The organism is Streptomyces sp. CC224B (assembly GCF_030010595.1).
In the GTDB taxonomy this organism is placed as follows: domain Bacteria; phylum Actinomycetota; class Actinomycetes; order Streptomycetales; family Streptomycetaceae; genus Streptomyces; species Streptomyces longispororuber.
Genome location: NZ_JASCXL010000068.1, coordinates 1 through 53,676, shown reverse-complemented (window position 1 = coordinate 53,676; position 53,676 = coordinate 1). Strand labels below are relative to the sequence as shown.

Genomic DNA, 53,676 nt, shown 5'->3' with positions numbered 1-53,676 from the left:
GGCCCCCCCCGGGCCCCCGGCGCGCCCCCGCCCCCCCCCCCCCCCCCCCCCCGCCCCCCCCGGGGGGGGGGGGCGGGGGGGGGGGGGGGGGGGCCCCCCCCCCACCCCTCCCTGTCGGAGGGCCCCGCTCGACGGGCCGTCAGGGGGCGGCGGGCCGGCCGGGCCGGGGCCCGGTGGTGTCAGTGGGCCGTCGCCTGCTTCGGCACCCGCGACTCGGCGATCTCGTCGCCCGGCTCCATCGGCGCCGTCACCTCGTCGGCCTCGCTGCCCTTGCCGACGTGGTTGAACAGGAGGTTCAGGACGACCGCGGCGACGCAGCCGGTGGAGATGCCGGAGTCCAGGATGATCTTCGCGGTCTCCGGGAAGGCGTGGTAGAACTCCGGCGCCGATATGGGTATCAGGCCGACGGCGAGGGACACCGCGACGATGAGGACGTTGTTGTCCTTCTCCAGGCCCGCCTTGACGAGGGTCTGGATGCCGCTGGCGGCCACCGAGCCGAAGAGCACGACGCCCGCGCCGCCGAGGACCGGCCGGGGGACGACCGCGATGAGCGAGGCGGCCATCGGGCACAGGCCCATCAGGACCAGGAAGCCGCCGCCGGTGGCCACGACGTAGCGGCTGCGGATCCTCGTCATCGCGACCAGGCCGATGTTCTGCGCGAAGGCGCTGCACATGAAGCCGTTGAACAGCGGGCTGACGGCGGAGCCGAGCGTGTCGGCGCGCAGCCCCGCGGCGATGGTCTTCTCGTCGGCGGGGCGGTCGACGATCTCGCCGAGGGCCAGCATGTCGGCCGTGGACTCCGTCATGGAGACGATCATGACGACGCAGAGCGAGACGATGGCCGCGACCTGGAACTGCGGCGCGCCGAAGTGGAACGGCGTGGGGAAGCCGACCACGTCGGCCTGGGTGACCGGGTCGAAGTCCGTGACGCCGAACGGGATCGCCACCAGCGTGCCGACGACCAGGCCGAGCAGGACCGCGATCTGCTTGACGAAGCCGCGCGTGAAGCGGCGCAGGAGCAGCACGATGAGCAGGGTGATCCCGGCGAGGGCCAGGTACTTGCGCGCGCCGTAGTCGTCCGCCGCGGGGTTCGGGCCCTGCGCCCAGCCGAAGGCCACCGGCATCAGCGAGATGCCGATGAGGGTGATGACCGTGCCGGTCACCACGGGCGGGAAGAACCGGACGGCCTTGGAGAAGAACGGGGCCGCGACGAAGCCGAGCACCCCCGCGACGATCACCGCGCCGAAGATGACCGGCAGCGCGTCGTCCTTGTCGCCGGTGGAGTCGACGACCGCGAGCATGGGCGCGACCCCGGCGAAGGTGACGCCGTTGACGAAGGGCAGGCGGGCGCCGATGTTCCAGATGCCGAGGGTCTGGAGGAAGGTCGCGAGGCCCGCCGTGAACAGGCAGGCGCCGGTGAGGAAGGTCAGTTCGGTGGCGGACAGGCCCACCGCCGCGCCCACGATCAGGGGCGGCGCGACGACGCCCGCGTACATGGCGGCGACGTGCTGGAGGCCGGTGGTGGCCATCTTCAGCGCGGGGAGCTTCTCGTCGACCGGGTGGACGGCCGGGGTGGCGGGTGGGTGCCCGGCTTCCGTCCCGGGCGGCGCCCCGGTGCCGTCGGCCGGGTGGCCGAGGCCTGTCCCGGGCGGTGCCCCGGTCCCGTCGGGGGTCGTGCCTTGCTTGGTGAACCTGGGCTTGTTCGCCACGGCGGCTCCTCCGGTTGTTTTCCGGCCCCGGCCCTGAGCCGGCGCTTTTCGCTTCTGGGAGGTGGTGCGGGACGTGCTCGATATGCGGTTGTCGTGCGCCCAGGCAGTGCGGACCGCCCCGGGAGCGTGAAGTGTCGGGCCACGCTCCGGGGCGGCACCCGAGCAGCCCGCTCGACTGCTCGGGTCCGGTCAGGGGCCGTCCCCCCTGACCGGAGTTCTCGGGTGGGTCAGCTCCCGGCGGCGACGCGCGCCAGTCGCTGTGCCTCGGCCCGCGCGGTGCGGGCGATCTCGTCCTCGTCGACGCGCAGCAGGCGGCCGTGCTCGACGACCGGCTCGCCGTTGACGAGGGAGAGCGTCACCGGCGCGGCGGCGCCGAAGACGAGGGCGGTGACCGGGTCGGCGATGGTGGAGTGTCCGATGCCGTCGGTCTTCCACAGGACCAGGTCGGCGAGCTTGCCGGCCTCCAGCGAGCCGATCTGGCCCGCGCGGCCGAGGACCTGCGCGCCTCCGTAGGTGCCGAGCCGCAGGGCCTGCCGGGCGGTCAGGGCGGCTTCCTTGTGGGCGCCCAGGCGGTTGATGAGCAGGGCGTTGCGCAACTCGGTGTGGAGTTCGCCGGACTCGTTGGAGGCGGTGCCGTCCACGCCCAGGCCGACGGGCACGCCGGCGCGCAGCATGTCGGGGACGCGGGCGATGCCCGCCGCGAGCCGGGCGTTGGAGGACGGGCAGTGGGCGACGCCGGTGCCGGTACGGGCGAAGGCGGCGATGTCGTCGTCGTTCATGTGGACGCAGTGCGCCATCCACACGTCCTCGCCGAGCCAGCCCGTGGAGGCGAAGTAGTCGGTCGGGCCCATGCCGAACAGCTCGTGGCAGAACTTCTCCTCCTCGACCGTCTCGCTGCCGTGCGTGTGCAGTCGCACACCCAGGCGGCGGGCGAGTGCGGCGCCCTGCTTCATGAGCTCGGTGGAGACGGAGAAGGGTGAGCAGGGCGCGACGGCGACCTGCGTCATGGCGTCGAAGGACGCGTCGTGGTGCTCCTTGACGGTCTCCTCCGTCGCCGCGAGCGCGCCCTCCAGGGACTCCACGGCGAAGTCCGGCGGGAGGCCGCCGTCCTTCTCGCCGCGGTCCATGGAGCCGCGGGCGAGGGTGAAGCGCACGCCCATGTCGCGGGCCGCGCCGATGATGGCGCCGGACAGGTCGCCGGAGCCCCGCGGGTAGACGTAGTGGTGGTCCATCGCGGTGGTGACGCCGCCGCGGGCCATCATCGCGAGGGAGCCCCGCGCGGCGGCGCGCACCATGTCCTCGTCGATGCGGGCCCAGGTCGGGTAGAGCGCCACCAGCCAGTCGAAGAGGTTGTGGTCGGTGGCCAGGCCCCGCGTGATCCACTGGTAGAAGTGGTGGTGGGTGTTGACGAGGCCGGGGGTCACGAGGTGGCCGGTGCCGTCCACACGGCGTACGACGTTCTCCAGGCCCTCGGGGGCCCGGCCGGCGCCGAGGGACTCGATGCGGTGGCCGGCGACGACGATGTGGCCGGAGGCGTACTCGGTGTCCTGCGCGTCGACGGTCGCGATCGCGACGTTCTCGATGACGGTCCGCTGGGGGGCTGCCGAAGGTGCCATGGTGCGTCCTTCCGGTGTGGGTGGCGGTCGTTCGGGCACGGCAGGACCCTAGGAGGATTTGAGTGCCGCGACGTCGCCGGGCGTACTGTGCGCGCCGTCGCGGGTGCCGAGATGGTGGAAGAACAGGTTCAGCGTGACGGCGACGAGCGCGCCGGCGCTGATGCCGGAGCCGAGCACGGTCTGCGCCCAGGCCGGGAAGTCGGCGTAGAAGGTGGGCGCGGCGAGCGGGATGATGCCCGCGCCGAGGGACACGGCGACCAGGACGATGTTGGAGCTGTCGTCGAGGCCCGCCTCGGACAGGGTGCGGATGCCGCTGACCGCGATGGAGCCGAAGAGCACGATGCCCGCGCCGCCGAGCACCGGCATCGGTACGAGGCTGACGACCGCGCCGAGCACCGGGAAGGCGCCGAGGACGAGGAGCGCGCCGCCCGCGACGGCGACGACGTACCGGCTGCGCACCCGGGTCAGCGACACCACGCCGACGTTCTGGGCGAAGGCCGAGGTGGGGAAGGTGCCGAAGACGGGTCCGACGAGGGTGGCGAGGCCGTCGGTGCGCAGGCCGCGGGTGATGGTGGCGCCGTCGGTCCGGCGCTCGCAGATCTCGCCGAGCGCGAGCATGCCCGCGCTGGACTCGGTCATCAGGACGAGCATCACCAGGCACAGCGAGAGGATCGCGGCGGGCTGGAACTCGGGCGCCCCGGACGCGAAGGGCGTCGGCAGGGCGGCCACCGGCGCGGACTCCAGCGCGGAGAAGTCGGCGAGGCCGAAGGGGACGGCGGCGAGCGTGCCGACCAACAGGCCCATGAGGAGGGCCACTTGCCTGAAGAAGCCGCGCGCGAACCGCTGGAAGCAGAGGATCACGACGAGGGTGAAGGCGGCGAGCGCGAGGTAGCGCATGTCGCCGAAATCCGCGGCCTCCTTGTCGCCGCCCTGGGCCCAGCCGACCGGCACGGGCATCAGCGTCACGCCGATGAGCGTGATGACGACGCCGGTGACCAGTGGCGGGAAGAAGCGAAGCAGCCGCCCGAAGAACGGCCCGACGGCGAGGCAGAAGAGCCCGGCGACCATCACCGCCCCGTAAATGGCGGGGAGTTGGTGACCCGGGGCGCTGTTCTCGGCGATGGCGAGGATCGGTGCGATGCCCGCGGACGAGGCGGCGTTGACGAAGGGCAGGCGGTTGCCGACGACGCCCTTGACGCCGAGCGTCTGGAGCAGGGTGGCGAGTCCGGCGATCAGCAGGCTCGCGGCGATGAGCCGCGTCTGCGCGCCGGTGTCGAGGCCGACGGCCTGGCCGATGATGAGCGGAGGGGTGACGACACCCGCGTACATGGCGGCGATGTGCTGGAGCGCGGCGGGGACGAGCCGCGAGACGTGGAGCTTTTCGTCCACCGGGTGGCTTGGTTCCGGCGGGGTGGAACACGGGCCGTCGCTCGGCCCTGCGGCAGGCTGTGCCATTGCTGTCGTTCCCTCCGGTGTGGCGCGCCCCGCTCCCTGCGGCGGGCGGGGCGCGCGTCCCGCGTCAGAGGTTGGTCATGTCGACCGGGATCCTGGCCTCGACCCCGTCGCGCAGGATGGTCGCCTCGATCAGGCCGTACGGGCGGTCCGCGGCGTAGTAGACCGCGCCGTCCTTGGCCTCGTTGTCGAGGCCGCAGAAGGAGAGGTCCAGGCGGAAGTGGTGCTTGTTGGGCGCGGAGAAGCGGATCTCGTCTATCTCGCTGCGGTGGTTGATGACCCGCGAGCCCATCTGGTACAGCGTCTGCTGGAGCGAGAGGGAGTACGTCTCCACGAAGGCGTGCAGGATGTGCTTCTTCGCCTGCTCGTAGGACTTCTCCCAGTTCGGCATGCGCTGCTCGTCGCCGGTCCAGTTGTGCCGCCACCACGTCGACAGGGACGTGGCGAGGATGCGGTCGTAGTCCTCCTGGAGCGTCGTGTACTTGTCCTTGATGTAGCCCCAGAACTCGGAGTTGGTGCTGTTCATGACGGTCAGGTCCTTCAGACCGCTGAGCACCTCGAACTTCGCCCCGCCTTCGCCTTCGGCGGAGTAGGTGATCTGGGCCAGGCGCGTCTCCTGGCCCTTGCGCACGAAGGAGTGCTTGACGTCGTCGGCGCCGATGAACCGCGAGTTGGCGTCGGAGGCGGAGATCCGCTCCCAGGCGTACTCCTCGATGCGGATGCGCGCCCGGTGGATCGAGGGCTGGCTCTCCACGAAGTGCCGGGCCAGGTGGATGCCGTACTGCTCGGCGGACTCGATGCCGTGTTCCTTGGCGAAGGCGAAGCAGGTGTTCTTGGTGGTGTCCGTGGGGAGGCAGTTGGCGTTCGAACCGTTGTAGTGGACGTCGTCCAGGTCGCCGGAGAGGGCGACGGAGACGTTCAGGTCCTTGATGTGGTGGGTGTCGCCGTCCCGCGTGATCTTGACGACCCGGTTCTCCGCCTTGCCGTACTGGTTCTGTCCCAGAATGGTGGGCATCTTCGCTAGCTCCCTCGATATACGGAGTAGCCGAACGGGTTGAGCAGCAGCGGTACGTGGTAGTGCTCGCCCGGCACGACGGCGAAGGTGATCGCCACCTCGGGGAAGAACACTCCGGCCGCACCGCTGTCCCGATTCGCGGGGGCGTCCTGCTGCGCCTCGGCTTGCTTGGCTTGCTTGCTCAGGAAGTACGGCTCGACGGCGAAGTCGAGCCGTACGTGGGTGGTGCCCTCCGGCAGCGCCGGCAGGTCCTTGCAGCGCCCGTCCGCGTCGGTGGCGGAGCCGCCGAGGACCGCCCACGGCGCGTCTTGGCCCGCGCGGGCCGCGAGCGTGACGGCGACGGCCTCGGCAGGGCGGCCGGCGCTGGTGTCCAGGATGTGCGTGGACACGGAGGCGGTGGTCTCGGTGCTCATGTGCGGGGTCCCTCTTCCTTTTCCTCTTCCTCGACGAGACGGGCGAGCCGGATGCGGTTGATCTTCCCCAGTTCGGCGCGGACGATCTCCCGTTCGCGCTCGGGGGAGTTGCCGAGCCGCTCCTGGACCGCGTCCCGCATCTGCTCCCCGGTCCTGCCGGTGGCGCAGATCAGGAAGACGTGGCCGAACTTCTCCTGGTAGGCCAGGTTGAGTTCGAGCATCTGCGCCTTGAGTTCCTCGGAGGCACCGGCCATGCCGCGCTGCTCGCGGGCCGAGGCCGGGTCGCCCGGCTTCGGACGGCCGATCGGCGGGTGCCCCGCCATCGCCTCGGCCAGGTCGGCCGCGGTCAGCTCGGCCATGGCGGCGTCGCTGGCGGCGTACAGGGCCTCGGTGCTGGCGAAGGGGCGCCGGGCGAGGAGCTTTCCGCCCCAGGCGGCCGAGGCGCAGGCCTCGTGGAGTGCGGTGCGCGCCGCGGCCTCGTCGAGGGTGTTGAACCGGGCGAGGCCCGGCGTCTTGGTGCTCGAAGTCACGGGGGCCTCCGGGGCCTTTGTGCTGGACGGGCTGGCGCATAGCTAACGCCGTCCGAAACCGGCCGTCAACACTTTGTTGAAAAGTTCAGGTAACAAAGGCCGCCGCCCGGTGAACGGACGGCGGCCTGGGGATGGGGGCTGCGGGCCATGGACAGCCCGTCCGGCGTTTGAGGACGAGCGCGCAGCGCGATGAACGGGGGTCCAGGGGGCGGAGCCCCCTGGTTACGGGAAAGGGGCGGGACCGGGGCGCCCCCGCGAGGGACCAGCCCGAGCGGTCCGCTCGGGGCCCTACGTCGTGCGGTTCAGGTAGTTGTACACCGTGAAGCGGCTGACGCCGAGCGCGGCCGCCACCGTCTCCACACCGTGCCGCACGGCGAACGCGCCACGCGCCTCCAGCGCCCGCACGACCTCCTGCTTCGCCTTGCGGTCCAGCTCGGCCAGCGGCTTGCCCTCCTTGCGCTCCAGCGCGAGCAGGATGCGGTCCAGGGAGTCGGCGAGCTGCGGCAGGCGCACGGCGAGCACGTCCTCGCCCTCCCAGGCGAGCACGACGTCGTCGGGACCGGCGTCGCCGGGCGGCAGCATCTCCCCGCCCATGGCGTCGACCAGCGGCTTGACCGCCGTGACGAAGGGGTCGTCCCCGAGGCCGGTCACTTATCCGCCTCCCCCGCGCCGCCCACCACGTTGAGCTGGAGCGACACCCGGGTCGCGCCCGCCCGCAGCGAGGTGCGCAGCATCCGGTCGACGGCGGCGAGCACCGTCTCGACGTCGCCCTCGGCGGTGTTGCCGAACGGTCCGACGTCCACCGCGTCCAGGTCGGCGGCCTGGAGGACGTCCCGCGCGGCCAGGGCGTGCGGCGGCGCCTCGTCCAGGTCGAAGGGCTCGGTCGTGAACTCCACTCTCAATCGCACGGGCTCAACCTACTGCGGCGCCGGGTTTTTGGGACGACCCCCTTGACAGCTTCCGCAGGACGGAGGCAGTCTTCCATCAAGCAGAAACGAATTTCCGCAATGCGAAATTGGCGAAATTCTATGGGGACGCTCCCCAGGAACGCACGCAGTCACTCACCCGGAAGGAGCGCGGAAGCCCCATGGGATACTCCGACCAGCGCTTCACTGTGAACCTGTCGATCCTCTTCACCGAGCTCCCGCTCCTGGAGCGCCCCGCGGCCGCCGCGGCGGCCGGCTTCCGGGCGGTCGAGCTGTGGTGGCCCTGGGTCGACGCCCCCGTCCCCGAGCGGTCCGAGCTCGACGCCCTCAAGCAGGCGATCGAGGACGCGGGCGTGCGGCTCACGGGGCTGAACTTCTACGCCGGGCAGCTCCCGGGCCCCGACCGCGGCGCCCTGTCCGTCCCCGGCGAGGAGAGCGAGAAGTTCCGCGCGAACGTCGACGTCGCCGCGGACTTCGCCCGGTCGCTCGGCTGCACGGCGCTCAACGCGCTGTACGGCAACCGGGTCGACGGCGTGGACCCGGCCGTGCAGGACGAACTCGCCCTGGAGAACCTGGTACTCGCGGCGCGCGCGGCCGACCGCGTGGGGGCGGTCGTCCTCGTCGAGGCGCTCAACGCCCCCGAGTCGCCGAAGTGCCCCCTGGTAAGCGCGGAGAGGGCCGTCGAGGTCGTGGACAAGGTCAACGCCGCCACCGGCCTCGGCAACGCGCGGTTCCTGATGGACCTGTACCACCTCTCCATGAACGGGGAGGACCTGCCGCGGGTGATCGCCGCGTACGCCGGCAAGACGGGGCACGTGCAGATCGCGGACAACCCGGGGCGCGGCGCCCCCGGCACCGGCTCCCTCCCCCTGGAGCACCTGCTCGACCAGGTGCGCAAGGCCGGTTACGAGGGCTGGGTCGGCCTGGAGTACAAGCCCGGCGACCGCCCGAGCCACGAGTCCTTCGACTGGCTCCCGGCCGGGGCCCGCGCCGCCCGCTGAGCACCGGGCGCCGGGGGCCTGGCTCTGGGCGCCGGGCGCCAACTCAACGACGTACGCACGCAGTCAGAGAGGCAACCCTCATGAGCACCAACCTCCCCAAGGTCGCGTGGATCGGTCTCGGCATCATGGGCTCGCCCATGTCCGAGAACCTGATCAAGGCCGGGTACTCCGTCACCGGCTACACCCTGGAGCAGGACAAGCTGGACCGGCTGGCCGCCGCGGGCGGCACGGCGGCCGGGTCCCTCGCGGAGGCGGTCCGCGACGCCGACGTGATCGTCACGATGGTGCCCGCGTCCCCGCAGGTCGAGGCCATCGCCTACGGCCCCGACGGCATCCTGGAGAACGCCCGGTCCGGCGCGCTGCTCGTCGACATGTCGTCGATCACGCCGCAGACCTCCGTCGACCTGGCGAAGGCCGCGAAGGAGAAGGGGATCCGGGTGCTCGACGCCCCGGTCTCCGGCGGCGAGGCGGGGGCCGTCGAGGCGGTCCTGTCCATCATGGTCGGCGGCGAGCAGGCCGACTTCGACGCGGCGAGGCCGCTGTTCGAGGCCCTCGGCAAGACCATCGTGCTGTGCGGCCCGCACGGCTCGGGCCAGACCGTGAAGGCCGCCAACCAGCTCATCGTGGCGGTGAACATCCAGGCCTGCGCCGAGGCCGTGGTCTTCCTGGAGAAGTCCGGCGTGGACCTGAAGGCCGCGCTCGACGTCCTGAACGGCGGGCTCGCCGGGTCCACCGTCCTGACGCGCAAGAAGGACAACTTCCTGAACCGCGACTTCAAGCCGGGCTTCCGCATCGACCTGCACCACAAGGACATGGGCATCGTCACGGACGCCGCCCGCACCGTCGGTGCCGCGCTCCCGGTCGGCGCCCTGGTGGCCCAGCTCGTCGCCGGCCTGCGCGCGCAGGGCGACGGCGGACTCGACCACTCCGCGCTGCTGCGCGCCGTCGAGCGCCTCTCCGGCAGCCCGGTCGCGTAACCCGCGCGGCCCCTCAAGACTTCCGGGCCGTGGCGGCGCTGACACCTGTCCTGTCGCGCCCAAGTGCCGCCGCGGCCCGGAACCCCGCCCCACCCCGAACTTCAACAAACTGTTGACGTGATGGACGGGGCGTCCCTACGCTCACGTCACTCAGCTCAGCAGCTCTCCGCAGTGCGCCACGGCTGTCCGCGGCGCACTCCGGCTCCGCAGCAGCTCTTCGCAGCAGTTCGTCGCAGCTCTTCAGCAGCTCCCGCAGTCCCGCACGGAAGGCCGACCCACCACCATGCCGCAGCGCGTGCTCACCACCGAGTCCGGCGCCCCCGTCGCCGACAACCAGAACTCCGCCTCCGCCGGCGCCGGCGGTCCGCTCCTCCTCCAGGACCAGCACCTCCTGGAGAAGCTCGCCCGCTTCAACCGCGAGCGCATCCCGGAGCGCGTGGTGCACGCCCGCGGCTCGGGCGCGTACGGCTACTTCGAGGTGACGGACGACGTCACGGACTACACGTACGCCGACTTCCTGTCCTCCGTCGGCAAGCGCACCGAGGTCTTCCTGCGCTTCTCCACCGTGGCCGACAGCCTCGGCGGCGCGGACGCGGTGCGTGACCCGCGGGGCTTCGCGGTGAAGTTCTACACCGCCGAGGGCAACTACGACCTCGTCGGCAACAACACCCCGGTGTTCTTCATCAAGGACCCGCTGAAGTTCCCCGACTTCATCCACTCGCAGAAGCGCGACCCGTTCACCGGCAAGCAGGAGCCCGACAACGTCTGGGACTTCTGGGCGCACGCCCCCGAGGCCACGCACCAGGTGACCTGGCTGATGGGCGACCGCGGCATCCCCGCCTCGTACCGCCACATGAACGGCTACGGCTCGCACACCTACCAGTGGACGAACGCCCAGGGCGAGGCCTTCTTCGTCAAGTACCACTTCAAGACGAACCAGGGCATCCGCTGCCTGTCCAGCGAGCAGGCCGCCGAACTCGCGGGCAAGGACCCCAACTCGCACCAGACGGACCTGCTCCAGGCCATCGAGCGCGGGGTCAACCCGTCCTGGACCCTGCATGTGCAGATCATGCCCGCGGCCGACGCGGCGACGTACCGCTTCAACCCCTTCGACCTGACGAAGGTGTGGCCGCACGCCGACTACCCGCTCCAGCGCGTGGGCCGCCTGGTCCTGGACCGGAACCCGGACAACGTCTTCGCCGAGGTCGAGCAGGCCGCGTTCTCGCCGAACAACTTCGTGCCCGGCATCGGCCCCTCGCCCGACAAGATGCTGCAGGGCCGCCTGTTCGCGTACGCCGACGCGCACCGCTACCGCCTGGGCGTCAACCACACCCAGCTCGCGGTGAACGCGCCCAAGGCGACCACGGTGGACAACTACGGCCGCGACGGCCTCATGGCCGCCAACGCCTACGGCCGTGACCGCAAGAACTACGAGCCGAACTCGTACGACGGCCCCACCGAGACCGGCAGGCCGCTCTCCGCGCCGCTCGCCGTCAGCGGCTACACGGGTACGCACGAGGCCCCCGCGCACACCAAGGACGACGACTTCTTCCAGGCGGGCGAGCTGTACCGGCTGATGTCCGAGGAGGAGAGGGAGCGCCTGGTGGCGAACATCGCGGGCGGGCTCTCCCAGGTGTCCCGCGAGGACGTCGTCGAGAAGAACCTGGCCCACTTCCACGCCGCCGACGCCGACTACGGCAAGCGGGTGGAGGAGGCGGTCCGCGCCCTGCGCGAGGACTGAGTTTCCGTCAACTTAGAGACTGCGCCGGGGACTTGACGGGAGGTCGGTCCCCCGCGCGGAACCCGCGCCGCCGTGCGCCCGGATGAGGGGTGGCACACGGCGCGCGGGGGGACGAGGACCGCGGCGCGCTCCGGCGAGCCAGTGCGGTGGTGAAGGCCTCACAGCTCTCCCTTCGACCTGAGGAGGGGGTGGCGGGGGGCTGTCGCCGGACGCGCCGCGGTTCCTCGCGGGGGCGTGCCCTTTCGCGGTCGATCGGCCTTCGGCCCCGTCCTCAATCGCCGGACGGGCTGGAATCCCTCGGCCGGGCCTCGGGGATCCGCCCCAAGCCCTGCGGGGCGTACCCGCTCACGGCGCATCGGCCTTCGGCCTCGTCCCCAAACGCCGGACGGGCTGAAATACAGCTGCATCATCCTCACGCGCCGGACGGGCCGGATTCCCCCGCCCGGCCCCGGTCCTGCGGTGGACCGGCTTCTCCGCCGTGCGGCGGAGGGGGTTCGGCTGTGGGACGGACGATCATCGTCGCGGCAGCCGGGAAGCTCGGGGCATGACGACGACTGAACTTCCCGTGGCCCGCTGGGCGGAGCGCGTGGCCCATGTGATTCCGCTGGTCCTGCTCCCCCAGTGCGTCTGGCGGCTGCCGTTCGCCTTCGGCTTCGACATGGGCACCGGCACGGGCTCGATCGGCAGCCTGTGGATCTCCGTACCGTACGTCTTCACGCTGAGCCTGCTCACCGAGGCGCTCGCCCTGCTGTCGTTCGGGCTCGTGCGGGGCTGGGGCGAGGTGGCGCCCGCCTGGGTCCCGCTGGTCGGCGGGCGGCGGCTGCACCCCGCCGTCGCCCTGGTCCCCGCGGTCGCCGGCGGACTCGGCGCGACCCTGCTGTTCGGGCCCTTCACCCTGGGCGCGCTCGGCCTCGGCGTCTCCTTCGGCTCCTTCGACAACGGGGCCTGGGAGCTGCTGTTCCGCGTGTGCGTACTGCCTGTGGGGCTGTGGGGGCCGCTGGTGCTCGCGCTGGCCGTCCACTACGCCCTGCGCCGGTCGTCGGGCCCGGCCAGCGAACGGCGGGCGTTGTCCAGGAGTTCCTTGTAGGTGAGGACCTCGACGCGGCTGAGGTGGGCGTTGAACGTCCGCAGCGCTTCGTTGAGCTCCTCCTCGGGAACCTCCGGCTGGACGGCGGGGTGGCCGATGAGCACCAGAGCGCTCGCCCTGCGCGTTTCGATTCCCAGTTCGTCCCGGATACGGGTGCGGTGCTCGTCCAGGCCTACGAGGTAGTTGACGGCCTGGCCCACGGCCTCGTGCACCGAGGCCGCGGGCACCCAGGCGTTGCGGTGCCGTCTGACGAGGGGCCCCTTGAGTCCCATGGCCCGCTTCAGCTCCACGACGTGCAGGGCGCCGTCGCCACGGATCAGGGGGATGTCCACCTCGTCGCCCGGGACGAGCCTGCGCTGGGCCGCCTCGCCGACGTACTGGCCGCCGAAGATCCAGTGCTGTCCCTCCAGCACCCGTTGCAACTCCCGCTCGTGGGCCTCGCGGTCCTCGATGACCTGACGCAGTTCCTCGAGGCCTGCGGCCCGTCGGCGCAACTCCGTGGCCTGGAGCACCAAGTGCCCTTGTTCGTCCGCCGCGAGGAGGGCGAGCGCCTCCGGCGAGGTGACGATCGTACGTGCCGCCTCCGCCGGATCCTCGATGTCGATCCGGCCGTCCCGCAGGATGCGCTCCAGCCACAAGGCGGTCTCGGCCCTGCCCCGCGGGATGACGTACCGGCCGGGCCGGTCCGCGGGCGCCTCCAGGAACCGGGCGTCCTCGCCCTCGGCGCGGAAGTGCTCCAGAACGTCCTCGGCGGTGGCCTCAGGGTGCGCCTTCAGATACTCACGCCCGGTGGAGACCATCCAATGATGCGCCGCCCACATGGTGCGCCCCAGGAAATCGCGGTTGATGTCGTTGCGCGCCCCGTCCTGGAAGAGCCGGTACCGCTCCTCGAAGTCATGGCGCAGGATGCGGCCCTCCGCGTAGGCCACCGCGTCATGGACCTGCCGGACGACCTCCCACTCCTCCGCGCGGGCGGCCTGCGACCGTGCCTCGGTGAGCAGGCGTATCAGTTCCTTGCCCCCGCGGCGCTTGGTGCTCCGACCGCTGTGCATATGGGCGAAGACAGCGTCCAGGGCCTCGCGCACCTCGGCGTCCGCGCACTCCTCGCTGACGGCGCGCAGGTGCCACTCAAGCGTCATGTCGACTCGTGTTGCCATGCGCGTCATTGTGCGGGGAACGTCTGACAGCGCCGGCCGGATGCGAGGGAGACACCGAAGAGGGCGGTCCACGGGTGGACCGCCCCCTTGCCCTCCGGCGTCGTCAGGCCTTCAGTGTCTTGATGGCGCTGGGCGCGTGCCACGGTTCGGTGGCGATGTCCTCGAACTCGGTGACGTCGCTGATGTCGGCCGTGCGGCTCATCGCGATGTTGGTGATCCGCTCCAGGATGGCCTCCACGACGACCGGGACGCGGTACTCCTCGGCCAGCTTCTTGGCCTGCTCGAAGGCGGCGCCGAGGTCGTTCGGGTCGGTCACGCGGATCGCCTTGCAGCCGAGGCCCTCGGCGACCTTCACGTGGTCGACGCCGTAGACGCCGAGCTCCGGCGAGTTGATGTTCTCGAACTCCAGGTTGACCTGGAAGTTGATGTCGAGGCCTGCCTGGGCCTGGCGGATCAGGCCCAGGTAGGAGTTGTTCACGAGGACGTGGACGTACGGGATGCGGTGCTGGGCGCCGACGGCCAGCTCCTCGATGAGGAACTGGAAGTCGTAGTCGCCGGAGAGCGCGACGACCTGGCCCTCCGGGTCCGCCTTCGCGACGCCGAGCGCGGCGGGGATGGTCCAGCCGAGGGGGCCCGCCTGGCCGCAGTTGATCCAGTGGCGCGGCTTGTAGACGTGCAGCATCTGCGCGCCCGCGATCTGCGAGAGGCCGATCGTGGACACGTACCGCGTCTCGGGGCCGAAGGCCTTGTTCATCTCCTCGTAGACGCGCTGCGGCTTCATGGGGATGTCGTCGAAGTGGGTGCGCCGCAGCAGGGTCGCCTTGCGCTCCTGGCCCGCGGCGATCCACGCGGTGCGGTCGGGCAGCCGGCCCGCGGCCTTCAGCTCGCGGGCGACCTCGACGAACAGCTCCAGGGCCGCCTTGGCGTCGGAGGCGATGCCGTAGTCCGGCGCGAAGATCTTGCCGATCTGGGTCGGCTCGATGTCGACGTGCACGAACGTGCGGCCCTGGCGGTAGACGTCCAGCTTGTAGCCGGTGTGGCGGTTGGCCCAGCGGTTGCCGATGCCGAGGACGAAGTCGGACTCCAGGAAGGTGGCGTTGCCGTAGCGGTGCGAGGTCTGGAGGCCGACCATGCCCGCGTTGAGCTCGTGGTCGTCGGGGATGACGCCCCAGCCCATGAGGGTCGGGATGACCGGCGTGCCGGTCAACTCGGCGAACTCCACGAGCAGTTCACTGCCGTCCGCGTTGATGATGCCGCCACCGGCGACGATCAGCGGGCGCTCCGACTCCAGCAGGAAGCCGATGGCCTTCTCGATCTGGGCGCGGGTCGCGACGGGCTTGTAGACCGGCAGCGGCGCGTACGTCTCCGGGTCGAACTCGATCTCGGTGAGCTGGACGTCGATGGGCAGGTCGATGAGCACGGGGCCGGGGCGGCCGGAGCGCATCAGGTGGAACGCCTGCTGGAAGACGCCCGGGACCTGCGCCGCCTCCAGGACCGTCACGGCCATCTTCGTCACCGGCTTGGCGATGGAGGCGATGTCGACGGCCTGGAAGTCCTCCTTGTGGATCACGCTCGTGGGCGCCTGCCCGGTGATGCACAGGATCGGGATCGAGTCGCCGATCGCCGAGTAGAGGCCGGTGATCATGTCGGTGCCCGCGGGGCCCGACGTACCGATGCAGACACCGATGTTCCCCGGCCGGGCCCGGGTGTAGCCCTCGGCCATGTGCGAGGCGCCCTCGACGTGGCGGGCGAGCGTGTGGTCGATGCCGCCGCCCTCCTTCAGCGCCTTGTAGAAGGGATTGATCGCGGCGCCCGGCACACCGAACGCGTCGGTGACGCCCTCCCGCTTGAGGATCTCAACTGCCGCGCGGGCGGCGGTCATACGAGCCATTGAGTTCTCCTGCTCCGGCTGGCGGATTCTCCGCTCCCGTCGCGCCCCGCGGTGAGCTGTGAAGTCCGGTCCTGCGGTTGGCCGGCCTTGCGGCCGTTGGGTGTTCTTGCTGGTGGGGTTGGTTCTGCGGGTTCCGTGGGTTCCGGGGGGTTCCGTGGGTTTTTCGGTTCCGCGGGTCCTTCGGCTTCGCAGGCTTCCCTGTTTCCGCAATGTGGAAGATTGATTCTGTTATACGGAAGCAATGTAAAAGGGAACGGAGGGAGCGTCAAGGGACGGCGGCCGGGCCGAAGCTCAAAATCGCGTATCGGGGTCGTCGCGTTCCGTACGACCATGGGCGCAGGGCTGTACGGCTACGGAGGGGCGGGCACCAGCCTGTGGTCAGGGGGCGGGGCACCCTGGGCGTGGCCTGCACGGTCGGGGTGCCGGGCAGTTCGAGCGCGGGCGGTGCGGTGCGGTCACGGGTGTCGGGGCGACGGCGAGGTGGTGAGGGTCATGACGAGGGACGGCTTTCCGGTGCGCTGCCCGGTGTGCCGCCATGAGCAGGCGTACGCGCCTCCGGCGTTCCCCTGTGCCTGCGGCGCGCCCGTCGTACCGCCCGTCGCGCACGGCGTCGTGCCCACCCCGGTCACCGAGCGGACCTGGGCCGACGACTGGGTGACGGTACGGTGCGGCTCCTGCGGCCGCGCCGCGGACTGGCCGCGGCCGGAGCTGGGGTGCGCGTGCGGAGTGGTCCTGCGGATACCGGTCCTGCCCGAGGGCTCGGGGCCGGGGCCGGGGCCGGGCCGTGGCCCGGCGCCCCGGGCCGGGCGGGGCCATGGCGCGACGCCTGAACCGGAGCCGGGCGGGGGTCACGAGGTGGTACCGGGGGTGGGGCTCGGCCTGACGCCCGAGGGCGGGCCCGGCGCGGCACCGGGGCCGGGGCCGGAGCCCGGGGTGTTCCGGCCCGTGCCGGTGGGCAGCGCGCGGGACGCCGTGACCACGGCCGCGCTGTACCTGCGCTGGCTCGGCTACACCGACGTGGGCGTTGCCGACGCCGGGCGCGACGGGCGGCCGCCGTCCGGGGCGCGGCTCATCGCGCGGGGGGTGGTCGCGCACGTGGAGCCGTCGGCGCGGCCCGCGTCCCTGCGGGACCTGGAGTGCGCGTGGCTCACGGCTCTCACGCGCGAGGCGCTGTGCGTGTGCTTCGCCCTGTGTGACTTCACTCCCGCGGCTCGCGGGCGCGCCCTCGAACTGGCGGTGCCGCTGTTCCGTATTCCGCTGAGTGGGGTGCCTCAGGCGTTGAACGAGGCGGCTCGGGCGTTTGCTTCGCGGGGACGTTAGCTCTGGCTGCGGCGGGGCTTGCCCACCCACCCGCCCATGACCACCCCTGCTGCGCAAACCCGGCCTGACGGCACGCCGGGCGGACTCCCCCGGCCCCGGCGAATCAGCGCGGCGAACGCCACGCCCTGCCGAGCGCCTGGGCCCCGCCCCGCAAGGCCTCTCCCACCCACCCGCCCATGATCACCCGGCTACGCAAGCTCGGCCCCTCGCCACGCCAAACGCACCCCGCCCGCCGCAGCGGCACAGGGCGGCGAACGCCACGCCCCACCGAACACCTGGGCCCTGCCCCGCAAGGCCTCTCCCACCCACCCGCCCATGATCACCCGGCTGCGCAAGCCCGGCCTGACGTCCCACCAGGCGAACTCCACCCACCCCAGCGAAGCCAGCGCAGCACACGCCACACCCACACAACCACCCCGCCCCACCGCGCAACGCCCCTCCCACCCACCCGCCCGTGACACCCAGGCCTCACAGCCCGGGCCCGACGGCATACCCCTGCCACGGGAAGGTTCCTCGGCTGAGCCCCCCGCCACCGAGGTGTCACGAGCGGGACGGGGTGGGCAGTCGCGCCGCGACAGCGGCACCGACCCACGCCCGCCCGCACTAAAACCTCGACCACAGCCAACCTCCAGCCACAACCACGGCCCTCACCCAAGCCCCGGACAGGACCCGCCGGACAACACGGCCCCAGCCACCTCCCGCCCCGGACGCAGCCCCACCGCACATCCAAGCCGCGCAGGCCACCCATAGCTGGCCGCAAGCCCAGCGCGCACGGCCCACCCGCAACCGGGCCGCGGGCCCAGCCCGGGCGCAGCACCACCGCCGCCGGCCCGCTGGTCCACCCCCGCCACCACGGCGAACGGGGGGGGCGTAAAACCCCGCCGCCACCGCGCCGCCACACCACCACGCCTCCCCGCACCCGCACCCCCGAGACAACCCGCCGCACAACGCAGGCCCAGCCGCCCCCCCCCCCGGCGCAGCCCGCCCCAGGCCCGGCGCACGCGGCCCACCCGCAACCTGGCCGCAGGCCCAGCCCTGGAGCACAGCGCTTGAGCCCAGCCGCAAGCCCAGCCTTGTCACCAAGGCGCCACGGGCGGGCGGGTGGGCAAGTGCGCCGCGACAGCGGCGCCACACCACCACCCACCCGCACCCGAACCCCAAGGGCACCCCGGCGAACGACACAAGCGCGGCCCAGCGTCAGCCCCACCGCAGGCGCAGCCCAGCCCCGGCCAGAGGCCCACCACAGCCCAGCCCCAGCCCAGGCACAGCCCGTCGCAGGCGCAGCCCGGCCGCAGGCCGACCCCAGCCCCGGCCGGAGGCCCACCACAGCCCCGGCCCAAGCCCATGCGGGCCCCGCCGTTCAGCCGAACCTCTCCCTCAGCTCCACCTTCCGCACCTTCCCCGACACTGTCATGGGAAAGTCCTCAAGAATCCGCAGCCCCGTCGGCACCTTGTAGTGCGCGAGCCGTCCCTCGCAGAAGGCGCGCAGTTCGGCGAGGGTGAGCGGCTCCGCGCCCTCGCGGAGGATCACGCAGGCCAGCGGCACCTCCCCGTACCGCTCGTCCGGCACCCCGACCACCTGCACGTCCGCGATCTTCGGGTGGCCGTACAGGAACTCCTCGATCTCGCGCGGGTAGATGTTCTCGCCACCCCGGATGATCATGTCCTTGATGCGGCCGACGATCTGGACGTAGCCGTCGTCCCGCATCACCGCGAGGTCCCCGGTGTGCATCCAGCGCCCGGCATCGACGACTTCCGCGGTCCGCTCGGGCTCCTGCCAGTAGCCGAGCATCACGCTGTAGCCACGGGTGCACAGTTCGCCGGAGGTGCCGCGCGGCAGCGTGACGCCGGTCGCGGGGTCGACGACCTTGACCTCGATGTGCGGCAGGACGCGGCCGACCGTGGCGGTGCGGCGCTCCAGGTCGTCGTCCATGCGGGTCTGCGTGGAGACGGGGGACGTCTCGGTCATGCCGTAGCAGATGGAGACCTGCTCCATGTGCATCTCGGCCACGACCCGCTTCATCACCTCCACGGGACACGGCGACCCGGCCATGATCCCGGTGCGCAGCGACGACAGGTCGTACGAGGCGAAGTCGGCGAGGTTCAGCTCGGCGATGAACATCGTCGGCACCCCGTACAGCGACGTGCACCGCTCGCGCTCGACGGCGCGCAGCGTGGCGACGGGGTCGAAGGACGGCGCCGGGATGACGACGCAGGCGCCGTGCGAGGTGGCGGCGAGGTTGCCCATGACCATGCCGAAGCAGTGGTAGAAGGGCACGGGCAGGCAGACGCGGTCCGCCTCGGTGTAGCCGACGGTGCGGCCCACCCAGTAGCCGTTGTTGAGGATGTTGTGGTGGGAGAGGGTGGCACCCTTGGGGAAGCCGGTCGTACCCGAGGTGTACTGGATGTTGACCGGGTCGTCACAGCTCAACTCCGCTTCCCGGGCGGCCAGTTCCTCCGGGGGGACGGCCGCCGCCCCGGCCAGCAGCGCGTCCCAGGAGGCGTCGCCGATGTAGCAGACCCGCCGCAGCTCCGGGCACTCCCCGCGGACCTGCTCGACCATCGCGCGGTAGTCGCTGGACTTGTGCGTCTGCGAGGCGACGAGGACCGAGACACCCGCCTGCTTGAGGACGTACGCCAGCTCGTGCGACCGGTAGGCGGGGTTGATGTTCACCAGGACGGCGCCGACGCGCGCGGTGGCGTACTGGACGAGGACCCACTCGGCGCAGTTCACGGCCCAGATGCCGACGCGGTCGCCCCGGGCGACGTCCGCGGCGAGCAGGGCTCGCGCCACCTCGTCGACGGCGGCGCCGAACTCCGCGTACGTCCAGCGCCTGCCGGACACCACGTCGACGAGGGCGTCGCGGCCGGGCCAGGTGGCGACGGCCCGGTCGAGGTTCCGCCCGATGGTGTCGCCGAGCAGAGGCGTGGTACTCGTACCGTGCGCGTACGACGGCTCGGCGCCGCCCTGCGTACTGCTCACGGAGCCCGCCTGCGTACTGCTCACGGAGCCCGCCTCCGTACTACTCGCGGAACTCACCTGCGTACTGCTCGCAGAGCCCACCTGCGCGCTGCTCGCGGAGCCCGCCTCCGTACTACTCGTGGAGCTCATCGGAAGTCCTCCTCGCGGTACTCGGCGTCCGACCCCTTGGCCGTCGCCTCACGCAGTTCGATGCGGCGGATCTTGCCGGAGACCGTCTTGGGCAGCGCGCCGAACTCCAGGCGGCGTACCCGCTTGTAGGGCGCGAGGACGGCCCGCGAGTGCTCGAAGAGCGCCTTGGCCGTGCCGGGCCCCGGCTCGTACCCCTCGGCGAGGACGACGTACGCCTTGGGCACCGCGAGGCGGACCGGGTCGGGCGCGGGCACGACCGCGGCCTCCGCGACCGCCTCGTGTTCGAGCAGCGCGCTCTCCAGCTCGAAGGGCGAGATCTTGTAGTCGGAGGCCTTGAAGACGTCGTCCCGCCGGCCCACGTACGTCAGGTAGCCGTCGGCGTCGCGTGCGCCGATGTCACCGGTGCGGTAGTAGCCGCCCGCCATGGCCTCGGCGGTGCGCTCCGGGTCGCCGTGGTAGCCGGCCATCAGGCCCACCGGGGCGGCGGACAGGTCGAGGGCGATCTCGCCCTCCTGGACGCCGGGTTCACCGGTGACCGGGTCGAGCAGCGTGACGGCGAAGCCGGGCGTGGGCCGGCCCATGGAGCCGGGCTTGAGCACCTGGCCGGGGGTGTTGGCGACCTGCACGGCGGTCTCGGTCTGCCCGAAGCCGTCGCGGATGGTCACGCCCCAGTCGCTCCGCACCCGCTCGATGACCTCCGGGTTCAGCGGCTCCCCGGCGGCCACGACCTCGCGCGGCGGCGTCCTGAGCTGCGTCAGGTCGGCCTGGATGAGCATGCGCCACACCGTGGGCGGCGCGCAGAAGCTGGTGACGCCCGCGCGGTCCATCTCGCGCATCAGGCGGCCTGCGTCGAAGCGGGTGTAGTTGTGGATGAAGACCGTCGCCTCCGCGTTCCACGGCGCGAAGAGGTTGGACCAGGCATGCTTGGCCCAGCCCGGCGAGGAGATGTTCAGGTGCACGTCGCCGGGTTTGAGGCCGATCCAGTACATCGTCGCCAGGTGCCCCACGGGGTACGACACGTGGGTGTGCTCGACGAGCTTGGGCCGGGCGGTGGTGCCGGAGGTGAAGTACAGCATGAGCGGGTCGTCGGCGCGGGTCTCGCCGTCGGGCGTGTAGGTGTCCGGGGCGCCGTCGACACCGTCGTACGACACCCAGCCACCACCCGGCACCGCGGGCGCCCCACTCGCAGGTGTCGCGGACACCCCGCCGCCCGGCACCGCGGACGCCCCACCACCCGGCACCGCGGACGCCCCGCCGCCCGGTGCCACGGACGCCCCGCCGCCCGGTGCCACGGACGCCCCGACCACGATCCGCGTGTACTCCCCCGGCACGGCGTCGAACTTGGCCGTGTCCTCGGCGCGCACCACCACGTGCCGGGCCCGGCCGCGCTCGATCCGGTCGCGCAGGTCCGCCGGACCGAGCAGCGGCGTCGCCGGGATCACCACGGCGCGCAGCTTCATCGCGGCGAGCGCGACCTCCCACAGCTCGGCCTGGTTGCCGAGCATGACGACGACGCGGTCCCCGGCCCGGACGCCGAGCCCGCGCAGCCAGTTGGCGGCCTGGGCGGAGCGGCGCGCGAGGGCGGCGAAGGACAGCCGGGTCTCGGTGCCGTCCTCCTCGACGATGTGCAGCGCCGTGCGGTCGTTGCCCTCGGCGATGACGTCGAACCAGTCCAGAGCCCAGTTGAACCGCTCAGGACGCGGCCAGACGAACCCCTCGTACGCGGCCGCGTAGTCCTCGCGGTGGCGCAGCAGGAAGTCCCGGGCGGCCCGGAACCCCTCCGTGCCGTCGCCCGTCCCCGTCTCCGTCATCCGCGCACCTCGTCTTCCCTGTGTTCCGCTGTCGTGTTCCGCAGTCGTGTTCCGCTGCCGTGATCCGCTGTCGCGTTCCGTTGTCGTGCTCTGGTGTCGCCGGGCCGCGGCTCGGCGGTTCCGCCGCCGGTGCGGCGTCCGTACCATCGTGGAGTTCGTGACGTGGGTCTCACCACCCCCGGACGGGGGTGGCGTGCGGTGGAGGGCGGGCGTGTGACGGCTGCGGGCGCGGGTGAGGCGGGGGACGTACGGGCCGCGCTGGTACGGCTGCGGCGCGCGACGGGCCTGCCCGTGGCCTTCGGCGGCCTCGTCGACACGGACGCCGGCGGCGTCCCGCGCCTGCGGATCCGCGAACTCAGCGGCACCGGTACGCACGCCCTGAGCGGCCTCGGCATCGGCACGGGCCACGGCCTCGGCGGCAAGGCGCTCGCCCTCGCCCGGCCGTGCGCCGTCACCGACTACAGCTCCTCCCGGCACATCAGCCACGAGTACGACGGCGCCGTCGCGGCGGAGGGGCTGCGCGCGGTGCTCGCCGTGCCGGTCGTGGTCCGCCGCCGGGTGCGCGGCCTGCTGTACGGCGCCCTGCGCGCGCCGCAGCCGCTGGGCGACCGGGTGCTCGCCGCGGCCGTGGCCGCCGCGCGCGACGTGGAGCAGGCGCTGGTCGCCCGCGACGAGGCCCGCGCCGTCGCGGCGGCGGCCCGGGACGCGGCGGCCGGTCCTGGGCCCGCCGCCTGGGAGCGGGTGCGTGAGGCGCACGGGGCTCTGCGGGCGCTCGCCGCGCGCACGGCGGACCCCGCCCTGCGCGCCGAACTCCTCGCGGTCTGCACCACGCTGACCTCGGCGGGCGCCACGGCCCCGGCCTCGGCGGGCGTCCCGGCCCCGACGTCGGTGGACGCCACACCCCTGGCCTCGGCGGGCACCACACCCGCGGTCCCCCTGGCCCCCCGCGAGGTGGACGTGCTGGCCTGCGTCGCCCTGGGCGCGACGAACACGGCGGCCGCGGAGCGGCTCGGCCTGCGGCCGGAGACGGTGAAGGGGTATCTGCGCTCGGCGATGCGGAAGCTGGGCGCGCACACGCGCTGGGAGGCGGTGGTGGCGGCGCGCAGGGCGGGGGTGCTGCCCTAGCGGGAATTCTCCTGTGCCCCGCAGCGGCAATACCTGTACCCCGTACACACCGCCCGCTTCCCGGGTTCAATGGCGTGCATGGTGTCCGTCGACCGCCTTCTGGCCTTCGCCGCGATGTCGGCCCTGGTGATCGTCATCCCCGGGCCGAGCGTGCTGTTCGTGATCGGGCGGGCGCTCGCGCACGGGCGGCGTACCGCCGTGGCGACGGCCTTCGGCAACGTCGCCGGGTCGTACCTGATGATCGTGGCGGTCGCGTTCGGCCTGGGCTCGCTCCTGGAGCGCTCGGCCGCGGCGTTCCTGGCGGTGAAGCTGGCGGGCGCGGCGTACCTGGTGTTCCTCGGGGTCCAGGCGTACCGGCACCGGCGGGAGATGAGGGCCGAGGCGATCCGCGGTGCCACGGCGTCGGGCGAGGCCGGGCGCGGCCCGCGCGGAGACCTGCGCACCTTCCTGGACGGCGTTCTGGTGGGCCTCACCAACCCCAAGGGCATCGTGTTCGCGGCGGCGGTGCTGCCGCAGTTCGTGGACCACGCGGCGGGTCACGTCCCCGTGCAGATGATGCTGCTCGGCCTGGTCCCGATCTCCATCGGCCTGGTGACGGACACCCTGTGGGCCCTGACGGCATCGGCGGCCCGCACCTGGCTCGCCCGCTCGGACCGCAGGCTCGCGATGGTGGGCGGGGCGGGCGGCTGCACGATGATCGGGCTCGGCGTGACGGTGGCGGTGACGGGGCGGGCGGACTGAGGGCGGCGGGACGGAGCTGCGGGAGGGCGGCGGAACGCGTTCCTCAGGCGCGGCTCCAGGCACACGGGGTCAGACGCGGCTACCCGTCCACATGGGGTCAGACGCGGCTACCCGTCCGCGCGGAGTCAGGCGCGGCTCCCCGGCCACACGGAGTCAGGCGCGGCCCCCCGTCCGCGCGGGCACATCGGCCACCGCCCCGAACCGGACGTCGTACGACGACGCGCCCGCGGCCAGCACCGCCGCCGTCCGCACCGCCTCCTCGGCGACGGCCGCGCGCAGCTCGCGGCTCAGCTCCTCGAACGCCTCGACGACCACGACGACCGACCCGTCCTTCGCCTCGTCGAGCCGCCACAGCCCGGCGAGGAACCCGTCCACGAGGAAGGTGCTGAGGGCCTGGTTCCCCTTCCACGTACGGCTCTTGTGGGCGGCGGGGACAACGCGGGAGCGGTCCGCGTGGGAGAGCAGGAGGTTGTCGAACTCCGGCAGGAAGCGCGGCGGCGCCGGGGTCTCGGGGTCCGGGCGGGGTGCGTCGGGCAGGTCGAAGAGCTCGACGCCGCTCTCGTCGCGGAACGTGCGCAGCTCGGGCCGCAGCCGTTCGAAGGCCTGCCGCAGCCGGGTCACGCCCGCCCAGACCTGCATGTCCTTCACCGAGGCGGGCCCGAAGGCGGCGAGGTAGCGCAGTACGACGGCGTCCGGCGCGGGCTCCTCCGCGAGCGGTCGGCCGAGCCAGTGCTCGGCGGTGGTGAGCGCGACCTGGCCGCTGCGCCCCCACAGGCCGCGCGGGGTGACCTGGACCAGGGGGAGGCGGGCGCGGGCGGCGATGCCGAGCGACTGCGGGTCGGCGTCCGGCCAGTGGCGGGCCAGCTCGGCGCGGATGTGCGCGGGCGTGCGGGGCTCCTCCTCGACGTACGCGCGGGCGACGGCCGCGAGCCGCTCCAGGTCGACGCCGTCCAGGCCCTCGCGGAACATGCGCAGCTCGCGCTCGACGGCGGGCCGGCTGAGCGGCCGCAGCAGGAGCAGGTCGTCGGCGGTGAGGGTGTGCACGGTGGAGCGCATGGTGACGGCCCGCACGGCCGCGCGCCGGGCCATCAGCCCGGAGAGTTCCTCCGGGTCGAACCCGTCGAGCCGGGCCGCGAGGGCGACGTACGGCGGCTTCACGTTCTGCGCCTGGAGCCCCACGAGGTGGGTGAGCGCGTCCTGGGCGGACATCCGCGTGCGGCGCAGCAGGAGCTGCCGGTCGAGGGTGGCGCGGTTCAGGGCGCGGCGGCCGAGGACCGGGGCCGGCGGGGTCTTCATCATGCTCCGCACGCTAACGCGACTTGCGGACAGGGACGGTCCGCAATCGGGCGCGGCCGGGCGGACCTGGGCCGCGCCCGGCCCTTCTGCCGCATATATCCTGCTCAGGGACCTCCGGTCGGTGGAGGCGCGGGCGGCACCGCGGGCATGGGCAACACCGCGGGCGCGGGCGACACCACGGGCGCGAGGGACAGGCGAAGCAGCGAACGGCGACAGGAAGGGTTACCGGTGACCCCGGAGCGACCGGCACACCGCCCCCACTCGACGCGCAAGCACTCGTGGCGGCGCGCGACGGAGCGCCGCGGCTCCGAGCGGTCCACGACACCGCCGCCGGCCGCCGACGCGCCGCGTCCCCGCTCCCAGCACACCGGCAAGCCGCAGGGGCCGAGCGTCGTCCAGGCGGCCCTCTACCGCGACGGCGTCCGGGTCTCCTCCCCCGCGACGCTCGCCGAGACCTACCGCGAGCTGCGCACCCGCCCCGACGGCATGGCGTGGATCGGCCTCGCCCGCCCCACGGAGGCCGAACTCCTCTCCCTGGCGGCTGAGTTCGGCCTGCACGAGCTGGCGGTGGAGGACGCGATGGAGGCCCATCAGCGCCCGAAGCTGGAGCGGTACGGGGACACGCTCTTCGTGGTCCTGCGCGCGGCGCGCTACCTGGACGCCCCCGAGGAGGTCGACTTCGGCGAGCTCCACGTGTTCGTGGGCCCCGACTTCGTCATCACGGTCCGGCACGGGGCGGCCCCCGACCTGTCGGCGGTGCGCCACCGTATGGAGGAGGACCCCGATCTCCTGCGCCTCGGCCCGGAGGCGGTCCTGTACGCCATCCTGGACGCGGTCGTGGACGGCTACGCCCCGGTGGTGGCGGGGGTCCAGAACGACATCGACGAGATCGAGACCGAGGTCTTCAGCGGCGCCCCGGAGGTCTCCCGCCGCATCTACGAACTCGCCCGCGAGATGGTCGAGTTCCAGCGCGCGACCCGCCCCCTGGTCGGCATGCTGCACGGCCTCATGGCGGGCTTCGCCAAGTACGGCACGGACGAGGAGCTCCAGCGCTACCTGCGCGACGTGGCCGACCACGTCACCCACACCAGCGAACGCGTGGACGGCTTCCGCCAGGCCCTCGCGGACATCCTCACGGTCAACGCGACCCTGGTCACCCAGCAGCAGAACGCCGAGATGCGCGCCCTGGCCGAAGCGGGCTTCGAACAGAACGAGGAGATCAAGAAGATCTCTTCGTGGGCGGCGATCCTGTTTGCTCCCACGTTGGTGGGAACGATCTACGGCATGAACTTCGAGACGATGCCCGAGCTGAAGTGGGCGGCGGGGTATCCGTTCGCGATTCTGCTGATGGCAGTCGTGTGTGTGAGCCTGTACTTCATCTTCAAGCGGCGGGACTGGCTTTAGGAGGCGGTTCACTACGACCGCCTAGATTCGCTCCAGCGAATGTCCGCGCGGGTGCGTTTCAAAGCCCTGGGGAGAATCTGGGGAGAATCGGCGCCGCTGGGGAGCGGGCATCGTCCGCGTCACCAGGTACTCCGCACACTTCGCCCGCCCCTGTTGCCGTCAGCGTCCCTCCGCAAGGACTCACTGAGAGTGCCGAGCACGGCCCTGCGGGCGGCCGCCCGAGATGTTCGAGTGGCGGGGCTGCGCCGTGGCCACGGGCGGCGGGGCGTCAACGGTGAGGGCCTAAGGAAACGACGTACGCGCCACACGGACCGACTGCCACGAAGCCGACATGGCGTGTGCTGTGCCACCCGCTGGAAGACATCCCGAAACGACGCGTTCCACTTGCTCCCTCCGGGCGCACACCGCTTGATCTCACCGAGCGATCTGACGACGTAGATCGATGCTCCGCAATGCGGCAGGGAGATCTGCCCGATAGGGAATCAGGCCGAATCGCCGATGCTTGATGGTGGCTGCCACCGTCACGTGGGCCTGCACAGCAGCACCAGTCGTGGCCTTGACGATCATCGTGAAGGTCTCATCGCCAATCAGGGGGTGACGGCTGGTCGGCCGGATGCGCCATTCCGGGTCACTGTCCCTTTCGCCCATTCCCATGACGAAGACATCCTCTCGGCCTTGTCCGGGGGCCAGTTCGAGGCTGGACTCGATGATCGCGAGCTTGGCACTGAGCGAGACTGTGGTTGCTCTCTCCACCGGATGGGAGCGCTTCTTGGGAGACACCGACCAAGCAATCGGCTGCCGGTCAGCAGGCTCATCAACTGACTCCAGGAGAACGCCGACGGCAGCGTCGGCGAAAGGGTCCCCGTTCGCCGGAGGGCGGAAGGCGCACGTGAGGCTGAGCAGGAGATAGTCGCTGCGCGACGCCTCCGCGGTCAGGAAGCCGAGCCACTCCGCCTCGCCTGCAGCTGCTTCCTCCGCCGTCAGTGGGTGGACGACGGCCGCACTGAGTGAGATCCGCCCTTTGATGCGGTGCTGTGGGGCAGGCGACTGCAGCCGGGGCACCTCCACCAGATCAATCTCTTGGAGCGGGGTCAGGGGCAGTTCCAGTTGGGTCACGAGGCAGCTCCGTTTTTCGAATCCGAATGACGCCAGTCGCCGATGAAGCAGAACGAGCCCCAGTCCCGGTATGCCGGATGTCGGGCGCGCACAGCCGTCTGAGCAGCACGGAACGCCGCCCGCCGGTCCGAGGTCCGCGCGAGGCGCTCGTAGAGCGTCCCGAAGAACTCCGTGGCCACTTCAGGGTGGACCGGCCATAGACAACCGATGACGGCCGATGCGCCGGCGGACAGGAACGCGGCTGGCAGACCGCGAAGATTGTCGTTGACGTCGAAGCGGCCCAGAGCGGATTCGCAGGAGCTCAGCGTGACGAGCTCGACGCTCCGCAGGTCGGTTTGGAGAACGTCGTGGGCGAAGACTCGACCGTCGTTGTCCGTGTCCGGCGACAGAAAGAGGCACTGGTACCACGACGCCCACTCGTTGTTTGCTCCGTGCGCGGCCACATGGACATACCGTGCGTCGGCAAGTTCGGTGAGCAGCCGCTGCGGTGTCGCTGCGGCACCCAACACCGCGTGACCGCCCATCGCTGCAGCCACCTGGACAGCGTGCGCTTCCAGATCGTCCTGAGCTCCGAGACCGTGCCGGGCGCCCCCGGCCGCGGATGCGAAGGCGACGAGTCCATGCCCGGGTGGACGGTGGAGTCTCGACGCCGAAGTGCGGAGGAAGCCGAGGCTGGGTACCTGTGTCACGGTCCAGTCCGCTGCGAGGGGACGGCCATCGACCTCCAGCAGGTGGTAAGGGAGGTAATGCAACGGGCCGTTGGGCCAGATGCAGAGATGGCGCTTCCCTTGAGCTCTCCAACGGTCCAGACGGGACGCAAAGCCCGCAAGATTCGGGACGATGTCATCCCTGAGCTGCTTTTGTGCCTCACGGCTGACAGGCCGGTGCAACGGGTCCGTGACGATGGCGTGCCGTAGTGCTGCCACATGAAATGCCACCGGGTGGGCGGAAAGCCTGTGTGTTGCACGCGTGAAGTGAATGAGCCCGGCTTCGAAATTCGACAGGAGCACGGTGTGGTGCTCCATGTCGGCTCGCGTCACCGCCAAGCCGGACAGAGAAGTCACCAGCGCCTCGGAGCCCTCCCGGCGTGCGTGGCCGAGATACAGCGAGAGCAGCACCGTGTCCTCGGTCAGGAGTGCCTGCAACTCGTCCGGGAACATCATCGGCATGCGATCCAGCGAGCCGGTGGCGAGGAGTTCCTGACTGATCCAACGGTCGGCAGCACGCTGCGTGTTGCGGTGCTCCGTTTCGGCGTCACTTCCAGTTTCGGACTCGCCGGTGCCTACATAGAAGAGCATGGCGTCTTCGGCACTGGGCAGTTCGGGCTCGCTCAGCGGTCCGGACAGCCGCAACTCTTCCACCCTGATGCGGGCCAGCAGTCGCGACAGTCTTGCAGACGGTGTGAACGGGCCGGGCCGCGCGGCGATGACGCTGAAGTCGATTCCCTTGGCGGCTTGGTGAATCGCCAGCATCAGGCCGTAGGAGAGGGTGGGTCCGCTCAGTTTGATGACCAGCTGTTGGTACAGATCCCGTAGCTTCCAAGCGATGACCTCGTCGACGCCTCCTCTCAGCCACACGGCCGCGGGGACCAATGCCACCACGGCCGCGCTCGCACTGTTCTCGTCGGCTGCCAGTGCGCTTCTCAATCCGGCATCGAGGCTGTTCAGCGCCATGTCGGTCTGGCCGCACGAGGCGTAGTCGGCGAGTGCGTCGGCGAAGTGACGCGCGACGAGGGCTTCCTGCCCCGTCCCCGACGTGCGCAGCGCCAGGTCGTACGAGAGGGTGCCGCCGAGGTAATACAGCGCGGGACCGCACCGGTTGCACAACTCCGGTGCCAACTCCCGCGCCTCCTCGATCAGAGCGCGACCTATGTGCTCCTCGTCGCCTCGCCGGGCGTGCGCCGCGAGATGAATGAGGGTCGCTGCACGCTCCTCAGCCGGCCAACCTTCGTCGTCCGATCGGCTGCGGAGCTGTTCCGCGGCTTCCGCCACACGAATCAGCCCTTCGAAGCAGCCGAGGCGATTAGCCGCCAGACAGTGCACTTCACTGGCCCAGCGGCGGCGACGGTAGGAATCCATGGGCAGGTCCGGCAGCTCGCGGTCAGCGGCCTCGAGCAGCTGAAACTCCAGGTCAGGCCTGCGGGCCTCCTCGGCAAGTGTGAGCGCCTCAGCGAAGACGCTCGCAGCCTCCCGTAGCCCCTGACGTTCCCGGACAGCTGCCAGCGGTACAGGCAGCACGTCCTGAAGGTCACCGGGCAGCGAGAGCTCACCCAGCAAGTGCAGGACCCTTAGCAAGTACAACTGGGTGAGGGGATCCCGGATCGGGTCCAGCAGGTCGATAGCCTCACGGGCAGCCGCTCTGATCTCCTCGTTATGCGACTCCTGCTTCAGGCCAGCGACCATGGACAGTGCTTCGGCCAGCGCCTTGAGAACACGCCCCCGGTTGTGCTCGCGCGACAGGTCAGCGGCCTCGTGCAGATACGTGAGCGCTTCCTCGGCCGCAGCCAGTGGAGTAGGCATCTCCGCGGTTTCCTGTGCGACAGAATCGTTGGGGTGGATCGAGCGATGCCGAGCTTGGCGGTCGCGCCACAGATCATGGGCTGACTCGAAGGAGAGTCCCGACATCTGGCCCAGATACGGGCTGGTGCGCAACAGCCCTGCGGCGTACAGCGTCTCCGCGAGTTCGGCGATGTCTTCGGCGCGATCGCTGCCGCGCAGAACGGAGATCTGTTCGTCTGCCACGGCACTGGCGCGGCGGAAAAGCAGCCCGTCGGCCATCTCGATCAACGCAAGTCGTCCTGCTTCGACGTAGGCATCGGCCGCCCACCACCACGGCGTTCCGTGTCCGGTACCCCAACGGGAGCGCGCAGCTTCGAGAGCGAGGGTGAGCGCCGACACCGCCTCGCCCGGCGTGCCAGCCTCTACGAAACGTAAGGCCCCGAACACCACGGATCCCACGGCGGTCTCCGAGAGTTCGAAGGACTGGTCCTGCACTCGACGTATGGCCTCGTCCTCGGACACCACACGCGCCGAGAGCTGCGCAGCAAGATGGACCAAGGCTTCGGCCTGACCTCGGACCGCAGGATCGTCCATACGGGCCGCCCGATCGTCCTCGGCCGCATCGTCGCTGCTGACCGGCGGATGGGTCGTTGCCTTCGTGGCCCGGGACGTCCACTCGAGAAGAAGCCTCATGGCCCTGCTCAGGTTGGCCAGATGCGGATCTCTGCCGACGCCATTCGTCAGGTCAACCGCGCGGCGCAGCCACCTGGCTGCCTCCTTCAACACCGGTATGGCGGTTTCCCCATCACCGGCTGCCACTGCCGCTGCTTCCGCGCGACGACCGAGAGTCGCACCGAGTCCGGCCACCGCACGCGCTAGGACATGCGCGTCCCCAGCAGCGTCCTCGAGTGCATCCCGATAGGCCCCCTCGGCTCGAGTGAGATCGCCTGTGTTCCCCGCGACATCGAAGCGTCGCACGAGGGCATCGGCGAGCGACATCTCGCGGCTCGCACGCCCCACCGCAGGTGGCTCCGGGAGAGCAGCAACACTACTCAGCAGCTCCACCGCGGCGTCTGCATCCGCACCCCGTTCCGCTGCAGGGCGGTCGGGAAGAGCCGCACGGTGGTGGTACGCGAGACCGTGGACAGTGTCCCGATATGCGTTGTCATCACTGTCAGGGACCGTCTGGATCAAACTGATGGCCTGGTCAAGCGCATCGATGTCGCCCGTCTCCTGACCGTCGACGACCAGATCGGCCGCATGGTCCCGCGGGTCGCTCCACGGATCGTATCCGGTCTCATCAGCGAGCCGAGGCCACAGCTCGCGCGGCACTCGCCGGTGATCGACCAGGTAGAGCAGTCCGAACACGCCGATCGCTGTCTCAAGGTCTCGGGCAGCATGGTCCTGGGCGTCATTGGCGCGCCCGTGCGCCAATGACCGAGCCCAATAGAACGCGGCAATGGTGTGCAGCACACCGGGGTCGATCGCTTCGGGTCGCCTGTCCATTGAAGCAAAGAGCTCCGCGGCGACAGCCAAGGCATCGTCTTCAAGTACGACGCGCGGGTCTCCACCTCCACCGAACTCCCGTACGCGAGCGGCCAACTCGCTAAGACGCGCGTCCTCCACGAATCCCCCATCCGTTGGACTGCTCATCGTAGTGAAACGCCACTCCTAGCTCGAACGATAATCTCGCTCAGCGCCACCCCACGCGACAGCTGGTGGCGTAAGCGGAGCTGGATGTGAACGGCCGCCTGCCCGCTGACGTGCAGGGGTACGTCTCGGTGCTGTCCGACGTCAGCAGCCTAGTGGCGGTGAGGGGTTGGGAGAACGTGCCGGACAACCTCACGCACTCACTAGGCTCTTGTGTACGAACTCAGAATCCACACCGAGCAGGGTGTCGACGGCCGCTCGCCCCTTGCCGCCCGCCTCCGGCATGAAGTGCGCGTAGTGGTCGAGCGTGATCGTCGGGCTGGAGTGGCCGAGCCAGCGGGCCAGCGTGACGACGGATTCACCCGCTTCGAGGATGACCGAGGCGAAGGTGTGCCGGAGCACGTGGAAGCCGTCCTTGCGGGATGCCTTCCAACGCTGCCCCTTCTCCCGCATCGGGATGACCCCGGCCGCGGCGAGGGCGGGCTTCCAGACCTCGTCGTTGAAGATGTTGGCCCGCACTGCGTTGCCGTACGTCGTCGTCAGGGCGAGTGGGAACGTCCGCTTCTCCCGCTCCGGCTCGGGCCCGCCCCACGGCAGCTCGACCTCGGCGGCCGGATACTGCAGGAAGTGCGCGGCCAACTCGGTCGCGACGGACCTCGGCATGTCGACGATGCGCGTCTTCCCACCTTTGGGCAGGGCGAAGTACAGCCGACCGTTCAGCAGTTGGACCTGCCTGCGCACGCGGATGACGCCGCGCTGGAAGTCGACGTCCTCCGGGGAGAGGCCGAAGACCTCGCCCTGCCGCAGCCCGCACCCAAGGGCGACCACGACCGCGATGCGGTAGCGCGCCTTGATCACGTCCCGCATGCGCTGCGCGGTCTCCAGCGGCCATGCCTCCCGCTGGTCCTCCGGCACCTTGGGCCAGCGCACCGACTTGGCGCGCATCGGGTTGCGCACGAGGCGCTTGTCGTCGATGGCCGTCTCGAAGATGTTCGAGAGGGTGGTCAGGATCTGGCGGGCGTAGCGCGGTGCGCATTCGGCTTCGAGCGTGGCGATGTAGCCGCGCAGGACGGTCGCCGAGATGTCCCTCAGGCCCACCGTGCCGAGGTGCGGAAGGATGTGGAGGCGGACTCGCTCGTCGACGCGCTTGATCGTGCCCGGGGCACCCCGTACGCCCTCCTGCCAGAAGCGGGTGACGTAGTCGGCCAGCGTGATGGTGCCGTCGCGCGGGTCGACGAACTCGCCGCGCTCACTGTCGGTTCCAGCGCGGCGCAGCCACGCCTTGGCGTCCTCCAGCGTGTCGAACGACATGTTCCGCACGCCGGGGATCCCGGCGACGCGGTACCGGGTGCCCTTCCCGTAGCGGGCGGTGCGCTCCCGCTTGCCGCTGGTGGGGTCCTTCTTCTTGTTGATCCAGCGGTCTTCTATGTAGCCGGCCAAGTACGTCCTCGGGGTTGGGGATGGGGTGTGCCGCTACCGCTGGGGCGTCAGGCCATGGCCGAGTGGTCGACCCGGCGCGGCGGAACAGCGCTTACGGGGTCGAGGGCCGGGTTGGAGCGCGAGTCGGCCAGCTCCTGCTCGCGTATCCAGGCGTCGAGCGCGTCGAGTCGGTACGTCACTCGCCCGCGGGCTCCCATCCGGAAGCTCGGTGGCCCCTGCCGCCGGTGCCGCCAGACGTAGAGCGTGCGCGGCGAGAGACCGAGATATGCGGCCGCTTCCTGCACGCCGAGGAATGCCCGTCCTACGGCGGAGGCATTTGGATGGACGGAGGAACGACGCGGGGAAAATGGGGTGGCTTCAGACAAGGAGGGGCCCTTCCGCTGGACATCGGGATTCACGAACGGCCCGCCCGGCGAATGACTCCATGCCGTAGCGGAAATTCCTCGGCAAGGCCCCTTTTCCGGCCGCAGGCCCTGCTGTGCGAGGACCCGCGGAACGGATGGAGACGGGACCGCCTCGGGAGACTCAATGCTCCGGACGATCCCCGGTTTTGCTAACCGGGGATCGTCGGCTATGTTGCGCCCTCGCTGAACGGGTCCAGCGGCTGGGCGCGACAGTCGAGCAGGGTGTGCGGGGCGACATCGAGGGCCAGGGCGATGGCTACGAGATCGTCGATGTCACAGCGCCGGACCCTGCGTTCGATGCGGGAGACAGCAGTGAAGGTCATGGGGCGCCCGAGTGCGGTGACGCGGCTGGCGAGCTGACGCTGGGAGTAGCCGCGGGCGGTGCGAGTGGACTCGATGGCGTGGGCGGCGGCCTGTCCTGCGGGCCCGATTCCAAGAGGATGTGGAGGCATGGTCGTGTTGTAGCTTCCGCACGCCACCTGAAGGAAGCGCTATTCGTCTGCTGTGAGCGATGCGCGGGCCGACGGCGATTTCGGCAACCGGGAATCTGGGTCTACCGTATTCGCGGCCCGCCAGAAAGTTGTACTGAGTTCACGAGTCAACTCTGGACTTTCGGGCTGTAGGTGTGGCTGTGTTGTCCACGCATCAGCGCACCATCCCCTGCCTAAATCCCCTGCCCCCGATGCGCAAAAGGTGGTCGATCTACATCGCTCGTATCCGCACCATCAAGCCCGAGGCGTTCGCGTCCGAGTCCCTGGCAGCCGTCTCCCTCTCCGCCGAGCGGACCTTCTTCGGCCTGCTCCCCCAGGCCGACGACCACGGCCGGTACCGCGACCAGGCAGCCGTCATCGCCGGCCTGCTGTGGTCGCTGCGTCCCGAACACGGGCCCATGGGTGTCGAGGACGACCTCAACCAGCTCCACACCGCCGGTCTGATCTGCCGCTATGAGGGCGGGGACGGGAAGCGGTACCTGCACATCGTCACCTTCGCGCGCCACCAGAAGGTCAACCGGCCCAGCGGGGTCCGGTATCCCGACTGCCCGCACCACGACCTCGGTCTGGCGCCTGAGCCCTCACCGCTCGCGCACGGCACCCTCACTGAGCCCTCCGCACCGGCTCACGGCAGAGACACGGAGGACTCACTGAGCCACAAAGAGCCAGGTCAGAGCGGATTCAGTGAGCCCTCGCCACAAGCACATGAGCATGCGGTGAGCCCTCACGGCCCGGATCTAGGACCTAGGATCATGGATCTAGGATCTACTCCGTTGGGGGGCGCAAGCGCCCCCGCGCCCGAGACGGTCTCGGCCCAGCAGCTCATCGGCGAGTACGCCGCCGCCTGCGCCCACCGCCCGCCCCAGGACGTCCTGGGGCACCTCGGCCGGGAAGTGCGCAAGTTGCTCGACGAAGGCATCGCACCCGCGCACATACGGGCCGGGCTGGAGCGGCACCGCGCCAAGGGCCTGCACCCCAGCACCCTGCCCAGCCTCGTGCACGAGGCCATGAACGCCGCCCCAGCGGCTGTCGCTGGCCCGCACCGGTCCTGGACCAACCCCGCGTCCGCAGATGCCGAAGCGGCCTACGGAGGCCAGCTGTGACCACGGCCACCGCCCGCCAACCCCGGCCCGTCAGCACGGTGATGGCCCGCCTCGACCACATCCTCGCCGACCGGGGCATCGACCACGCGACCCTGCCCGCCGAGCCGCCCACACAGCCCGTGACCGCTCTGGACCTGGCCGACGCCCGCATCCCGCCCCGCTACCGCGACGCCCTCGCCACCCACCCTCAGGTCACCGCCTGGGTGGACGAGATCGTCCGCGCCGGGCGACCGGGCCCGGGCGGCTCACGCGGCATCGCCTGCGGCCCGTCGCTGCTGATCGTCGGCACCACCGGCACCGGCAAGACCCATCAGGCGTACGGAGCCGTCCGCTCACTGCTCAGCGCCGGGGTACGACTGCGCTGGGAGGCGACCACCACCCCTGACCTGCATGCCCGCCTGCGCCCCCGCTCCGGCCACGACCCCGAGCGCGAACTCCACGTCCTCAGCCGCAGCCCGCTGCTGATCGTCGACGACCTCGGCGCGGCCAAGCAGTCGGAGTGGACGGAGGAGCTGACGTACCGGCTCATCGACCGTCGCTACACCGAGATGCTCCCCACCCTCATCACCACCAACCTGCCCATCGGCGCCCTGCGCGACGCCATAGGCGACCGCGTGGCCTCGCGCCTGGCGGAGATGACCCGCCGCGTCGTCCTCACCGGCCCCGACCGGCGACGACAGCCCGCGACCCCGGCCTGACCACACGGGCCCACCAACTCACCCTCTACGCCTGGCGCAAGGCACCCACGGAGCCGCCTGCATGCCCCAACCCGCCCCGCCTGCCCGCACCAACACCCCCTCCGTCACCGGGTGGGACCGCGCCGCCATCGTCGCCCTCGGCGGCGCAGGCTGCACACTCTCGTACGACGCCCTGCAACAGATGGCCGTCGCCATCCACATTCGCGGACTGCTGACGTACCTCTTCCCGCTCGTCATCGACGGTTTCATCGCCTACGGCGTCAGAGCCCTGATCATCCTGCGCGGTAGCCCCTTCCGCGCCCGCGCCTATGTCTGGACGCTCTTCGGCACCGCCACCGCCGCCAGCATCTGGGCCAACGCCCTGCACGCCGTACGCCTCAACCAGCAAGCCCCGACCGGAAACTTGAGGCTCGGCGACACGACGGTCGGCATCCTGTCCACCCTCGCACCACTCGCCCTCGCGGGCGCCGTCCACCTGTACATCCTCATCGCCCGCCAGACCGCACGGACCGCCCCCACCACAGCCGCATCCGTGCACCCCGCCCCCACCTCGCCCGAAGCCGATCCGGTCCAGGACGAACCCGGACCGCCCCCGGCCCCTGACACTGCCCAACCGCAGCGCTCCGGCCGTCCGCCGGGCGCCGAGATGGACGAGCTGCTCGCCATCGCCCGCACAGCCGTCGAGGCCCACGGATGGGTCAGCCGTGCCGTCGCACGGGACGCGATCCGCGAAGCCGGGCTGCCCATCTCCGAGGACCGCCTCACCGAGCTCATGCAGCGCCTGCGCGCGGACCAAGGCTCTCTGACCGGCCTCCCTGTGGGGTGACCGGATATCCGGTCACCCCACGCAACCCGCACGGACCGCGTGCGGACCATCCACCACAACCGGTCCGCACGCGGCCCGTCGAACTCTCCCCCGCACGCCGAGAGCCGCAACACTGGCCGACTGTCTCCCCCCCCATCGCTGCCACACCCCGAAACGAAGCCACTACGCATGCCCAACTCGCACCCCGACCACCCCCCAAAGCCGTGGCCCTGATCACGACGGGCTCAGGCGCAGCAAGTTATCCGCCAAGACCGTCTTCCCCGTCGGGGAAGGCGGCCTCGACGAAACCCGCCCCGGGAGGGCGGGCCCGGACCAGCACCGGGGGGCGCAGGTCCGGAAGGCAGCGACCGAGGGCGGATCGCAGCGAGGAAAGACCGACCGCAGGCGCCGGACGAAGATCAAGGGGGAGGCCCGTCCGCGCGATAAGCAGCGTCACGCCCAGAGCGTCCGCCTCAGCGATCAAGAGCACGATCTGATCCCGGTCGGCGCTGATGCCGTCGGCATGAGCGTGGCTGGCTTCCTCGCCCACTCCGGCTGGCCGCCGCCCAACAGTCCGAGGCTGCTTGCCGGGCCGCCGGGCACCTGCGCGCCGCCCACCAGCAGGCGGCCGCCGGTGCAACGGTGTTGCTCACATCCGCGCGTTGCCGGGAGGCCAGGGTCTTCACATCGTCCTGCTCGCCTGGCACGCGGTAACGTCCGTCGTAGGGCCAACGGAGAGGGAGTACGCCGCATGCCGCAGGCCACGGCCACCGCCGATCGCAACGCCCCACGCGGACTCATCCTGGACTTCGCCGGAGTACTGACCGCCGACCCGCGCCCCGTGCACCGCGCGTGGTGCGAAGCGGAAGGGCTCCACCCCGAGGCATGGCGTTCCGCTCTCAACGACAACCCCGAAGGCCGAAGGCTGTACACGGCGTTGGAAGTCGGGCAGATCGGCCAGGCCAAGTGGAACGAAGCCATCGCCAGCTTGCTCGGTGCGCACGTCGAACCGTCGAACCTGATGGGGCGCGCCTGGACCGGAGTGCCCGCGGCACGGCAGATGGCCGCTCTCGCACGGGCCGCCAAAGAAGCGGGCTTCCGGCTCGCTCTCCTGTCGAACAGCTTCGGCCTGGACCCCTTCAACCCGTACGAACACGTGGGCATCTGGAGCCTGTTCGACGTACACGTCATTTCCGAGGCGGTCGGAATGGCGAAGCCGGACCCGGCGATCTACCAGCTGACGCTGGAGCGTCTGGGTCTGCCCGGCTCGGCCTGCGTGTTCGTCGACGACCATCCGGTGAACCTCCCGCCCGCCGAGGCCCTGGGCATCACCACCGTGCTCGCGACCCACGAGGCGGACACGGTCGCCGAGCTGCAGGCACTCCTCGGAGTGCGCGCCGACCTGGCCGCGTAGGAGCGGGATTCAGCGGACACGCCAACTTAGGGCAGCGAGCAACAGTCGGCGGCCACGTTCCCTCGCTGCTGGGGCAAAGGACCGGCGGCAAATTCAACTTGCCGATCGGGCACGGCGCCCGCGCTCATCGCAGCGGCACAGGCGACGGAGAGCGGCTGGACCTGGGCCCAGACAGCTGCGGTGATCGTCCCGTGCATCGCTCTCTTCGGCGCCTACCTCACGTACACCTTCAATCAGCGGACCATACGGAAAGAACGCCGGGCCAAGACCTTCGCCGAGGCGCTGACCACGGTCGAGGAGTACCTGGAGATGCCGTACCGCATACGGCGCCGTCCCGAGTCTTCTTCCTCCGTACGGCAAGAGCTCACCGACGAGGTAAGCGGCCTGCTCGCCCGGATGGCCTTCCACCAAGCGTGGCTCCAGATCGAGGCATCGGCCGTTGCAGGGCCCTACTCAGTCCTCGTTGCCACGGCTCGGGCTGAGGCCGGCGCTCAGATGAGTCTCGCCTGGCAGCAACCCCCGATCACCACCGACAGCGGGATGAATCTCGGAGTGCCATATCCGCGGGACCGATCAATCGCTGCCCGAGCCACATGCATCGGAGTGATGCGCCGTCACCTCTGAGAAGGGCCGTTATCCAACTCCAGTGAGCGTTGCCACATCCCTGGGCCATTAGGTCGTCATAGCGCCGGGGGCAGGAGGTCCACCGACCAGCATGCCGGACCACGGCTCAGCGAGGATCGACTAGGCGGGCCTTCTGCAGGTACCAGTCGGAGATAGCTGGGGTGAACAGCCAGGTGGTAAAGACACTCCGGCGATGGTGGGCTGTTGGTCCAACGTGGTGCCTCCACGCATGAACCCGAGATCCGCGATCGGCGAGTACGACACGCATCCGGGGGGGCCTCTCGTACGCGGTCGGGTGGCTGAGGACGTTCGACACCATGCCAAGAGAAACTCCGGCGCGAGGCGACTGCGACGAGCTCCGCGCCTAGGCAGCCGTCCTTGCAGCGGACAACCGAGCTGCCCATCTGACGGCTTGGGCCAGGTGTTCGACCTGCAGCCCGACGTGATGGTCTGGCTGGATGAGCAGGGTCGCCGAGCTGCGGGCGGTGCGCTCTGTGGCCCAGTCGTGGTCGAGGACGGTGAAGTCGTCGTCGATCCATACAGCGGGTGCGTCGCCCAGCCAGGTGTCGACGTAGTCGCGTTTCCAGAGGTAGCCGTTGGGGTGGCTGGTGGTGATCTCCGGACGAGGGAGATCAACGTACGGCAAGGGCGGCAGGCCGAGGAGCGGGCCGATCAAGGTGGCCGCGTCGCGGCGCCAGCTGGTGCACCAGGTCGGGCTCACCAGGCCGGTTCGGAACACGTCCATGAGCAGGGGGCCGTGGTCTGGGTTGAGCCAGATGGCGACGGGGTCGTGGACGCTTCGGCCGGTGGGGACGACGTCGTGCCGGATGTGAGTGGCTGGCGTGGTCCCGTCGTCGTCCGGGAACGGTATGAGGACGCCGTCGATGTCGAGGAGCAGGTAGGGCTGGCGCATGGTTCCTCCAGGGGAGCTGGAGCGGGGGTCAGAGCTTGCGGGCGGTGATCAGCAAGGTGGTGGGCCAGCGGCCGTGGCGGGCGTCGTGGAACTCCTGGGCCGAGGTGAGCCAGAGGCCCGAGCGGTCGAGGTGTGTCTCCCAGCGGCTGGTGTCGAAGTGCCAGCGCGCGATGGGGAGTCGGGTGCGGTCGGGGAGGGTGACGAAGTCGCGTCGTGGGCGGTCATCGGCACACGGGGGTCTGCCGCCGCGTTGCGGGTGAGGTACGGAGAAGGCGAGGGTGCGGCCGGGTTTGAGGCGCTGGGCGATGGCCGGGAGCAGGACCTGCGGGGCGACGAGGCCGACTGCGCCGAATACGGAGTAGATCGCGTCGAAGTGCTCGTCGGTGGCCTGTAGGTAGTGCAGGGCGTGGCCGGCGACGAAGTCGAGGTTGCGCAGCCGTCCGTAGTGCGAGCGGGCCCTGCGGACCTGGAGGCCGACTAGGTCGACGCCAGTGACCTGGGCGGCGTGTCGGGTGGCCAGGTGGGCGGCGTTGTGGCCGGGGCCGCAGCCGAGTTCCAGTACTCGCCTGCGGTACGGGCCCAGGTGGAGGATCTCGGAGCCGGGGCCGCTGCCTCGTCGTGTGGTCCACTCCATCCGCGCGGGCACGTTCAGCGGCTCGGCGGGCCCGGCCACAGTGCGCTGGAGAGCATGTGCGTACCAGGGGGAAGCCTGAGTGAGCATCTACACCTCCAGGAGCCGGAGGGTGTCTGTGAGGTGGCGTCGCACGACCCTGATGTACGCGGGGTCGGTGGCGGAGTCGTTGATCCAGCGGATGGACTGCTCCATGAACCACTCCACCGCCCACATGCGGTGCCAGCCCAGTGCCCACTTCTCGGCAGCGAGACCGCCGCGTTCGGCGAGGGCGTCGGGGGTGCCGCCCTCGGCGACGTAGGTCTCCAGGAAGACGCGCAGGCGTACGAGGTCGGGCTCTTCGAGGGTGCCGTGCCAGCTGGCCAGGTCGAGCAGGCCAGGGCCGGTGAAGGCACGGGCGAAGTCCAGGAGGTGCCAGCCGCGTTGGCCGATGTGAAGGCTGGTGGGGTGGAACTCGGAGTGCACCCAGCCGAACGGCGCCACCGTCGCTCCAGCCGAGCGTGCCTCGGCGGCCTGGGTGAGTCGGTCGAGCGCCGCCTCGATGTCGTCTGTGTCCTGCCACCGTTCGGCCTTGCGGAGCTGGCCGAGGTGGTCCAGTGCCCGGCCGGGCAGGGAACGCAGGGCCTCTTGGTCGAGAACGGGAAGCGCCGCCGCCTTGCGGGTGCGGTGCAGCACCACGGCTGCGGCAGCGCCATCGAGGTCATCGGCGTCCCGGATAGGGCTGCCGAGATCCTCCAGCAGTATCCCGAGCCATCCATCGAGCACAGCGGAGGCGTGGACCTTCGGGACCGGCACACCAAGGGTGTGGGCCAGGCGTAGAGCTTGGTCCTCGCTGTCGAAGGGCTTCTTGGCGTACTTGAAGATGGCGGTGGCGCCGTCGGGGAAGGTCAGGCGTTCGACGCCGGACATGGACCAGACGCGCACCTCTTCGCGCGCTACGGCGGAGGGCTGACCGGCAGCGGTCAGTACGTCGTCCAAGAGTTCGGCGTTGAGGTTCGCGTCCATGGGGGACTCCTGGGATTGAAGGCATCCGGGGCGGGCGACCGTTCCTGCCCGCCCCGGAGCCAGGCGTACGGGCTATGCGGCGGGGGCGGCCCGGTGGGCGTAGACCTGCTCGATCCACCCGGCCTTGAAGGCGGCGAGGTCGTCGCGGAAGGTGGCCATCGAGGCACCGTAGGGCGCGACCACGCCGCCGGACTGGTCCGGCACGGACTGGCAACCGTGCACGAGCCGTCCGCCGAGGGCGGCGTGGGCCTTGATGGACTCGATGCGGCGGTGTTCGTTGAACCAGCCGCCGTGATAGACCTCGTCCAGCAGACCGCCCATCTCCTCGTTCAGGTCGAAGACGACGGAGGTGGCGGCGGGGAAGAACCAGCACGGGCCGACGTTGGAGATGTGTCCATCCAGCTCGACCTTGTTCAGCGCCATCAGCGTGGCCGCCTCGCGCAGCATCCGCAGGTGATCGGCGGTGATCTGCGGCAGGCCGAGGCCGACGAGGTGCTCCTCGCGGAACAGGTACGCGTACACCTCGTAGGCGATGGACAGCACCAGAGCCGCGTCCGACGTGGGCTCGCCGTGCTGCTGATGAAGTCGAGCGCGAGCTGCTCGACCGCGCTCTCGGTCGTCTCGTCCACGCCCAGGAGCTGGGACTTGACCAGGTCCCAGTCGGCGACGAGCCAGGTGTGGGACTCGAAGCGGAAGAAGTACTCGGGTCGATGGTGATGCGTCGCCCGTCGACCTGGATGCCGGGCAGGCGGCTCCAGCGCGCGTCGAACGCCTCGGGCAGCTCGACCGCGATGGCCGTGGTGTCGATGGTGGTCACCGTGTCTCCGTCTCTGATGGGCCGGGAGCGGGCATAGTGCCCGACCCCCTGCGGGTGTACGGAACTTCGGGGAGCCGCCCGGCCCAAGGGGGAGCCTGGATCACGGTCGGAACCTGGGACCGTGCCGGGCGGCTGCGATTAAGTGAACCGGTCGTCACGCACCGTGGGTACGGTGAGGGGCAGGCAAAGCGGTATACGCGGTTTACAGCTCCGGATCGGAGGCGGTCGTGGCAGCGCAGAGAGCACCCAACTCCCGCCTGCGTGAGTCCATCGACGCGGTCGGCTGCACGTACGAGGCCCTGGCGAAGGACGTACGGCGCATCGCCGCCGAGAACGGCGAGATCACCCAGACCAACAAGTCGGCCATCTCGCACTGGGTGAACGGCACTCGCCAGCCCACGGGCCGGACCAGCCAGTACCTTGCCGAAGCGCTGACGCGCCGGGCAGGCCGCATCGTCACCCTGGCTGAGATCGGCTTGGACACGTCTGGCAGCAACGAGCAGGACGAAGAAGCCGACCCGGTCTTGGCGGTGACCAAGCTGGGACGCGCCGACGTCGAGCGTCACCACTTCCTCGCGGTCGCCACCTTCACCACCGCTGGCGTCGCCATGCCGCTCGCCTACGACCACGAGGCCACCGCCCGCATGCTCCGCGCCCGCACCGGCACTGCGCTGGTCGGCGCGGAGGACGTGGACGTCGTACGCCAGATCACCGCCGCCTTCAGCGCGGCCGACGAACGCCTGGGCGGTGGCCACGGCCTGACCACCGTCACCGCCTACCTCGCCGATACCGCCGCCCCCATGCTCCGTGGTCGCTTCACGGCCGAGCCCTTACGTCGGGCCGCCTTCGGCGCGATCGCCGAACTCGCCTATCTGGCGGGCTGGAAGCACCACGACCTCGGCCAGGAAGGCGCCGCCCAGCGTTACTACCAGGTCGGCTACCGGCTCGCCTGTGAGGCCGACCCGCACGGCCACGCCGCCTGGATGATGCGCGCCCTGGCCCACCAAGCCCTGAGCCTCAACCACCACTGCATCGACCTCGCCGAGGCCGCCCTCACCCAGGGCGTCGGTCACATCGACGGCCAGACCGAGGCCCTGCTCCACATCACCCACGCCCGCGCGTACGCCGCCACCGACGAGAAGCCCGCCGCTGCCCGCGCCCTGCTCGCCGCCGAAGACGCCCTCCTGCGCGACGACGGACCCCAGCCCAGCTACTCCCGCGTCAGCGGCCCGGCCGCCGGCACCGTGGCCAGCCACACCGCCCGCACCCTGACCGACCTCGCCGACCACGTCGGCACCGAACAGCAGCACCGCGACGCCCTGATCCGCTGGGACCCAGTGAAGTACAAGCGCGTCCACGCCCTGACCTACGCCGACCTTGGCGACAGCCTCGCGGCCCAGGCTCGCGCCGACGAGGCCGTCGCCGCCTGGTCGCAAGCTCTCACTCTCATGGAGGGCATGACCTCCGACCGCACTCGCAAAGCGATCATGTCGCTGCGATCCACTCTCGCGATCTACCAGCGGCGCAAAGTGCCCGGAGCTGCCGATCTCGCGCGCCGCGCCCGCGAAGCACTCGCCTAAGCTGCCCACCAACCGGCCGACGAAGGGACGCACCGTGGCTCAACCGACCACCGACGACCAGCCCAAAGCCCTGAAGCCCGCCCTCGAATCCATGACCTTGCTGGTCGCCGCTGTCATCGTCCACGACCAGGCCGCCAACCGCGTCGTACTCCTCCAGCGCAGCGAGAACGCCAAGTTCGCCCAGGGCCTGTGGGACCTCCCTGTCGGCAAGAGCGAACCCGGCGAGCCCATCACCGAAACCGCGGTGCGCGAGCTCTACGAGGAGACCGGCCTCACCGTGAAGCCCGAGTCCCTCAAGGTCGCCCACATCATCCACGGCGCCTGGGGCGTCGAAGCGCCCAACGGCTTCCTCACCGTCGTCTTCGCAGCCCACGAGTGGACTGGCGAGCCCGAGAACCGTGAGCCACGCAAGCACGCTCAGGTCCGCTGGGTCGACGCAGACGCGGTCCCCGAGGATTTCGTGGACACCACCGCCAGTGCCCTCCACCGCTATCTCGACGGCGGCCCGGAAGTCTCCCTGAACGGCTGGGGTCAGTAGCGGCCCTAGGACAGCTGGCTCTTGCCTGACGGTTGCTGCTAGCAGTGGCCTGCCAGCTGCTGAGCCTGGAACGCCAATACAGCAGGTGAGACGGGCCACTAATCGCCTCAACAGGGATTCCGCAAGAAGATGGAATGGCTCACACTGCCTATGGGCAGTCAGCATTTTCATGGGAGCGCTACGGAAGTGACGACCAAGGGCGCTGTGGGTGGAGCTGCTGGCGAGGTGGGCAGTGCTAACCGGGCAGGAGCCGCTGCGTTCGTCGGTTTAAACCCGCCCGCCCGGCACCCCGGACCCAGGTCGGTGCCCCGATCCACCGGCTGAGCCAGCTCTTCTCTCCATTACGCGGCTGAGCAGCTGAGCTGAAAGGCACTCTCACGGCCTCAGCGGACGGCGGTCGAAGAAGCACCACGAGTAAGCCCGGGCAGCAGGGTGACCGGCACTGTCGCAAAACGGTTGTCCAACATGTGGAGCAGCGAAGCGGCCGCCTGGACATGTGGGATCTCAAATTCCGTGTCGGAATCTCACGGTCGGTGTCGGATGGAAGTCGGATCCGACACCATGCTGAGATTCGCAGGTCGCAGTAGGCAAGAGAGAGCGCGGTCAGTGGGTTGCTGCTTTTCTACGCTGGTGTTCACGTTCACTCGTTGGGGGACTCCGTTGCCAGCGGGATGCCGCACTGCAGGCAGCCGTTCGCGTGGTCGTCCCGGCAGACGTAGCCGATGGCACCATCCACGCACCATTCGGCGGCCTCCTCGGACAGCAGGTCGGGCCCGGCATGGAGCAGCCGACGAAGTTCCGTGGTGTCCGCAATGTCGGCCGGGCGGTTGGTGAACCACTCGTCGAACCAAGGCTTGTCTCGGTGCACGTGCCAGTGCGCATTCTCCCGGTCGTCGACAGCCGTAGTGAACCGATCGACGATGCGCCCCCAACTCGGTGTTCCGAGCCAGCCGTTGTCGGACGCGCAGAGGAATTCGATCAGGGTTCGCAGGCCGAACGTCTTCTCGCGAAGGCAGTACGCTCGCCCCCAAGCGATCGCGTCCTGTGCCATCTCCGCGAGTTCTTCGCGCGGATCAGCCTCGTGCGCCGGGTCGTCAGGGTTGTGGCAGGCCAGCCCGAGCTCGAGAACAGACTGCCCGGTCGGTAGAACCCGGGACGGGTTGACGATCGCGAGACCGAGACCGATCCAGTCGACATGGTCGAACGACAGCATCGAGCGCACGAGTCGGGTGGTTGCCGTGTTGATCCGCATCATTGTGCCGTCGTGGAGCGGACTCTTCCCGGCATGCCAGTTCTCGACGGGTGTGTTGCGCCACACCGCGAGCGTGATGCGGGTGGCAGCGAGCCACAGCAGGGCGTCGTCGTCGAGGTGCCCGAACCGCTTGGCGCACTCCTGGGCGCCGTAGGTGATCAACTCTTCCGGTTTCGGCCACCTGTGGCTGTCGGGCCCTTCAGGCGCGTACTCGTAGTCGTCGGCGTACTCGTCGAGGATCGCGCTCAACTCGGCAGCGCTGTAAGCCTCGCTGTACTCGGAGCTGTCCGGCTCCTCGACGGTGTACATGTCGTGGTCCCAGGAGACGTACACGTCGCGCCAGAGCACTACGTCATCGCACTCGCCGGCGTTGTCCGTCACAACCGGCCTGATGGTGATCGGGGCAGTACGCCCGTCGGTTCGCTCGCCGTCCTTCTCGGCGGCCCATGCGGTGATGACCCCGAGCGGCTTCGGAAGGAGAGGACCGACCTCGGTGATGCTGAACGGCTCGTCGTCGTCATCGGTGTCGAACCGGCTGTTGACGAACGCGACCGCCTCGGAGGGCGTGCTGACGATGGACTGGCTACCACTCTCGTTGTCAACCACTCGCCACAACGGGCTGTTCTTCACGATGCTCTCCGATCACGGTGAGTGCACCCGGGGCGGGTGCGATGCGCCGGGTCGCTCGGCACTGGCTCCAATTATGGGCTGATCAACCCATCCGTAGTCCCGAAGACGCTTGTCGGCGACAACGTTCGGTACGTTCGCGTGCAACCTGCTTTTCGCGACCGCGGCAACACAGCAGAGTCCCACAGCGGAGGAGGCGAAGATGGCGCTGAACAAGAAGGGTTCCCGGCGCATAACCGTTGACGGGATCGAGTACCGCTGGCGGATCCGCAGGAAGCCCTCCTACATGCAGGGCCTCTGCTGGACACCGCTGACCTATGCGGTTGAAGCGGCCAGCGGCAGCCAGCCGGGCACGACCTTGATCGTCACCAGCGGTCAGGCCCATCCCAGCAACTGGGTGGGCGTCGAGGCGGAGCCCATTCGTCCGGCTCACGTTACTGCCAGCATCCGAGAGGCACGGGATCAAGGCTGGGATCCAACCCGGGTCGGTTCTCCTTTCCAGCTCGACCGATCCGCAGGATTCATCGCCCAGGCATGAGACAGAGCGGAGTAGGGCGGCGCCTCTGGCCCGGCATCATGGCCTGGTGACCACATGGATGCGCTGCTACTGGGACGAGGAAGACATCTGGTTCTACTTCGAGGTCGACGCCGAAGGCTGGGTGATCCGGCAGGTCGAACTCGAAGGGCCAGAGCTGATCCCAATCGCAGCTGCTTCCCTCGCCGAGTGGCAGCGGGCCCGCGACGCAGGCCGCCTCGGTGATTACGACAGCAGATTCGGGATCACCGCCGAGCTGCCCGTCTCGGAATGGGAAGGCCACGACCCCGAACAACTCACCTTCGAGGAGTTCGAGGACGTCTGGGGCCCTGCCCGTCAGCAGATTGCACCCCGGCCCAGCTAACCTCTCGGCGCCGCACTGGCTTCTTGGCATCATCGCGACATGCCCCCGACCCTTCCCCGCACCGTCCGAGCCGTCGACACCGCTCAGCTCCTGGACCTGGCCCAGGAGGCCGCCATGCATGGCTTCAGCCAGCGGCTCCTGGTCGACTGGCTACGAGAGCACCTCGCCGCAGAAGCGACGCACTACCTGTTCCCGACACTCGTGCAGCGGCTCACGCACCGTCCCGAGGTGCCGCTGCAGTGGAGGTGCCAGCAACTGCTGACCGTCAGCACCGGCGACCAGATCTGGGGTCTCCTCGACGTCCTTCCCGACACCTTCGACAAGATCCCGGAGACCTTGGACACGGCGTCCAAGAAGGACATCGTCAACCGCATCGAGCAAGCAGTGAAGGTGCGGAAGTGGATGGAACGGACGGCCGCCGATGCAGGCTCATGAGGTCCGGCGCAGCTGGCTGGGCAGTCTGAGGAAATGACATCGATCTGAGACAGCCGCCTGCCGACACGTCGTGAGACTGGAGGGGAACGTCCAGGTCATAGCGCCGGCGCCTGACATCGAAAGTGAGAACCTACAGGACATTCCGGCGCCGCGGGACGAGAACGCCCGGAGGGTGATGCGGGCACAGCGCGGTCGCGACACCGCGCCGGAACTCGCCCTGCGACGAGCCCTACACGCGCTGGGATTTCGCTACCGCGTGAACCTGCCCGTCCCTGAAATGCGCCGTCGCCGTGCAGACCTCACGTTCGTACGGTGGCGAACGGCGGTACTCGTGCAGGGGTGCTTCTGGCACGCGTGCCCTCGCCGCCTGCACGCGCCGACGCACAACGCGGAGTGGTGGCAGCAGAAATTGCAGGGCAACGCCCGGCGGGACGAAGAGACCGACGCCCACCTCGTCCGCCTGGGCTGGCTGCCCCTGCGCATTTGGGAGCACGAGGCCGTCGATACCGCCGTCGACAGGGTGGTGGAAGCACTCGCCCACCGGGGTCATCCCCGAGCACAGCGGATGAGGTGCGTGACCACGACAAGAGTCGACTCGTCCGCCCTGTGATTCCGCTCTTCACCGCCCAGGAGCTCCGAGCCAAGGAGAGCTGGAGGAAGTGCTGCGAGCTGTGCGAGCCTGACCCTCTGTAGGCCCCCGGCCCCTCTGCCTCTCAGCACGCCCTGTTCCCGCAGGACAGCCGCGATTGTCAGACCCTCCCCGTAGCGTTATGAGTCCTGCTCCTGGCGACTGCGGGGAGCACCCATGGACGACGACCTTCAGATCGACAGCGACGAAGACCTCTTCCGTAACCCCGTCTACTACGAACCGGTTGGCCGCAACCTCGACCTGGACCGCCCCGACCTCGGCGTCCCGCAAGGCCAAGAGCTCCTGAACGTGCTCGTGCGCATGCGAGGACGTGTCCCCGTCGAAAAGCGCGGGCTCATCTGCCCCGACTGCCGGGACCTCCGCGGTCGGCGGGTTTCCATGTACCTCGTCCAACGTGACGGCGTATGGCTTGCCTCCCACTACCGGAAACCCGGGGAGAAGCCCATCAGCCACGAGTCCGACGAGCACCTCGCCCGCAAGGAACGTGTCGCGAAGGACTCTGAAGATCACGGCTTCCACGCCGACATCGAGTCTCAGACCGCCGACGGGCATGCGCGCCTCGATGTACGCATCGACGGCGCCAACGGCATCGTCCTGGGCTACGAGCCACAGCTGAGCGCCCAGACAGCCCGCGGAATGCGTGCACGGGAGGGGTTCCGGCGCCGCGGCGGCATTCAATCGGTTTGGGACTTCGCGGACCCCGACCACGCCGGCATCGGCACCGTCCCTTATGTCCGCACACCCAACCTGCCGGCCTCCGTCATCCGCGTGCAGAGGAACCCCATCGCGGTCCAGGACGGCAATTTCGTCTTGGAGGAGGGCCAGTGCAGCCAAAACGGCACAATGACCCGGTGCCCGGAGAAGCCCTACGATCCTGAGAACCCCACCGACGCCGGGTACTGCGGGGGCTGGCACCGCGTCCTCGTGCCCGCCCATCAGTCGAGCACCTTCACGGGAGAGGGCGGCCTGACCCTCACCCGGTTCATCGTGGAAGCTGCGGCCGGTGAGCGGGTCCCGTTCCAGCGGGGCGGCCACCACGGTTGGCTCCCCGCACAGCAGTGGCAGCAGTACCTCGAGGCGAACGGGCCCGCCTTGGACGACAAGACGCGCCAGCCATCCGTACGACAGGGGGACCGGCGCGACAGGTGCACCGAGGACCGTCCGGCTTCAGAGGTGCGGGCTGAACCGAAGCCGAGGCGTGGCAGCCGCGCGATCGTCCTTGAGTCCCGCCCCCGGGAGATCGAGGCCACCAGGATTCCGGTCGACGCGGCGGGTCAACCGATCCCGCTCTGCCGATTCGGCTGCGGTCAGCCAGCAAGCCTTCCAGGACCCGAAGGGCTGCCCGAGCACTTCTCGTGCCGCAGGAAGCACGAGGCGTGATTGTCGGCCATCGCTGACCGCCCCCGACCGTCGCTCTGGGGCGGTCGCAACTACGTTGTCAGCACCGGATGGCAGGCTGATCGCTGCCCGCCGCGAACCACCCTCAGGAGAGCAGCATGAACACCGCTGGCCTTGGCCCGCTGGCCGTCACGCGTTGCAGCGGCAATGAGCCGATCTGGGCCAGCGGGGGAAAGGTGGGCAGAGTACCTCGTTGCCACAGCGCTCGGCGCCGCCGCCGACACCCGAAGGGAATGGGACACCGTCGACATCCGTACACCCGAGAAGTGGCGTGTGGAGGTGAAGTCGTCGGCGTACCTGCAGTCGTGGGCACAAAGCCAGTTGTCGGAGATCTCGTTCTCCATCGCGCCGGCCTCCGGCTGGGACGCCCAGACCGGCTCCACCTCGCCCGAAATACAGCGACGCTCCGACATGTACGTCTTCTGCCTGCTGCACCACCAAGACAAGCAGACCCTCGATCCCCTGGCTCTCGACCAATGGACCTTCTACGTCCTGCCCACCGCAGTCCTGAACGATCGGTGCCCAAGCCAGAAAACGATCAGACTGTCCAGCCTGGAGCGCCTCAGCCCGCTGAAGACCGACTTCACCGGCCTGCCGAAGGCGGCCGCTGCGTGTGCCGAAGGTACGCGACAGCCGCCGGACTATAGGGATCAGCACCCACTGTGAGTTTTGCCCCCTCCGCTCATGTCCGCGGAGCCCCTCAAATCGGCGCTCTACCGCTCCCCCGCCGACCTTCGCTGGGGGAGAATCTGGGGAGGACGAAGCCCCGTTGGGGAGCGCCAGGGAAGAATCGACCGCGCAAACGGACAGCACGGCGAAAGAGCCGGAAACACCCATCGCCCCAGGCCAGAGCGGGGTTTTGGTCAATCTCCGCAGGTCAGCGCCCTGAGGACGACGTCTTCAAGAAGATCTCTTCGTGGGCGGCCATCCTGTTCGCCCCCACGCTGGTCGGCACCATCTACGGCATGAACTTCGACACCATGCCGGAGCTGAGCTGGACCTTCGGGTACCCGTTCGCGATCGGGCTGATGGGTGTGGTGTGCGTGAGCTTGTACTTCATCTTCAAGAGGCGGGACTGGCTGTAGCCGGAGGCTGATGAAGGAACAGCAAGGGTGGGACGTGGCCATGAGCGGCGGCTGGGGGGAAGGAAAACGTACACCCTGCGTGTTAAGGGCCCAGCCCTCCAAGCCTCCACTCCAGCCCGGCCCGGTTGCCGCAGATCGGGCTAAAAAAGGTCAGATTGTGTGGTCAGGTGTTGGTGCCTCGCGCCGCAACGGGCCAGCGATCGATCACTTCACCGCCTCGCGCGACCAGCAGTTCGTCGGCGAGATTCACCGGCGTGCAGACGTGGTTGGGGACGACAGCGATCACCGACCCGAGTCGGGGCCCCCGCACTCCGTCCGGAAGGCGGACCACGGCATGGTGTTCCCACAACCCGCTGACCGTCGCCTGGGGGAAGTCGGGCAGATAGCCGTGGCCTGCCACCCAAGGTGATCGATCGGACCCCAGGGTCTTGCTGCCGACATCCAGTACGAAGCGGTCTGCGGCGGGTGTACTGATCACGGTTGCCGCTGCGGCCAGGGCGAGATCGTCCGCGCTGCAGCTTCCCATGGCCAGCTGGGTGGCGTCGTTGAAGACATAGACGCCAGGCCGTAGCTCATTGACGGTGCCCTGCTGCCACTGGCCGACCGTCGGAGTCGACCCACCACTGATGACACGGATGTCGAATCCGAGACTCCGCAGCTCCTGCGCGGCTTCCGCCAGCACGCGTTCTTCATCACGTGCAGCCCGTTCACGCGCCTGCGCGTCATGCCCGTATCCGTGCCCGGGGAACGTGAACACACCGACAACGTCCAGCCCGGCATCGGCAACCGCCTTCCCCACCAGGGCAGCGGCGTGAGGTTGCACCCCCGTCCGGCGGGCTCCACTGTCTATCTCGATGAGTACCTCGACCGGCCGTGCGTTGCCCCGCAGAGCCTCTCCCAGCCGTTGGGCGCCCTCGATGGACTCGACACCCACTCTCAGGGCGACCTCGTCCGCCAGTCGGCGCATCCGTCGCGCCTTCCCGGCGTCCAACCACAAGGGATATGCGATGAACAGATCGTCCACCCCATTCCGGGCAAATGCCTCCGCCTCGCTGATCGTGGCGACTGAAAGTCCGAACGCGCCTGCTTGTAGCTGGCGTTCGGCGATCTGCACGCATTTGTGACTCTTGGCGTGCGGGCGCAAGGCGAAACCGCCTGATCGCGACCGCTCCGCCATCCGAGAGATATTCCTGTCCAAGACGTCTGGATCGACCACGAGCGTCGGCGTGTCCAATCCGCCGGGCACCTGTATCGCCATCTCTTGCCTCCCGCCATGAATGCTTCAAGAGGATCATGACAGGGGCACGGCGGGGCTGACTGTCCGGTCATCCGGGCCTGGCGTGGGGAACTCGTCGGCGAAGGGGGCTCCCGGGCTCGGCCAGTTGAAGGTGAAGCGGCGCGAGGATCTGTTGTAGGTCACCGAGGCACCGCAGGGGGCGAGGCCAAAGCGGCGGTGGACCCATCCATCGAGGGCGAGGGCGCCGACCTCCGCGCGGAAGTCGGCGCCTGGGTATGTGAATGCATCGATGTCGAGGACTAGGGCGCGGCCGCCACACAGCTGCTCGGCGTGCAGGGAAGCCCCGAAGGCAAGCCAGGCCGCCTCCAGCCAGTACGGGGTTCGGTCCGTGGGGAGGCGCAGATACAGCGAGCTGTGGATGAGGAGGGCGGGCTGGGGCGGGGGCCCGTTCGTCTCGTACACGTCGGCTCGCAAGTCGGCGGCCAGGCCCATACCGGCGTGGAGGTAGCGGAAGCGGAAGGTCTCATGCATGGTGCACATCTTTCGCCACGGCCTCCGATCCGCCCACCTCGGACTCCGGCTGCTGCCGGCGGCTCGCGGCAAGGGCTACGGCGCAGACGTTGTCGCGACGCTCTGTTACTACGGTTTCGTGGCCGGCGGCCTGCAGCGGCTGCGGATCGAGACCCTGGCGGACAACCACGCCATGCTGGGCTCCGCCGAACACAACGGCTTCGTCCGCGAGGGCGTACTGCGCTCCTCGGCATGGGCGCTGGGTGAGTTCCTGGACGAGGCGCTCCTCGGGCTCCTCGTCCCGGGCTGGAGACCGAATGCACAGGGGGGCTGAAGCCCAAGCGGTCCCCAAAGGGCTGTGCGGGGGCGGGCCGGCGCCCAGCTCAGATGCCTGATGCTCCGCCGGGACGGCGAGTTCGTCCCGCTCGTCCCGCGCCTGCCGTCAGAGCGTGGCTACACGCTGCCTCGCAGCCTCCCACTCCTGGTGTCCGGTGCGGACCCGGTGCCACAGCCGGGCCCGCGCGGAAGCGTCGACATCGCCCAGGTTCAGATGGAACACATCCGTCAGTACGCCGTACCACTCGGCGGCCCCGTCGATGATCCGCTCGTGCGTGCCCTCGGCGTCGATCCGGCGCAGCACGCAGCCACGCAGCATGTCCACGCCCTTGGCGTCGCGGAGCTGGACCTGGAGCACCCTGACGAAGCCGGACTCGGAGGAAGAAGACAGCCGGTGGTGCTCCGCGGCGAAGGAGGACAGCTCCACGGGCTCGGGCGCGAAGACCATCGCCGTGAAGGCGCCACGGGGGTCGTGGAGGAACCGCCAGCCACCGGGAACAACCGCCGACGGGGCCAGTCCATAGGTGAAAGGCCCCTGGGTGTACGTGCCTTCACGTAGCGGCAGCGGCTCGTACATGCCGCCGGCGAGCCCTGTGTCGACCAGCCACCGCTCGCCGTCGAGGCGCACGGTGAGCGCGAGGTGATCACCGCCTGGGCCATCGGGGTCCTCGACCTCGTCCTGCACTCCGGCACGGTGCAGGTCCACGTCGTACCCGAGGGCCGCCAGCAACGCGGCGAAGGCCCCGTTGAGGTGGAAGCAGTAGCCGCCGCGCCCACGCAGGATCCGGCCCACGGATTCCTCGGCGCCGATTCCCGTCGGGCGTTCGAGCTGGTTGTCGAGGGTCTCGTAGGCGATTCGCTCCACGTGCGCCCGGTGCAGCGCCCACAGCGCCTCGGCGGTCGGAGCCGCTGGACGGTCGACTCCCAGCACGGCCAGGTACCTGTCGACGTCGATCATGCTCCCCCTCATGGTTCGAATGCGTGATCACTCTAGACTGGGCCCCTATAGGCGGCCAGGGGCTCGCACAAACGGTTCTGTGCGCGAGCAAGATCAAGAGCTCGCAGGACCGCTCCCCTACGGGAAGCCGAGGGCCTGCGCTCGGATCTGCCGGTCAGGGCCCTAGGCCGTTTCCTTCGGATCATCCGGTCGTTGGTCTGGGTGTGTCGTTGACTGACGCCCAGTGGGCGCGGATCGAG

48 protein-coding genes and 2 pseudogenes are annotated in these 53,676 nt (G+C 70.0%); 24 read left to right on the top strand and 26 right to left on the bottom strand.

Going from position 1 to position 53,676, the window contains the following annotated elements; all coding sequences use genetic code 11:
- Positions 1 to 179: 179 nt before the first annotated feature.
- The 8 genes from QK440_RS25670 to QK440_RS25635 form a co-directional block, all read right to left on the bottom strand.
- Positions 180 to 1,535, bottom strand: a complete 1,356-nt coding sequence (locus QK440_RS25670; protein ID WP_282795571.1) for a nucleobase:cation symporter-2 family protein — start codon at positions 1,533 to 1,535, stop codon at positions 180 to 182.
- A 401-nt stretch (positions 1,536 to 1,936) separates the two neighbouring features.
- The gene (locus QK440_RS25665; RefSeq protein WP_282795567.1) at positions 1,937 to 3,325 is read right to left on the bottom strand and encodes an 8-oxoguanine deaminase; all 1,389 of its coding nucleotides are present in this window, start codon (positions 3,323 to 3,325) and stop codon (positions 1,937 to 1,939) included.
- 48 nt (positions 3,326 to 3,373) lie between these two features.
- Positions 3,374 to 4,780, bottom strand: coding sequence for a nucleobase:cation symporter-2 family protein (locus QK440_RS25660; protein WP_282795566.1), 1,407 nt, complete (start codon positions 4,778 to 4,780; stop codon positions 3,374 to 3,376).
- 64 nt (positions 4,781 to 4,844) lie between these two features.
- Entirely contained in the window at positions 4,845 to 5,792 is a 948-nt protein-coding gene (pucL, locus tag QK440_RS25655) for a factor-independent urate hydroxylase (protein WP_282795565.1), read from the bottom strand.
- Positions 5,793 to 5,797: 5 nt separating this feature from the next.
- Entirely contained in the window at positions 5,798 to 6,205 is a 408-nt protein-coding gene (gene uraH / locus QK440_RS25650; RefSeq protein ID WP_282795564.1) for a hydroxyisourate hydrolase, read from the bottom strand.
- Entirely contained in the window at positions 6,202 to 6,735 is a 534-nt protein-coding gene (gene uraD / locus QK440_RS25645; RefSeq protein WP_282795563.1) for a 2-oxo-4-hydroxy-4-carboxy-5-ureidoimidazoline decarboxylase, read from the bottom strand. The genes uraH and uraD overlap by 4 nt, the downstream gene beginning before the upstream one ends.
- A 288-nt stretch (positions 6,736 to 7,023) precedes the next feature.
- Positions 7,024 to 7,386, bottom strand: a complete 363-nt coding sequence (locus tag QK440_RS25640; protein ID WP_282795562.1) for a helix-turn-helix domain-containing protein — start codon at positions 7,384 to 7,386, stop codon at positions 7,024 to 7,026.
- A complete protein-coding gene (locus QK440_RS25635) occupies positions 7,383 to 7,643 on the bottom strand; it encodes a thiamine-binding protein (RefSeq protein WP_282795561.1) in 261 nt (86 codons plus the stop codon). The genes QK440_RS25640 and QK440_RS25635 overlap by 4 nt, the downstream gene beginning before the upstream one ends.
- A 179-nt stretch (positions 7,644 to 7,822) precedes the next feature.
- Here QK440_RS25635 and QK440_RS25630 point away from each other — a divergent pair, with 179 nt between their 5' ends.
- From QK440_RS25630 to QK440_RS25615, 4 genes are all read left to right on the top strand, one after another.
- On the top strand, positions 7,823 to 8,662 hold the full coding sequence (locus tag QK440_RS25630) for a TIM barrel protein (RefSeq protein ID WP_282795560.1): 840 nt from the start codon (positions 7,823 to 7,825) through the stop codon (positions 8,660 to 8,662).
- 80 nt (positions 8,663 to 8,742) lie between these two features.
- Positions 8,743 to 9,639: a 2-hydroxy-3-oxopropionate reductase gene (locus QK440_RS25625; RefSeq protein ID WP_282795559.1), complete on the top strand. Its 897-nt coding sequence runs from the start codon at positions 8,743 to 8,745 to the stop codon at positions 9,637 to 9,639.
- A gap of 283 nt (positions 9,640 to 9,922) precedes the next feature.
- Complete coding sequence (locus QK440_RS25620) at positions 9,923 to 11,380, top strand: catalase (protein WP_282795558.1); 1,458 nt, start codon at positions 9,923 to 9,925, stop codon at positions 11,378 to 11,380.
- A gap of 544 nt (positions 11,381 to 11,924) precedes the next feature.
- A complete protein-coding gene (locus tag QK440_RS25615; protein WP_282795557.1) occupies positions 11,925 to 12,467 on the top strand; it encodes a hypothetical protein in 543 nt (180 codons plus the stop codon).
- Here QK440_RS25615 and QK440_RS25610 read toward each other — a convergent pair.
- Positions 12,401 to 13,624, bottom strand: a complete 1,224-nt coding sequence (locus QK440_RS25610) for a Shedu anti-phage system protein SduA domain-containing protein (protein WP_282795556.1) — start codon at positions 13,622 to 13,624, stop codon at positions 12,401 to 12,403. The genes QK440_RS25615 and QK440_RS25610 overlap by 67 nt on opposite strands.
- A gap of 103 nt (positions 13,625 to 13,727) precedes the next feature.
- Complete coding sequence (gene gcl / locus QK440_RS25605) at positions 13,728 to 15,506, bottom strand: glyoxylate carboligase (RefSeq protein WP_282795570.1); 1,779 nt, start codon at positions 15,504 to 15,506, stop codon at positions 13,728 to 13,730.
- A 501-nt stretch (positions 15,507 to 16,007) separates the two neighbouring features.
- Here gcl and QK440_RS25600 point away from each other — a divergent pair.
- Entirely contained in the window at positions 16,008 to 16,835 is an 828-nt protein-coding gene (locus QK440_RS25600; RefSeq protein WP_282795555.1) for a hypothetical protein, read from the top strand.
- A 1,360-nt stretch (positions 16,836 to 18,195) separates the two neighbouring features.
- On the opposite strand, the gene QK440_RS25595 is transcribed toward QK440_RS25600, so the two are convergent.
- Together QK440_RS25595 and QK440_RS25590 are read right to left on the bottom strand one after the other, a co-directional pair.
- Positions 18,196 to 19,842, bottom strand: a complete 1,647-nt coding sequence (locus QK440_RS25595) for an AMP-binding protein (protein WP_282795554.1) — start codon at positions 19,840 to 19,842, stop codon at positions 18,196 to 18,198.
- A 101-nt stretch (positions 19,843 to 19,943) separates the two neighbouring features.
- Positions 19,944 to 21,758 (bottom strand): AMP-binding protein, encoded by a 1,815-nt coding sequence (locus QK440_RS25590; protein WP_282795553.1) that lies wholly within the window; start codon positions 21,756 to 21,758, stop codon positions 19,944 to 19,946.
- Positions 21,759 to 21,971: 213 nt separating this feature from the next.
- Here QK440_RS25590 and QK440_RS25585 point away from each other — a divergent pair, with 213 nt between their 5' ends.
- Both QK440_RS25585 and QK440_RS25580 read left to right on the top strand, forming a co-directional pair.
- Positions 21,972 to 22,883, top strand: a complete 912-nt coding sequence (locus QK440_RS25585; RefSeq protein ID WP_282795552.1) for a helix-turn-helix transcriptional regulator — start codon at positions 21,972 to 21,974, stop codon at positions 22,881 to 22,883.
- A 78-nt stretch (positions 22,884 to 22,961) separates the two neighbouring features.
- On the top strand, positions 22,962 to 23,624 hold the full coding sequence (locus QK440_RS25580) for a LysE family translocator (protein ID WP_282795551.1): 663 nt from the start codon (positions 22,962 to 22,964) through the stop codon (positions 23,622 to 23,624).
- 153 nt (positions 23,625 to 23,777) lie between these two features.
- Here the strand turns inward: QK440_RS25580 and QK440_RS25575 are convergent, their stop codons facing one another.
- The gene (locus QK440_RS25575) at positions 23,778 to 24,923 is read right to left on the bottom strand and encodes a winged helix DNA-binding domain-containing protein (RefSeq protein ID WP_282795550.1); all 1,146 of its coding nucleotides are present in this window, start codon (positions 24,921 to 24,923) and stop codon (positions 23,778 to 23,780) included.
- Between the two features lie 225 nt (positions 24,924 to 25,148).
- On the opposite strand from QK440_RS25575, the gene QK440_RS25570 reads away from it, so the two are divergent.
- Entirely contained in the window at positions 25,149 to 26,324 is a 1,176-nt protein-coding gene (locus QK440_RS25570; protein ID WP_282795549.1) for a magnesium and cobalt transport protein CorA, read from the top strand.
- A gap of 414 nt (positions 26,325 to 26,738) precedes the next feature.
- On the opposite strand, the gene QK440_RS25565 is transcribed toward QK440_RS25570, so the two are convergent.
- The 5 genes from QK440_RS25565 to QK440_RS25545 all read right to left on the bottom strand — a co-directional run bounded on the left by QK440_RS25565 (position 26,739) and on the right by QK440_RS25545 (position 33,884).
- Positions 26,739 to 27,440: a hypothetical protein gene (locus QK440_RS25565; RefSeq protein WP_282795548.1), complete on the bottom strand. Its 702-nt coding sequence runs from the start codon at positions 27,438 to 27,440 to the stop codon at positions 26,739 to 26,741.
- A complete protein-coding gene (locus tag QK440_RS25560) occupies positions 27,437 to 31,564 on the bottom strand; it encodes a CHAT domain-containing protein (RefSeq protein ID WP_282795547.1) in 4,128 nt (1,375 codons plus the stop codon). The genes QK440_RS25565 and QK440_RS25560 overlap by 4 nt, the downstream gene beginning before the upstream one ends.
- Before the next feature lie 216 nt (positions 31,565 to 31,780).
- The gene (locus tag QK440_RS25555) at positions 31,781 to 33,028 is read right to left on the bottom strand and encodes a site-specific integrase (RefSeq protein WP_282795546.1); all 1,248 of its coding nucleotides are present in this window, start codon (positions 33,026 to 33,028) and stop codon (positions 31,781 to 31,783) included.
- 47 nt (positions 33,029 to 33,075) lie between these two features.
- Complete coding sequence (locus QK440_RS25550) at positions 33,076 to 33,312, bottom strand: helix-turn-helix domain-containing protein (protein WP_282795545.1); 237 nt, start codon at positions 33,310 to 33,312, stop codon at positions 33,076 to 33,078.
- A gap of 287 nt (positions 33,313 to 33,599) precedes the next feature.
- The gene (locus QK440_RS25545; RefSeq protein WP_282795544.1) at positions 33,600 to 33,884 is read right to left on the bottom strand and encodes a helix-turn-helix transcriptional regulator; all 285 of its coding nucleotides are present in this window, start codon (positions 33,882 to 33,884) and stop codon (positions 33,600 to 33,602) included.
- A gap of 254 nt (positions 33,885 to 34,138) precedes the next feature.
- Here QK440_RS25545 and QK440_RS25540 point away from each other — a divergent pair, with 254 nt between their 5' ends.
- The 5 genes from QK440_RS25540 to QK440_RS25520 all read left to right on the top strand — a co-directional run bounded on the left by QK440_RS25540 (position 34,139) and on the right by QK440_RS25520 (position 38,567).
- Positions 34,139 to 35,026, top strand: coding sequence for a hypothetical protein (locus QK440_RS25540; protein WP_282795569.1), 888 nt, complete (start codon positions 34,139 to 34,141; stop codon positions 35,024 to 35,026).
- 41 nt (positions 35,027 to 35,067) lie between these two features.
- Positions 35,068 to 35,724, top strand: a complete 657-nt coding sequence (locus tag QK440_RS25535; protein WP_282795568.1) for an ATP-binding protein — start codon at positions 35,068 to 35,070, stop codon at positions 35,722 to 35,724.
- Positions 35,725 to 35,785: 61 nt separating this feature from the next.
- Positions 35,786 to 36,550, top strand: a complete 765-nt coding sequence (locus tag QK440_RS25530) for a DUF2637 domain-containing protein (RefSeq protein ID WP_282795543.1) — start codon at positions 35,786 to 35,788, stop codon at positions 36,548 to 36,550.
- Positions 36,551 to 37,280: 730 nt separating this feature from the next.
- Positions 37,281 to 37,943 carry an HAD-IA family hydrolase gene (locus QK440_RS25525; RefSeq protein WP_282795542.1) on the top strand — a complete coding sequence of 221 codons (663 nt, stop codon included), beginning with the start codon at positions 37,281 to 37,283 and terminating at the stop codon, positions 37,941 to 37,943.
- 180 nt (positions 37,944 to 38,123) lie between these two features.
- Positions 38,124 to 38,567 carry a hypothetical protein gene (locus QK440_RS25520; RefSeq protein WP_282795541.1) on the top strand — a complete coding sequence of 148 codons (444 nt, stop codon included), beginning with the start codon at positions 38,124 to 38,126 and terminating at the stop codon, positions 38,565 to 38,567.
- Between the two features lie 364 nt (positions 38,568 to 38,931).
- Here QK440_RS25520 and QK440_RS25515 read toward each other — a convergent pair whose 3' ends face one another.
- The 4 genes and pseudogenes from QK440_RS25515 to QK440_RS25500 form a co-directional block, all read right to left on the bottom strand.
- A complete protein-coding gene (locus QK440_RS25515) occupies positions 38,932 to 39,480 on the bottom strand; it encodes a hypothetical protein (protein ID WP_282795540.1) in 549 nt (182 codons plus the stop codon).
- A gap of 28 nt (positions 39,481 to 39,508) precedes the next feature.
- Positions 39,509 to 40,201 carry a class I SAM-dependent methyltransferase gene (locus tag QK440_RS25510; RefSeq protein ID WP_282795539.1) on the bottom strand — a complete coding sequence of 231 codons (693 nt, stop codon included), beginning with the start codon at positions 40,199 to 40,201 and terminating at the stop codon, positions 39,509 to 39,511.
- The gene (locus QK440_RS25505; RefSeq protein WP_282795538.1) at positions 40,202 to 41,116 is read right to left on the bottom strand and encodes a phosphotransferase; all 915 of its coding nucleotides are present in this window, start codon (positions 41,114 to 41,116) and stop codon (positions 40,202 to 40,204) included.
- Positions 41,117 to 41,188: 72 nt separating this feature from the next.
- Positions 41,189 to 41,897, bottom strand: a pseudogene (locus tag QK440_RS25500) (hypothetical protein).
- On the opposite strand from QK440_RS25500, the gene QK440_RS25495 reads away from it, so the two are divergent.
- The 3 genes from QK440_RS25495 to QK440_RS25485 all read left to right on the top strand — a co-directional run bounded on the left by QK440_RS25495 (position 41,827) and on the right by QK440_RS25485 (position 44,051).
- Positions 41,827 to 41,970: a hypothetical protein gene (locus QK440_RS25495; RefSeq protein WP_282795572.1), complete on the top strand. Its 144-nt coding sequence runs from the start codon at positions 41,827 to 41,829 to the stop codon at positions 41,968 to 41,970. The pseudogene QK440_RS25500 and the gene QK440_RS25495 overlap by 71 nt on opposite strands.
- Before the next feature lie 190 nt (positions 41,971 to 42,160).
- Positions 42,161 to 43,513: a tetratricopeptide repeat protein gene (locus QK440_RS25490; protein WP_282795537.1), complete on the top strand. Its 1,353-nt coding sequence runs from the start codon at positions 42,161 to 42,163 to the stop codon at positions 43,511 to 43,513.
- A 34-nt stretch (positions 43,514 to 43,547) separates the two neighbouring features.
- Positions 43,548 to 44,051 (top strand): NUDIX domain-containing protein, encoded by a 504-nt coding sequence (locus QK440_RS25485; protein ID WP_282795536.1) that lies wholly within the window; start codon positions 43,548 to 43,550, stop codon positions 44,049 to 44,051.
- 640 nt (positions 44,052 to 44,691) lie between these two features.
- Here QK440_RS25485 and QK440_RS25480 read toward each other — a convergent pair.
- Complete coding sequence (locus QK440_RS25480; RefSeq protein WP_282795535.1) at positions 44,692 to 45,933, bottom strand: hypothetical protein; 1,242 nt, start codon at positions 45,931 to 45,933, stop codon at positions 44,692 to 44,694.
- A 199-nt stretch (positions 45,934 to 46,132) separates the two neighbouring features.
- Here QK440_RS25480 and QK440_RS25475 point away from each other — a divergent pair, with 199 nt between their 5' ends.
- The 7 genes and pseudogenes from QK440_RS25475 to QK440_RS25445 form a co-directional block, all read left to right on the top strand.
- Positions 46,133 to 46,468 (top strand): hypothetical protein, encoded by a 336-nt coding sequence (locus QK440_RS25475; protein WP_282795534.1) that lies wholly within the window; start codon positions 46,133 to 46,135, stop codon positions 46,466 to 46,468.
- 46 nt (positions 46,469 to 46,514) lie between these two features.
- Positions 46,515 to 46,829, top strand: a complete 315-nt coding sequence (locus tag QK440_RS25470) for a hypothetical protein (protein ID WP_282795533.1) — start codon at positions 46,515 to 46,517, stop codon at positions 46,827 to 46,829.
- Positions 46,830 to 46,868: 39 nt separating this feature from the next.
- The gene (locus QK440_RS25465; protein WP_282795532.1) at positions 46,869 to 47,264 is read left to right on the top strand and encodes a hypothetical protein; all 396 of its coding nucleotides are present in this window, start codon (positions 46,869 to 46,871) and stop codon (positions 47,262 to 47,264) included.
- Positions 47,265 to 47,334: 70 nt separating this feature from the next.
- The gene (locus QK440_RS25460) at positions 47,335 to 47,874 is read left to right on the top strand and encodes a very short patch repair endonuclease (RefSeq protein ID WP_282795531.1); all 540 of its coding nucleotides are present in this window, start codon (positions 47,335 to 47,337) and stop codon (positions 47,872 to 47,874) included.
- Positions 47,875 to 48,069: 195 nt separating this feature from the next.
- Entirely contained in the window at positions 48,070 to 49,293 is a 1,224-nt protein-coding gene (locus tag QK440_RS25455; protein ID WP_282795530.1) for a hypothetical protein, read from the top strand.
- 291 nt (positions 49,294 to 49,584) lie between these two features.
- The gene (locus tag QK440_RS25450; protein WP_282795529.1) at positions 49,585 to 49,977 is read left to right on the top strand and encodes a hypothetical protein; all 393 of its coding nucleotides are present in this window, start codon (positions 49,585 to 49,587) and stop codon (positions 49,975 to 49,977) included.
- Positions 49,978 to 50,198: 221 nt separating this feature from the next.
- A pseudogene (locus QK440_RS25445) lies at positions 50,199 to 50,396 on the top strand (CorA family divalent cation transporter); the annotation flags it as partial.
- Between the two features lie 163 nt (positions 50,397 to 50,559).
- On the opposite strand, the gene QK440_RS25440 reads toward QK440_RS25445, so the two are convergent.
- Together QK440_RS25440 and QK440_RS25435 are read right to left on the bottom strand one after the other, a co-directional pair.
- Positions 50,560 to 51,654: an alanine racemase gene (locus QK440_RS25440; protein ID WP_282795528.1), complete on the bottom strand. Its 1,095-nt coding sequence runs from the start codon at positions 51,652 to 51,654 to the stop codon at positions 50,560 to 50,562.
- 33 nt (positions 51,655 to 51,687) lie between these two features.
- On the bottom strand, positions 51,688 to 52,164 hold the full coding sequence (locus QK440_RS25435) for a hypothetical protein (protein WP_282795527.1): 477 nt from the start codon (positions 52,162 to 52,164) through the stop codon (positions 51,688 to 51,690).
- Between QK440_RS25435 and QK440_RS25430 the strand changes: the two genes are divergently transcribed.
- Positions 52,163 to 52,477: a GNAT family protein gene (locus tag QK440_RS25430; RefSeq protein WP_282795526.1), complete on the top strand. Its 315-nt coding sequence runs from the start codon at positions 52,163 to 52,165 to the stop codon at positions 52,475 to 52,477. The genes QK440_RS25435 and QK440_RS25430 overlap by 2 nt on opposite strands.
- A 108-nt stretch (positions 52,478 to 52,585) precedes the next feature.
- Here the strand turns inward: QK440_RS25430 and QK440_RS25425 are convergent, their stop codons facing one another.
- Complete coding sequence (locus tag QK440_RS25425; protein WP_282795525.1) at positions 52,586 to 53,437, bottom strand: arylamine N-acetyltransferase; 852 nt, start codon at positions 53,435 to 53,437, stop codon at positions 52,586 to 52,588.
- Positions 53,438 to 53,676: the final 239 nt, after the last annotated feature.

Bases quoted from the DNA above. Each gene is read 5' to 3' on its own strand.
- QK440_RS25510 (WP_282795539.1), bottom strand. From the start codon at position 40,201: ATGCTCACTCAGGCTTCCCCCTGGTACGCACATGCTCTCCAGCGCACT.
- gcl (WP_282795570.1), bottom strand. From the start codon at position 15,506: ATGACCGCCGCCCGCGCGGCAGTTGAGATCCTCAAGCGGGAGGGCGTC.
- QK440_RS25495 (WP_282795572.1), top strand. From the start codon at position 41,827: ATGGTGATGCGTCGCCCGTCGACCTGGATGCCGGGCAGGCGGCTCCAG.
- QK440_RS25575 (WP_282795550.1), bottom strand. From the start codon at position 24,923: ATGATGAAGACCCCGCCGGCCCCGGTCCTCGGCCGCCGCGCCCTGAAC.
- QK440_RS25440 (WP_282795528.1), bottom strand. From the start codon at position 51,654: ATGGCGATACAGGTGCCCGGCGGATTGGACACGCCGACGCTCGTGGTC.
- uraH (WP_282795564.1), bottom strand. From the start codon at position 6,205: ATGAGCACCGAGACCACCGCCTCCGTGTCCACGCACATCCTGGACACC.
- QK440_RS25660 (WP_282795566.1), bottom strand. From the start codon at position 4,780: ATGGCACAGCCTGCCGCAGGGCCGAGCGACGGCCCGTGTTCCACCCCG.
- QK440_RS25430 (WP_282795526.1), top strand. From the start codon at position 52,163: ATGGTGCACATCTTTCGCCACGGCCTCCGATCCGCCCACCTCGGACTC.
- QK440_RS25530 (WP_282795543.1), top strand. From the start codon at position 35,786: ATGCCCCAACCCGCCCCGCCTGCCCGCACCAACACCCCCTCCGTCACC.
- QK440_RS25455 (WP_282795530.1), top strand. From the start codon at position 48,070: ATGGACGACGACCTTCAGATCGACAGCGACGAAGACCTCTTCCGTAAC.
- QK440_RS25590 (WP_282795553.1), bottom strand. From the start codon at position 21,758: ATGACGGAGACGGGGACGGGCGACGGCACGGAGGGGTTCCGGGCCGCC.
- QK440_RS25615 (WP_282795557.1), top strand. From the start codon at position 11,925: ATGACGACGACTGAACTTCCCGTGGCCCGCTGGGCGGAGCGCGTGGCC.
- QK440_RS25620 (WP_282795558.1), top strand. From the start codon at position 9,923: ATGCCGCAGCGCGTGCTCACCACCGAGTCCGGCGCCCCCGTCGCCGAC.
- QK440_RS25610 (WP_282795556.1), bottom strand. From the start codon at position 13,624: ATGGCAACACGAGTCGACATGACGCTTGAGTGGCACCTGCGCGCCGTC.
- QK440_RS25465 (WP_282795532.1), top strand. From the start codon at position 46,869: ATGCCCCCGACCCTTCCCCGCACCGTCCGAGCCGTCGACACCGCTCAG.
- QK440_RS25505 (WP_282795538.1), bottom strand. From the start codon at position 41,116: ATGGACGCGAACCTCAACGCCGAACTCTTGGACGACGTACTGACCGCT.
- QK440_RS25475 (WP_282795534.1), top strand. From the start codon at position 46,133: ATGGCGCTGAACAAGAAGGGTTCCCGGCGCATAACCGTTGACGGGATC.
- QK440_RS25545 (WP_282795544.1), bottom strand. From the start codon at position 33,884: ATGCCTCCACATCCTCTTGGAATCGGGCCCGCAGGACAGGCCGCCGCC.
- QK440_RS25515 (WP_282795540.1), bottom strand. From the start codon at position 39,480: ATGCGCCAGCCCTACCTGCTCCTCGACATCGACGGCGTCCTCATACCG.
- QK440_RS25630 (WP_282795560.1), top strand. From the start codon at position 7,823: ATGGGATACTCCGACCAGCGCTTCACTGTGAACCTGTCGATCCTCTTC.
- QK440_RS25665 (WP_282795567.1), bottom strand. From the start codon at position 3,325: ATGGCACCTTCGGCAGCCCCCCAGCGGACCGTCATCGAGAACGTCGCG.
- QK440_RS25600 (WP_282795555.1), top strand. From the start codon at position 16,008: ATGACGAGGGACGGCTTTCCGGTGCGCTGCCCGGTGTGCCGCCATGAG.
- QK440_RS25580 (WP_282795551.1), top strand. From the start codon at position 22,962: ATGGTGTCCGTCGACCGCCTTCTGGCCTTCGCCGCGATGTCGGCCCTG.
- QK440_RS25535 (WP_282795568.1), top strand. From the start codon at position 35,068: ATGGCCCGCCTCGACCACATCCTCGCCGACCGGGGCATCGACCACGCG.
- QK440_RS25625 (WP_282795559.1), top strand. From the start codon at position 8,743: ATGAGCACCAACCTCCCCAAGGTCGCGTGGATCGGTCTCGGCATCATG.
- pucL (WP_282795565.1), bottom strand. From the start codon at position 5,792: ATGCCCACCATTCTGGGACAGAACCAGTACGGCAAGGCGGAGAACCGG.
- QK440_RS25425 (WP_282795525.1), bottom strand. From the start codon at position 53,437: ATGATCGACGTCGACAGGTACCTGGCCGTGCTGGGAGTCGACCGTCCA.
- QK440_RS25525 (WP_282795542.1), top strand. From the start codon at position 37,281: ATGCCGCAGGCCACGGCCACCGCCGATCGCAACGCCCCACGCGGACTC.
- QK440_RS25435 (WP_282795527.1), bottom strand. From the start codon at position 52,164: ATGCATGAGACCTTCCGCTTCCGCTACCTCCACGCCGGTATGGGCCTG.